The organism is Streptomyces sp. NPDC001852, from assembly GCF_042891825.1.
Lineage (GTDB): Bacteria > Actinomycetota > Actinomycetes > Streptomycetales > Streptomycetaceae > Streptomyces.
Genome location: NZ_JBIATN010000032.1, coordinates 55,545 through 109,483 on the forward strand (window position 1 = coordinate 55,545; position 53,939 = coordinate 109,483).

61 protein-coding genes and 5 pseudogenes (2 of these 66 cut by a window edge) are annotated in these 53,939 nt (G+C 69.1%); 30 read left to right on the top strand and 36 right to left on the bottom strand.

The window, feature by feature from the left end:
• The 8 genes from ACFYZB_RS38200 to ACFYZB_RS38235 all read left to right on the top strand — a co-directional run.
• A protein-coding gene (locus tag ACFYZB_RS38200; RefSeq protein WP_388766306.1) for a hypothetical protein crosses the window boundary here: on the top strand, positions 1-147 show its 3' portion. The gene continues 12 nt to the left of window position 1, outside the view; 147 of the gene's 159 nt are visible here — the last part of the coding sequence; the start codon falls outside the window, past its left edge; the stop codon is at positions 145-147.
• A 65-nt stretch (positions 148-212) separates the two neighbouring features.
• Positions 213-1,451 carry a cytochrome P450, cyclodipeptide synthase-associated gene (locus tag ACFYZB_RS38205; protein WP_388766307.1) on the top strand — a complete coding sequence of 413 codons (1,239 nt, stop codon included), beginning with the start codon at positions 213-215 and terminating at the stop codon, positions 1,449-1,451.
• An 83-nt stretch (positions 1,452-1,534) separates the two neighbouring features.
• Complete coding sequence (locus ACFYZB_RS38210; protein ID WP_388766309.1) at positions 1,535-1,927, top strand: nuclear transport factor 2 family protein; 393 nt, start codon at positions 1,535-1,537, stop codon at positions 1,925-1,927.
• Between the two features lie 260 nt (positions 1,928-2,187).
• Positions 2,188-4,179: an ATP-binding protein gene (locus ACFYZB_RS38215; RefSeq protein WP_388766310.1), complete on the top strand. Its 1,992-nt coding sequence runs from the start codon at positions 2,188-2,190 to the stop codon at positions 4,177-4,179.
• A 116-nt stretch (positions 4,180-4,295) separates the two neighbouring features.
• Complete coding sequence (locus tag ACFYZB_RS38220; RefSeq protein ID WP_388766312.1) at positions 4,296-5,783, top strand: MFS transporter; 1,488 nt, start codon at positions 4,296-4,298, stop codon at positions 5,781-5,783.
• Positions 5,784-5,875: 92 nt separating this feature from the next.
• Entirely contained in the window at positions 5,876-6,316 is a 441-nt protein-coding gene (locus tag ACFYZB_RS38225; RefSeq protein ID WP_388766315.1) for an SRPBCC family protein, read from the top strand.
• Between the two features lie 43 nt (positions 6,317-6,359).
• Positions 6,360-7,724, top strand: coding sequence for a carotenoid oxygenase family protein (locus ACFYZB_RS38230; RefSeq protein ID WP_388766317.1), 1,365 nt, complete (start codon positions 6,360-6,362; stop codon positions 7,722-7,724).
• A gap of 86 nt (positions 7,725-7,810) precedes the next feature.
• The gene (locus ACFYZB_RS38235) at positions 7,811-9,103 is read left to right on the top strand and encodes an alpha/beta hydrolase family protein (protein ID WP_388766319.1); all 1,293 of its coding nucleotides are present in this window, start codon (positions 7,811-7,813) and stop codon (positions 9,101-9,103) included.
• A 121-nt stretch (positions 9,104-9,224) separates the two neighbouring features.
• Here the strand turns inward: ACFYZB_RS38235 and ACFYZB_RS38240 are convergent, their stop codons facing one another.
• From ACFYZB_RS38240 to ACFYZB_RS38255, 4 genes are all read right to left on the bottom strand, one after another.
• Entirely contained in the window at positions 9,225-9,953 is a 729-nt protein-coding gene (locus ACFYZB_RS38240) for a hypothetical protein (RefSeq protein WP_388766321.1), read from the bottom strand.
• Between the two features lie 253 nt (positions 9,954-10,206).
• A complete protein-coding gene (locus ACFYZB_RS38245; protein WP_388766323.1) occupies positions 10,207-10,785 on the bottom strand; it encodes a suppressor of fused domain protein in 579 nt (192 codons plus the stop codon).
• 129 nt (positions 10,786-10,914) lie between these two features.
• Complete coding sequence (locus ACFYZB_RS38250) at positions 10,915-11,253, bottom strand: DUF6193 family natural product biosynthesis protein (RefSeq protein WP_388766324.1); 339 nt, start codon at positions 11,251-11,253, stop codon at positions 10,915-10,917.
• A gap of 216 nt (positions 11,254-11,469) precedes the next feature.
• Entirely contained in the window at positions 11,470-11,847 is a 378-nt protein-coding gene (locus ACFYZB_RS38255; RefSeq protein ID WP_030825962.1) for a hypothetical protein, read from the bottom strand.
• Between the two features lie 279 nt (positions 11,848-12,126).
• Here ACFYZB_RS38255 and ACFYZB_RS38260 point away from each other — a divergent pair, with 279 nt between their 5' ends.
• From ACFYZB_RS38260 to ACFYZB_RS38270, 3 genes are all read left to right on the top strand, one after another.
• Positions 12,127-12,534 (top strand): hypothetical protein, encoded by a 408-nt coding sequence (locus tag ACFYZB_RS38260; protein WP_388766326.1) that lies wholly within the window; start codon positions 12,127-12,129, stop codon positions 12,532-12,534.
• A 9-nt stretch (positions 12,535-12,543) separates the two neighbouring features.
• Positions 12,544-12,762: a helix-turn-helix transcriptional regulator gene (locus ACFYZB_RS38265; protein ID WP_388766328.1), complete on the top strand. Its 219-nt coding sequence runs from the start codon at positions 12,544-12,546 to the stop codon at positions 12,760-12,762.
• Positions 12,763-13,096: 334 nt separating this feature from the next.
• Positions 13,097-13,276, top strand: coding sequence for a hypothetical protein (locus ACFYZB_RS38270; protein WP_388766331.1), 180 nt, complete (start codon positions 13,097-13,099; stop codon positions 13,274-13,276).
• A 24-nt stretch (positions 13,277-13,300) separates the two neighbouring features.
• Here the strand turns inward: ACFYZB_RS38270 and ACFYZB_RS38275 are convergent, their stop codons facing one another.
• The gene (locus ACFYZB_RS38275; protein ID WP_388766332.1) at positions 13,301-14,116 is read right to left on the bottom strand and encodes an IS110 family transposase; all 816 of its coding nucleotides are present in this window, start codon (positions 14,114-14,116) and stop codon (positions 13,301-13,303) included.
• Between ACFYZB_RS38275 and ACFYZB_RS38280 the strand changes: the two genes are divergently transcribed.
• Positions 14,115-14,336, top strand: coding sequence for a transposase (locus ACFYZB_RS38280; protein ID WP_388766333.1), 222 nt, complete (start codon positions 14,115-14,117; stop codon positions 14,334-14,336). The two genes, ACFYZB_RS38275 and ACFYZB_RS38280, sit on opposite strands and share 2 nt — an antisense overlap.
• 10 nt (positions 14,337-14,346) lie before the next feature.
• On the opposite strand, the pseudogene ACFYZB_RS38285 reads toward ACFYZB_RS38280, so the two are convergent.
• A pseudogene (locus tag ACFYZB_RS38285) lies at positions 14,347-14,885 on the bottom strand (transposase); the annotation flags it as partial.
• Between the two features lie 151 nt (positions 14,886-15,036).
• A complete protein-coding gene (locus ACFYZB_RS38290) occupies positions 15,037-15,414 on the bottom strand; it encodes a VOC family protein (protein ID WP_388766335.1) in 378 nt (125 codons plus the stop codon).
• 201 nt (positions 15,415-15,615) lie between these two features.
• On the opposite strand from ACFYZB_RS38290, the pseudogene ACFYZB_RS38295 reads away from it, so the two are divergent.
• Positions 15,616-16,050 (top strand): annotated as a pseudogene (locus ACFYZB_RS38295) (LuxR C-terminal-related transcriptional regulator); the annotation flags it as partial.
• A gap of 9 nt (positions 16,051-16,059) precedes the next feature.
• On the opposite strand, the gene ACFYZB_RS38300 reads toward ACFYZB_RS38295, so the two are convergent.
• The gene (locus tag ACFYZB_RS38300; RefSeq protein ID WP_388766337.1) at positions 16,060-16,782 is read right to left on the bottom strand and encodes a YoaK family protein; all 723 of its coding nucleotides are present in this window, start codon (positions 16,780-16,782) and stop codon (positions 16,060-16,062) included.
• A 22-nt stretch (positions 16,783-16,804) separates the two neighbouring features.
• A complete protein-coding gene (locus ACFYZB_RS38305; RefSeq protein WP_388766338.1) occupies positions 16,805-18,508 on the bottom strand; it encodes an NAD-dependent malic enzyme in 1,704 nt (567 codons plus the stop codon).
• Between the two features lie 126 nt (positions 18,509-18,634).
• Between ACFYZB_RS38305 and ACFYZB_RS38310 the strand changes: the two genes are divergently transcribed.
• Together ACFYZB_RS38310 and ACFYZB_RS38315 are read left to right on the top strand one after the other, a co-directional pair.
• Complete coding sequence (locus ACFYZB_RS38310; RefSeq protein ID WP_388766339.1) at positions 18,635-19,540, top strand: LysR family transcriptional regulator; 906 nt, start codon at positions 18,635-18,637, stop codon at positions 19,538-19,540.
• A gap of 107 nt (positions 19,541-19,647) precedes the next feature.
• Positions 19,648-20,001, top strand: coding sequence for a VOC family protein (locus ACFYZB_RS38315; protein WP_388766340.1), 354 nt, complete (start codon positions 19,648-19,650; stop codon positions 19,999-20,001).
• A gap of 296 nt (positions 20,002-20,297) precedes the next feature.
• On the opposite strand, the gene ACFYZB_RS38320 is transcribed toward ACFYZB_RS38315, so the two are convergent.
• Positions 20,298-20,459, bottom strand: a complete 162-nt coding sequence (locus ACFYZB_RS38320; RefSeq protein ID WP_388766341.1) for a hypothetical protein — start codon at positions 20,457-20,459, stop codon at positions 20,298-20,300.
• A gap of 330 nt (positions 20,460-20,789) precedes the next feature.
• Between ACFYZB_RS38320 and ACFYZB_RS38325 the strand changes: the two genes are divergently transcribed.
• Together ACFYZB_RS38325 and ACFYZB_RS38330 are read left to right on the top strand one after the other, a co-directional pair.
• Positions 20,790-21,554, top strand: coding sequence for a hypothetical protein (locus ACFYZB_RS38325; RefSeq protein WP_388766343.1), 765 nt, complete (start codon positions 20,790-20,792; stop codon positions 21,552-21,554).
• Positions 21,532-22,695 carry a Crp/Fnr family transcriptional regulator gene (locus ACFYZB_RS38330; RefSeq protein ID WP_388766344.1) on the top strand — a complete coding sequence of 388 codons (1,164 nt, stop codon included), beginning with the start codon at positions 21,532-21,534 and terminating at the stop codon, positions 22,693-22,695. The genes ACFYZB_RS38325 and ACFYZB_RS38330 overlap by 23 nt, the downstream gene beginning before the upstream one ends.
• A 92-nt stretch (positions 22,696-22,787) precedes the next feature.
• Here ACFYZB_RS38330 and ACFYZB_RS38335 read toward each other — a convergent pair whose 3' ends face one another.
• The 4 genes from ACFYZB_RS38335 to ACFYZB_RS38350 form a co-directional block, all read right to left on the bottom strand.
• Complete coding sequence (locus tag ACFYZB_RS38335) at positions 22,788-23,396, bottom strand: transposase (RefSeq protein ID WP_388766417.1); 609 nt, start codon at positions 23,394-23,396, stop codon at positions 22,788-22,790.
• Positions 23,282-23,842: a winged helix-turn-helix domain-containing protein gene (locus ACFYZB_RS38340; protein ID WP_388766418.1), complete on the bottom strand. Its 561-nt coding sequence runs from the start codon at positions 23,840-23,842 to the stop codon at positions 23,282-23,284. The genes ACFYZB_RS38335 and ACFYZB_RS38340 overlap by 115 nt, the downstream gene beginning before the upstream one ends.
• Before the next feature lie 142 nt (positions 23,843-23,984).
• Entirely contained in the window at positions 23,985-24,206 is a 222-nt protein-coding gene (locus ACFYZB_RS38345) for a helix-turn-helix domain-containing protein (protein WP_388766346.1), read from the bottom strand.
• On the bottom strand, positions 24,206-24,697 hold the full coding sequence (locus ACFYZB_RS38350; protein WP_388766347.1) for a DUF2975 domain-containing protein: 492 nt from the start codon (positions 24,695-24,697) through the stop codon (positions 24,206-24,208). Before ACFYZB_RS38350 ends, ACFYZB_RS38345 begins: the two co-directional genes overlap by 1 nt.
• A 369-nt stretch (positions 24,698-25,066) precedes the next feature.
• On the opposite strand from ACFYZB_RS38350, the gene ACFYZB_RS38355 reads away from it, so the two are divergent.
• Positions 25,067-26,260 (top strand): nitrous oxide reductase family maturation protein NosD, encoded by a 1,194-nt coding sequence (locus ACFYZB_RS38355; protein ID WP_388766348.1) that lies wholly within the window; start codon positions 25,067-25,069, stop codon positions 26,258-26,260.
• 26 nt (positions 26,261-26,286) lie between these two features.
• Entirely contained in the window at positions 26,287-26,478 is a 192-nt protein-coding gene (locus ACFYZB_RS38360; RefSeq protein ID WP_388766350.1) for an STAS domain-containing protein, read from the top strand.
• A 114-nt stretch (positions 26,479-26,592) separates the two neighbouring features.
• On the opposite strand, the gene ACFYZB_RS38365 is transcribed toward ACFYZB_RS38360, so the two are convergent.
• From ACFYZB_RS38365 to ACFYZB_RS38425, 13 genes are all read right to left on the bottom strand, one after another.
• Positions 26,593-27,300 carry a VC0807 family protein gene (locus ACFYZB_RS38365; protein ID WP_351217578.1) on the bottom strand — a complete coding sequence of 236 codons (708 nt, stop codon included), beginning with the start codon at positions 27,298-27,300 and terminating at the stop codon, positions 26,593-26,595.
• A gap of 285 nt (positions 27,301-27,585) precedes the next feature.
• Positions 27,586-27,756, bottom strand: coding sequence for a hypothetical protein (locus ACFYZB_RS38370; protein ID WP_388766352.1), 171 nt, complete (start codon positions 27,754-27,756; stop codon positions 27,586-27,588).
• Between the two features lie 299 nt (positions 27,757-28,055).
• Positions 28,056-28,409 (bottom strand): hypothetical protein, encoded by a 354-nt coding sequence (locus ACFYZB_RS38375; RefSeq protein ID WP_388766354.1) that lies wholly within the window; start codon positions 28,407-28,409, stop codon positions 28,056-28,058.
• Between the two features lie 79 nt (positions 28,410-28,488).
• Entirely contained in the window at positions 28,489-29,172 is a 684-nt protein-coding gene (locus ACFYZB_RS38380; protein ID WP_388766355.1) for a TNT domain-containing protein, read from the bottom strand.
• 836 nt (positions 29,173-30,008) lie between these two features.
• Positions 30,009-30,272 carry an integrase core domain-containing protein gene (locus ACFYZB_RS38385; RefSeq protein ID WP_388766357.1) on the bottom strand — a complete coding sequence of 88 codons (264 nt, stop codon included), beginning with the start codon at positions 30,270-30,272 and terminating at the stop codon, positions 30,009-30,011.
• On the bottom strand, positions 30,272-30,544 hold the full coding sequence (locus ACFYZB_RS38390) for a hypothetical protein (protein WP_388766360.1): 273 nt from the start codon (positions 30,542-30,544) through the stop codon (positions 30,272-30,274). Before ACFYZB_RS38390 ends, ACFYZB_RS38385 begins: the two co-directional genes overlap by 1 nt.
• A 6-nt stretch (positions 30,545-30,550) precedes the next feature.
• Positions 30,551-30,712: a hypothetical protein gene (locus ACFYZB_RS38395; RefSeq protein ID WP_388766362.1), complete on the bottom strand. Its 162-nt coding sequence runs from the start codon at positions 30,710-30,712 to the stop codon at positions 30,551-30,553.
• Entirely contained in the window at positions 30,709-31,332 is a 624-nt protein-coding gene (locus ACFYZB_RS38400; protein ID WP_388766363.1) for an RBBP9/YdeN family alpha/beta hydrolase, read from the bottom strand. The genes ACFYZB_RS38395 and ACFYZB_RS38400 overlap by 4 nt, the downstream gene beginning before the upstream one ends.
• On the bottom strand, positions 31,329-32,615 hold the full coding sequence (locus tag ACFYZB_RS38405; RefSeq protein WP_388766365.1) for an MFS transporter: 1,287 nt from the start codon (positions 32,613-32,615) through the stop codon (positions 31,329-31,331). Before ACFYZB_RS38405 ends, ACFYZB_RS38400 begins: the two co-directional genes overlap by 4 nt.
• Before the next feature lie 93 nt (positions 32,616-32,708).
• On the bottom strand, positions 32,709-33,629 hold the full coding sequence (locus ACFYZB_RS38410) for a TauD/TfdA dioxygenase family protein (protein WP_388766368.1): 921 nt from the start codon (positions 33,627-33,629) through the stop codon (positions 32,709-32,711).
• Between the two features lie 37 nt (positions 33,630-33,666).
• A complete protein-coding gene (locus ACFYZB_RS38415) occupies positions 33,667-34,641 on the bottom strand; it encodes a quinone oxidoreductase family protein (RefSeq protein ID WP_388766370.1) in 975 nt (324 codons plus the stop codon).
• A 51-nt stretch (positions 34,642-34,692) separates the two neighbouring features.
• On the bottom strand, positions 34,693-35,751 hold the full coding sequence (locus tag ACFYZB_RS38420) for a 3-keto-5-aminohexanoate cleavage protein (protein WP_388766371.1): 1,059 nt from the start codon (positions 35,749-35,751) through the stop codon (positions 34,693-34,695).
• A gap of 307 nt (positions 35,752-36,058) precedes the next feature.
• Positions 36,059-37,081, bottom strand: coding sequence for an AraC family transcriptional regulator ligand-binding domain-containing protein (locus ACFYZB_RS38425; protein WP_388766373.1), 1,023 nt, complete (start codon positions 37,079-37,081; stop codon positions 36,059-36,061).
• 260 nt (positions 37,082-37,341) lie between these two features.
• On the opposite strand from ACFYZB_RS38425, the gene ACFYZB_RS38430 reads away from it, so the two are divergent.
• Positions 37,342-38,376: a TauD/TfdA family dioxygenase gene (locus ACFYZB_RS38430; RefSeq protein ID WP_388766375.1), complete on the top strand. Its 1,035-nt coding sequence runs from the start codon at positions 37,342-37,344 to the stop codon at positions 38,374-38,376.
• 22 nt (positions 38,377-38,398) lie between these two features.
• On the opposite strand, the gene ACFYZB_RS38435 is transcribed toward ACFYZB_RS38430, so the two are convergent.
• Complete coding sequence (locus ACFYZB_RS38435) at positions 38,399-38,992, bottom strand: hypothetical protein (protein ID WP_388766376.1); 594 nt, start codon at positions 38,990-38,992, stop codon at positions 38,399-38,401.
• A gap of 562 nt (positions 38,993-39,554) precedes the next feature.
• Positions 39,555-41,990, bottom strand: a complete 2,436-nt coding sequence (locus tag ACFYZB_RS38440) for a SpoIIE family protein phosphatase (RefSeq protein WP_388766378.1) — start codon at positions 41,988-41,990, stop codon at positions 39,555-39,557.
• A 210-nt stretch (positions 41,991-42,200) separates the two neighbouring features.
• Here ACFYZB_RS38440 and ACFYZB_RS38445 point away from each other — a divergent pair, with 210 nt between their 5' ends.
• The 3 genes from ACFYZB_RS38445 to ACFYZB_RS38455 all read left to right on the top strand — a co-directional run bounded on the left by ACFYZB_RS38445 (position 42,201) and on the right by ACFYZB_RS38455 (position 44,252).
• Positions 42,201-42,644 (top strand): TetR family transcriptional regulator C-terminal domain-containing protein, encoded by a 444-nt coding sequence (locus ACFYZB_RS38445; RefSeq protein WP_388766381.1) that lies wholly within the window; start codon positions 42,201-42,203, stop codon positions 42,642-42,644.
• 187 nt (positions 42,645-42,831) lie between these two features.
• Entirely contained in the window at positions 42,832-43,041 is a 210-nt protein-coding gene (locus ACFYZB_RS38450) for a hypothetical protein (RefSeq protein WP_388766383.1), read from the top strand.
• A 713-nt stretch (positions 43,042-43,754) separates the two neighbouring features.
• Positions 43,755-44,252, top strand: a complete 498-nt coding sequence (locus ACFYZB_RS38455; RefSeq protein ID WP_388766384.1) for a hypothetical protein — start codon at positions 43,755-43,757, stop codon at positions 44,250-44,252.
• On the opposite strand, the gene ACFYZB_RS38460 is transcribed toward ACFYZB_RS38455, so the two are convergent.
• From ACFYZB_RS38460 to ACFYZB_RS38470, 3 genes and pseudogenes are all read right to left on the bottom strand, one after another.
• Positions 44,221-44,424, bottom strand: coding sequence for a transposase (locus ACFYZB_RS38460; protein ID WP_388766385.1), 204 nt, complete (start codon positions 44,422-44,424; stop codon positions 44,221-44,223). The genes ACFYZB_RS38455 and ACFYZB_RS38460 overlap by 32 nt on opposite strands.
• 76 nt (positions 44,425-44,500) lie before the next feature.
• Positions 44,501-44,959: pseudogene (locus ACFYZB_RS38465) on the bottom strand (transposase); the annotation flags it as partial.
• A 629-nt stretch (positions 44,960-45,588) separates the two neighbouring features.
• A complete protein-coding gene (locus ACFYZB_RS38470; protein WP_388766386.1) occupies positions 45,589-45,972 on the bottom strand; it encodes a helix-turn-helix transcriptional regulator in 384 nt (127 codons plus the stop codon).
• A gap of 189 nt (positions 45,973-46,161) precedes the next feature.
• Here ACFYZB_RS38470 and ACFYZB_RS38475 point away from each other — a divergent pair, with 189 nt between their 5' ends.
• The 3 genes from ACFYZB_RS38475 to ACFYZB_RS38485 are packed head-to-tail and all read left to right on the top strand — an operon-like array spanning position 46,162 to position 46,983.
• Positions 46,162-46,524: an STAS domain-containing protein gene (locus tag ACFYZB_RS38475; protein WP_388766388.1), complete on the top strand. Its 363-nt coding sequence runs from the start codon at positions 46,162-46,164 to the stop codon at positions 46,522-46,524.
• A 13-nt stretch (positions 46,525-46,537) separates the two neighbouring features.
• Positions 46,538-46,846, top strand: a complete 309-nt coding sequence (locus ACFYZB_RS38480; protein WP_388766389.1) for an ANTAR domain-containing protein — start codon at positions 46,538-46,540, stop codon at positions 46,844-46,846.
• Complete coding sequence (locus ACFYZB_RS38485; protein ID WP_388766391.1) at positions 46,843-46,983, top strand: hypothetical protein; 141 nt, start codon at positions 46,843-46,845, stop codon at positions 46,981-46,983. Before ACFYZB_RS38480 ends, ACFYZB_RS38485 begins: the two co-directional genes overlap by 4 nt.
• 408 nt (positions 46,984-47,391) lie before the next feature.
• On the opposite strand, the gene ACFYZB_RS38490 is transcribed toward ACFYZB_RS38485, so the two are convergent.
• The gene (locus ACFYZB_RS38490) at positions 47,392-47,805 is read right to left on the bottom strand and encodes a hypothetical protein (protein ID WP_388766393.1); all 414 of its coding nucleotides are present in this window, start codon (positions 47,803-47,805) and stop codon (positions 47,392-47,394) included.
• Positions 47,806-47,851: 46 nt separating this feature from the next.
• Positions 47,852-48,004, bottom strand: a pseudogene (locus ACFYZB_RS38495) (IS630 family transposase); the annotation flags it as partial.
• A gap of 138 nt (positions 48,005-48,142) precedes the next feature.
• Here ACFYZB_RS38495 and ACFYZB_RS38500 point away from each other — a divergent pair.
• Positions 48,143-48,946 (top strand): annotated as a pseudogene (locus ACFYZB_RS38500) (IS701 family transposase); the annotation flags it as partial.
• Here ACFYZB_RS38500 and ACFYZB_RS38505 read toward each other — a convergent pair.
• A complete protein-coding gene (locus ACFYZB_RS38505; protein ID WP_388766394.1) occupies positions 48,938-49,612 on the bottom strand; it encodes an HAD family hydrolase in 675 nt (224 codons plus the stop codon). The pseudogene ACFYZB_RS38500 and the gene ACFYZB_RS38505 overlap by 9 nt on opposite strands.
• 564 nt (positions 49,613-50,176) lie before the next feature.
• Here ACFYZB_RS38505 and ACFYZB_RS38510 point away from each other — a divergent pair.
• Positions 50,177-50,839, top strand: coding sequence for a hypothetical protein (locus ACFYZB_RS38510; RefSeq protein ID WP_388766396.1), 663 nt, complete (start codon positions 50,177-50,179; stop codon positions 50,837-50,839).
• Between the two features lie 476 nt (positions 50,840-51,315).
• Positions 51,316-51,900, top strand: a complete 585-nt coding sequence (locus ACFYZB_RS38515) for a hypothetical protein (RefSeq protein ID WP_388766398.1) — start codon at positions 51,316-51,318, stop codon at positions 51,898-51,900.
• A gap of 38 nt (positions 51,901-51,938) precedes the next feature.
• Here ACFYZB_RS38515 and ACFYZB_RS38520 read toward each other — a convergent pair whose 3' ends face one another.
• Entirely contained in the window at positions 51,939-53,183 is a 1,245-nt protein-coding gene (locus ACFYZB_RS38520; RefSeq protein ID WP_388766400.1) for an FUSC family protein, read from the bottom strand.
• Positions 53,184-53,347: 164 nt separating this feature from the next.
• Here ACFYZB_RS38520 and ACFYZB_RS38525 point away from each other — a divergent pair, with 164 nt between their 5' ends.
• Positions 53,348-53,939 carry the 5' portion of a hypothetical protein gene (locus tag ACFYZB_RS38525; RefSeq protein WP_388766402.1) on the top strand. 278 nt of this gene lie beyond the right edge of the window, so 592 of the gene's 870 nt are visible here — the first part of the coding sequence; the start codon lies at positions 53,348-53,350; the stop codon falls past the right edge of the window.

Sequence of the window (53,939 nt, forward strand, 5' to 3'; positions counted from 1 at the left end):
CGAACCCGTCAGCTGTCCACTGCCGAGGAGCGCCGCGAGACGGTGCTGCGCATCGCCATCGGCGCCTTCGCCGCCCGGGGCTACTGCGGCACCACCACGACCGAGGCGGCGGTCTGGATCGCGGACGGCGATCCCCCCCCCGGCTGAACCCGCCTTTCGCTGTTCCGCCCCTGTCTGTTGCTGCTACCGCCCCCTTCGGGAGATCCTCAACCATGCCCATGGTCAACTCCGGCTTCAGCATCCTGTCCGAGGACTTCGCCGCCGACCCCTACCCCCACTTCGCGTGGCTGAGGGACCAGGCACCGGTGCACTACGAGCCGGCGATCGACAGTTACTTCCTCTCCCGCTACCAGGACGTGAAGCGGGTGCTGACCGACGATCAGGAGTTCACCACCCAAACGCTTCAGGTACGTGCCGAGCCAGTGATGCGTGGTCGGGTCCTCGCCCAGATGACCGGCGCCGAGCACACCGCCAAGCGCAAGATCGTGGTGCGCGCGTTCACCGGACGGGCCCTGCACGACCAGATACGCGCCATCCACGCCAACGCCGCCGAGCTCATCGCACCCTTTCTTCCCTGGGGGCGGCTAGACCTCGTCAACGACTTCGGCAAGCCCCTGGCCGTCTGCGTGACGCTCGACGTTCTCGGCCTGGACAAGAAGGACTGGCAGCAGGTCGCCGCCTGGCACAGCGGGGTCGCCGAGTTCATCACCAGTATCGTCCTCACACCCGAACGCCGCCGGCACTGCATGGACTGTGCCGAGCAACTCGAGGCCTACCTCGTTCCCGTCATACAAAAGCGCCGCCGTCACCCGGGCGAGGACCTGATATCGAGGCTGTGCACCGCCGAGTTCGACGGCATCGCCATGTGCGACCGCGAGGTGACCGCGCTGATCATCAACGTCTTGGCCGCCGCCACCGAGCCCGCCGACAAGACGCTCGCCCTCCTCTTCAAGCACCTGATCGACCACCCGGAACAGTTGGCGCAGGTCCGCCAGGATCCGACCCTGCTGTCCGCCGCGATCGCCGAGACACTGCGCTACACCCCGCCCGTCCAGCTCGTCCCCCGCCGGGCGGAGCGGGACGCCGTGTTCGCCGGCAGCACCGTCCCGGCAGGTGCCACCGTCTTCTGCATGATCGGTGCAGCCAACCGTGACCCCGACGCCTTCGCCGTGCCGGACACTTTCGACATCCTTCGTACGGACCTGGGCACCGCCCGCTCCTTCACCGCTGCCGCCCAACACCTGGCTTTCGGCTCGGGACTCCACCAGTGCGTCGGCGCAGCCTTCGCTCGCGCGGAGATCGAGACCGTCGCCGCGATGCTCCTCTCCCTGCTCGACCAGGTCCGCCACACCCCCGGCTTCCGCTACCGGGAGACCGGCCTGTACACCCGTGGCCCCGCCTCCCTCTGCGTGGAATTCACCCCCGCCCGAAGGACGCCCGAACTTCACTGACCTCCGGCGGGGCGGGCGGCACCTTTCCCGTCCGCAGCAGCCCCACCGGACGGCGCCGCCATCCTCTCCAGGAGAAAACAGCGATGACACCCACGGACATCACCCGCGCCCTCACAGACCTGCTCTTCAAACCGGCCCTTGACCTCGACGAAGCCCTCGACCGGCACTTCACCCCCGACTACCGTCAGCGCACGGATGGCGTGTGGAGTGACCGGACCTCCTTCGCACAGCACATGACACGTCTCCGCTCCCTGGTCCGCAGCGGACACATAGAGGTCCACGACGAACTCCGCGACGGGCTGCGCTACGCCGACCGCCACACCGTCACCGTGACTCAGCACAACGGCCGCACGTCCCGCACCGAGGTCTACCTCTTCGCCCGGTTCGCGCCCGACGGTCGCTTCCAGCGCGTCGAAGAGACCACCCTCCTGGTCACCGGCCATCCCGACGACGGGAACCTGGGTCTCGTCAAGTGACACGGACGGGACCTTCGGCGCGTGCTGCCTTCTGGAGGTCCTCATGGGGGCCGTGCGAACCTCGAGAGGCTGAAAGCCGTCTCTCTGAACGAGTGCGTGGCGTGGTCCCGGTCAGTTCGAGCGGAACGGCGCAAGAGGCGGCGGACGGACCACCGCAAGACGCGCCTTCGGCCGATGCCCGTCTCCGCGAGGGCCGGTGGATGTCTCCGGACATGGCTGTCCGGTGCCGAGACATGGGGACGGGAGCGGCCATGGTGTCCGTGGGTGAGAGACTGAGCAGGGCACGCATACGGGCCTTCGTCGGCCGGGACGAGGAACTCAGGTGCTTCGAGAGGGCCTTGGCCGGCGATCCGCAGGCGCCGTTCGCGTTCTACGTGTTCGGGCCGGGCGGCATAGGGAAGTCGACGCTTCTGCGCTGCCTGGCGGACCAGGCTCGTGCGGCAGGCCGGCTGCTCGTCGAACTGGACGGCCGTTTCCTCAGCCGGGACCCGGACGTTTTCGAGCGCGCGGCCGGTCCTTTCCTGGACGTTCCCGGCACGGTCCTGGTCCTGGACTCCTTCGAGCACTGCCAGTGGCTGGAAAGCTGGCTGTGGCAGCACTTTCTGCCGCGCGCCGCTGACGGCGCCCTCGTCGTCCTGGCCGGTCGGCTCGCTCCGCAGCCGCAGTGGACCGCCGACCCCGCCTGGGCCGGGCTCTTGCACGTGACCGAGCTGGAGCCGTTCTCCGAGGAACAGGCCCGGAGCCTGCTGGCCGCGGCGCGGATCCGGCCCGAACTGCGGGACCGGGTGCTGCGCTTCGCCGGAGGCAACCCCCTGGCGTTGTCCCTCGCCGCGGCCGCAGGATCGACGGGCTGCAGCCGGGAGGAGATCTGGTCCCCTTCGGCGGATGTCCTGCGAACCCTGCTGACAGGGCTGATCGGTGAGGTGCCCTCGGCTTCCCACCGCCGTGCCCTGGAGGTGGCGGCACAGGCTCACTCGACATCCGAGGAACTGCTCACCGCGGTGCTGCCGGAGGAGGACGCCCATCTTCTCTTCTCCTGGCTGCGGGACCTGCCCTTCATGGAATCCACGCATCGCGGGCTGCACCCGCACGACGCGGCACGCGAGACGCTCGCCGCCGATCTCCGCTGGCGGGCTCCCCAGGCGTTCGTGACGATGCGCCGCCGACTGGCGGAGGAATACCTGCGCCTGCTGCGAGAGGCGCCCGAGGAACGGGTCTGGACCGTCACCGACGAGCTCTTCTACCTCTTTCGCGAGGGGAAGATCCTGGCCCGGCTACGCACCTGGTCCCGCGAGGACGAGGTGCACGACCGCCCGCTGCACCCGGACGACATGGACGTCGTGCTGCGGATGGCAGCGGAGACCGAGGGGCGCGCCTCGGCAGAACTGGTCCGGTACTGGGCACAGCGCCAGCCGCAGGCCTTCAGCGTCTATCGCCTCGTCAGCACGGGCCGCATCGTGGCATTCACTGCCCGGCTCGTCCTGCCGGCTCCTCCCGACCCCCAGGACCTGGCCACCGATCCCGTCGTCGCCGCGGCGTGGGAACACACCGACGCCACCGCGCCGGTGAGCCCCGGCGAACACATCGGCATCAGCCGCTTCTCGGTCTACCCCGAGCGGTACCAGGTCCCCTCACGCGTCATCGACCTGAGCAGTTCCCGCGCCCAGGCGGAGGCCGCCCGCGCCCGCGGCCGTGCCTACGGCTTCGCCGTCTGGCGGGACGCCGAGACCTGGGCCGAGCGCGTCAAGGGCACCCTCAGCGACACCGGTGCGCGACCGCGGGTGGGCGAGCACACCTACGGCCTGTTCGGCGTCGACTGGCGCCGAGTGCCCGTCGAGGCCTGGCTCAACCGCTTCATCTCGGCCACCGACGCCCCTGCCCCGTCCGGGCCGTCGGCCTTCTCTCGCACCGCGTTCGACCAGGCCGTGCGCGAAGCCCTGACGCACTGGCGCGACCCGGCCGCCTTCGCAGCCTGCGCCCTGACGCGCACCCGGCTGGCGGCCGACCTCTCCGACCCCGTCCAGGAACTGCGCGCCCTGCTCCGCCGGGCCGTCGACGACCTTGCCGGTGACCCGCGCGGCGTGCGCGCCCGCGAGGCCCTGACGGCGGGCTACTTCTCCGGCGCGCCCACCCAGGAGGCCGCCGCCCGCCGCCTCGCACTGCCGTACGGCACCTACCGGCGCCACCTGCGCCAGGGCATGGACCTGCTCTGCGAGGCCCTGTGGCGGCAGGAGCTGCACGGCCCCCGATAGCCACGGCCGGCGCCCGGCGTCGGCAGGACGGGGTGGACAGCTACGGACAGGAGTGGACAGTCATCAACCCTGACTGACCTGGAGAGTGGACACCGCTCCGCACGAGGCTGTGCGCCATGAACCTCCCACGCACACAACCGGGGCGGACTCCGCCCGCCCCCAGGCAGTCGGCCGTGCTCGCGGTGCTCGCGGCGGCCCAGTTCACCGTCATGCTCGCCACCTCGATCGTGAACGTCGCGCTGCCGCAGATCCGCGCCGGTGTCGGCCTGTCGGACAGTGGCACCACCTGGGTGGTCAACGCCTACGGCTTGGCGTTCGGCGCGCTTCTTCTGGCCGGGGGGCGGGCGGCCGACCTACTCGGTCGCCGCCGGGTGCTGGCCGCCGGCCTCGCGCTGTTCGCGGCTGCCTCGCTGGCAGCGGGTGCGGCCACCTTCCCGGGCGTGCTGATCGCGGCCCGCGCCGTTCAGGGCCTCGGTGCCGCCGCCATCGCCCCCGCGGCGTTGGCCTTGGCCATGGACCTGTTCCCGCCCGGTCCCGGGCGCGGCAGGGCACTGGGGGTGTGGGGCGCGGTGTCCGGGGCCGGGGGAGCGGGCGGCGTCCTGCTGGGTGGTGTCCTCACGCAGGCGTGGGGCTGGGCATGGATCTTCTACGCCGTCGCGCTGGGGACCGTACTCGTCCTGGCCGCCGTGGCGGCACTCGTGCCACCGTCGGCCGGCCGCAAGGCCGGGCGCTTCGATCTGCTGGGCACCGTCACCGTCACCCTTGCCCTGACCGCCCTGGTCTGGGGACTGACCACCGCACGCGGCGTCGGCTGGACGGACGGCCGCGTGCTCGGTGCCCTCGGCGCCGCCGCCGCACTGCTCGCGGCCTTCGGCGTGATCGAGCTTCGCCGGCCGAACGCGCTCATACCGCCACGTATGTTCACCACGGGCCGGGTGGCTGCGGGCAACCTGCTGATGGCCCTGCTGGGATCCGTGTGGATCGCCCTGTTCTTCTTCCTGCCGCTCTACCAGCAACAGGTCCTCGGATCCAGCCCCCTGGCAGCTGGCATGGGCCAACTGCCCCTCGCGGTAGCCAACATGCTCGGATCGACCCTGGCCCCGCGCCTGTCCCGGCGCATCGGCGCCACCGCGACCGTGACGGCAGCCCTGCTCACCGAGGCCGCGGGCCTGCTGTGGCTGTCGCGGATCAGTGCCGACGGGAGCTACTTCGTCGACGTCCTCGGTCCCAGCACCCTGGTCGGCCTCGGCTTGAGCATCGCCTTCGTCCAGCTCACCGCACTCGCCGTGGACGGCGTCCCGCCACAGGACGCGGGCCTGGCCGGGGGACTGGTGAACACCACCCGCCAGGTCGGTGGCGCGATCGGACTCGCCGCCCTCGCGACACTCGCCGCCTCGGTCACCGCGAACGCCGCGGTCCACCGGTCGCACGTGGAGGCGCTCACCGCGGGCTACCGGGTCGCGTTCACCGTCTCGTCCGCGATCCTCGCCGTCACGGCCTTCCTCGCGCCGCTCCTCACCCGCCGTACCGGTGAGCGGACCGCAACCGCCCCCACCTGCCCGGCCTCCGGCCCGTACACCCCACGAGCGTCCCGGATCGGCTGAACCGATGGATCAGCCGACCACCGCACAAGCCATCAACCACCGGCACAAGCCATCAACCACCGGCACAACCCATCAGAAATGGAAGCACACTCATGGCCACTATCGACGAGACCGCCCCCGTCACCGTCCGCCTGAGCACAGTGATCGACGCCCCGCTCACGACGGTGTGGGACCTGCACACCGACATCGCGGCCTGGCCCACATGGAACGCGGACGTCGACCGGGCTGAGGTCAACGGCCCACTCAGGCCCGGCAGTTCCTTCACCTGGCGAACCCACGGACTGGACATCACCTCCACCGTGCACGAACTGGTCCCCGGCGAGCGGATCGTGTGGGGCGGCCCCGCCGGCGGCATCACCGGCATGCACGTATGGACGTTCGAGCAGAGCGGCGACCACGTCATCGTCCGCACCGAGGAGTCCTGGAGCGGCACCTCGGTCGAAGCCGCGGCCGACCGGCTCGGCAAGGCCCTCCACCAGTCCCTGGAGAACTGGCTCTCCAGCCTCAAGGCGCGTGCAGAACACACCGCCTGACGACACACCACATCATGTCGCATCACCGAAAGAGGTTTCTTCCATGACTGCTGACAAGCCGTACCTGACCGGCCACTACAAGCCCGTCGCCGACGAGATCACCGCCACCGGACTCACCGTCGAGGGCACCCTGCCCGCCGAGCTGACCGGCCGGCTGCTCCGCAACGGCCACAACCCCAAGCCCGGCGTCACCCCCACCCACTGGTTCAAGGGCAGCGGTATGGTCCACGGCATCCGGCTGCGCGAGGGCCGCGCCGAGTGGTACCGCAACCGCTGGGTGCACACCCCCGCCCTGGACGGCGCCCCCTACATGACCGAGCACGGACCGGACCTGACCGCCAGCACCGCCGGCACTCACGTCATCGAGCACGCCGGACGGCTGCTCGCGCTGTGCGAGGCGAACCACCCCTTCGAACTCGGCCAGGACCTGGAAACGGTCGGCGCCTACGACTTCGACGGCAAACTGCGCACCGCGATGACCGCGCACCCCAAGGAGGACCCGCTGACGGGGGAGCTCCACTTCTTCGGGTCCTCGCCGTTCCCGCCCTACCTGGTGTACTACGTCGCCGACGCCAAGGGCGAGATCGTCCACAGTGCCGAGGTGCAGGGAGCGACGGCCTCGCTCAAGCACGACTTCGCCATCACGCGCCACCACGTGGTCTTCGTCGAGGGCAACGTCACCTTCGACCCGGCGGACCACTCCGGCATCCCCTACGGCTGGAGTGACCAGCAGCCCTCCCGCATCGGTGTCATGCCCCGCGGTGAAGACGGCGCCGGCCACATCCGCTGGTTCTCCATCGAACCGGGCAACATGCTGCACGTCGCCAACGCCTACGAGGACGGCCAGGGCCGCATCGTCCTGGAGGGCCCCACGGTGGACCGCGAGGGCTTCCACCTCTCCTGGAACTGGTGGATCGGCGCGCCCGGGCGCGGAAGCGAGCCCGTCGCCCGCTCCTACACCCGCCGTTGGGTGGTCGACCTGACAGCCGGCAGCGTCGACGAGCAGATCATCGACGACCTGCCGGTGGAGTTCCCGACTCTCAACGAGGACTACGTGGGCGCCGAGAACCGCTACCAGTACGCAATCTCCTTCCCCGACGAGAAGGGCCTCGGCGGTTACGGCCTGGTCAAGTACGACCGCACCAGCGGTGCCCGCCGCATCTACCAGGTCGGCGACGCCCGCATGCCCAGCGAAGCCGTGTTCGTCCCCGCCGCCGGAGCAACCCGTGAGGACGACGGGTACCTGCTCACCGTCGTCTCCGACCTCAAGCAGGACGCCTCGCACCTGCTGGTCCTCGACGCCTCCGGCCTCGACCGGATCGCCACCGTCCACCTGCCTCACCGGGTGAGCGCCGGGCTCCATGGCTCCTGGATCCCCGACAGCGCCCCCGAGGGGAACCTGGGCTGATCACCACCACCCGCCCTGGGGGACGGGCACGACTCGTCCCCCAGGGCCCCGGACATCCCCCAGCCCCCGCACGACAAGGAGCGATCATGAAACCCCTGCTGTTCCCGAAAGACGCCCAGTTCTGGTACGAGACCCTGCGGTCGTTCGGCCACATCACCTACGGCGGGGCCGACTTCGGCGAGGTCGTCTCGACGAGTGTGCGCATCGTGGAGGGCGACTACGGCAGCTGGCACGACGAGTGGCTGGCCACCGCAGACCGCGTGTCCGCCGAGGCCCGGCGGGCCCTGGCGCAGGGCCACCCGGTCAGCGCCCGTGACGGATTCCTCCGGGCGTCGAACTACTACCGGTCGGCGGAGTTCTTCCTGCACGGAAACCCGTGCGACCCCCGCCACCACCACGCCTACGACCGCAGCGTGGAGTGCTTCCACGCCGCCGCGGAACTGTTCACCACTCCACGGATCGAGCCGGTCCGCATCCCCTACGAAGGCGGCACCCTGCCCGGCTACCTCTACCGGGCCGACGCCTCCACGACCGCCCGGCCGACCGTGGTGATGCACAACGGCTTCGACGGCACGGCCGAGGAGATGCATTTCTTCGGGGCGATGGCGGGTGTGGAGCGCGGCTACACCGTCCTCGTCTTCGAAGGCCCGGGGCAGCCGGGGCCGTTGCACCACGACGGGCTGGTCTTCCGTCCGGACTGGGAGAACGTCGTGGGCCCCGTCCTCGACTTCGCGCTGACCCTGCCGGAAGTCGACGCAGGCCGGGTCGCGTTGCTTGGCAACAGCATGGGCGGACTGCTCGCCCCGAGGGCGGCGGCCTTCGAACGCCGGCTGGCGGCGGTGATCGCCCTGGACGGCGTCTACGACCTCGGCCAGGCGGTCACCAACGCCGTACCCGGTGACCGGGACGAGGCCGAGCGGCGGCTCCGCGCGGTCTCGGACCCCGAACTCGACGCCCGCCTGCACCACTTGATCGCCACCGACCCAGTCATGCGGTGGGCGTTGAACCACGGCATGTACGTGATGGGAGCCGACACCCCCCGCGCCTTCGGTGCCGCCTATCTCGACTACCACCTCCGCGACGGCCTCGCCGAACGGATCGAGTGCCCCACGCTGGTCTGCGAGGCCGTCGAGGACCTGTTCTTCGGTGGGCAGGCCCGGCAGCTCTACGACCACCTCACCTGCCCCCGGACCCTGATGGAGTTCACCTCGGCGGAGGGTGCCGATGCCCACTGCCAGGCGGGCGCCCAGCGACTGGCCCTCGCCCGCATCTACGACTGGCTGGACGACACACTGCGGCGACGGCCTGGAGTCTGTCAAACGAGCGGCTCTGTCTCACATCCGGTGGTGACGCTTCGTGTTGACAGTGACGGCCCGTGATACCAGTAGGCCAGGGGGATCTGCACAGACATTCCGGGGAGCCGGTCTCGGTCGACCTCGGGCAGATTCCAGGGCCAAGTGCGCCTTCCGTATGGCGGGCGGCGACGGGCCCGCCGACCAGCTACGACGGCGACGATGGGCACTCCGAGGCCACGACAGGTTGTCGTGCGTGTAGGCGTGTGAGGGGGCCCGGGTACAGCAGGCCGGGCGTTCGAGGCGGCCGGTTGCGGTTCGGTCGCGGCGGGGGTTCTGTGAAGGACGCGATCTTGGCCTTCAGAGTCCGCCATGCTGCTCGTTGCCGTTGTTGCGGTTCGCTCCGGCCGATGATGGCTTTCAGATTGACGATCTGCTGGTCGATCCGGCGGGCGCGAAATGGGTCGGACGGCCTGAGCCGGTCGAGGCGGCGGATTGCTTCGTTGATCCGGGATGGGATGGGCATTGTTGCCCAGGATGAGACCGGGTGCTCAGCGGCGTCCGTGCTGAGGAGTGTTTCGCGTGTGTCCATCCGGATCACCGCGCGCCAGTACTCGGCTGTGATGGGCTGATCGGAGAGGTACCAGGCTGCTGGGTCGCCTCCGGCTTGCTCCACGGCGGTCCGGTTGTCGCACCGCTCGCGCCGTAGCGGCCAGTAGAGGATGGACGGGGCGGAGGCGACTGATATCCGGACGCCGGTCCGGTCCGGGTCCCGCAGGCCGCTGTCGTGCCAGGGGCCGTTGGTGAGCCACACATGCGGCAACCGGCCGTCCAGATGGCGTGTTGCCTGGGATGTGGTGTCGATGTAGCCGGACGCGCGGATCTCTTCCCAGGACGTGATGCTGGTGTAGTGGAAGAGGGTGCTCGGCAAGGTCACGATCGTCCTCGCCGACGACCTACCCGCACTGCACTCCCTGGTCACCGGCCTGCGCCGGGACCAGGAGCCGTCGTCGCCGGCCTATCAAGCTCCTGGGGCTCGGGCCAGGTCGAAGGCCACTTCACGCGGATCAAGCTCCTCAAGGGGAAAGGCTATGGCCGAGCCAACCTCGACTTGCTCCGCAAACGTGTCCTCCTCACACCCTGACTGCGTCCGGACTTGCGTGTCCGGCCTGCTTCTCGGCTGTCGCGACTCAGACCACGGATGCCCGCTGGGGATCGACTGGGTCGATCCCCAGCTCCTCGAATCGGCTCTCCAACGCTTCCAACCCGGCCTCCCGCCGGAAGTCCTTCTCCGCCTTGCTGATCGGCAACAGCCACAGGATCCGGGCATGGGCACCATCGCCCCACTTGCAGATCTCGAACTCGGGCCCGAATGGATAAGGCAGACTCACCAGGTAGTGATCGCAGTCCGAGTCGTCGAGCCATGGCCTGCCGATCGGTACGGTGTGCCCGACATCGAGTCGTTGGTGAACGGGCCCGCAGTGGTAGTACGCATTCATCGTGACGCTCTCCAGGTTGAGCCACTCGTCGCGCGGCGCCGCGAGGAAGAACTCAACCCCATGGCCGTCGTGTTGCGTCGATTCCCAGCATCCTGACGTCACATACAGCCACCAGTCGCCAGGGTGAGCTGGGTGGACCCGGAACACCCGAAAGCCGGGCACACGATCCTCGATCGGCCCGTCGACCCCCGACACCTCATCGACGACGCGGCCCGGGAGCGTCCTGCGGAGATGATCGAGCAGAGCGGAACTCGCAGCAGTGTTCGGCATCCGATCATCATGCCTGAGACCCTCGACACCCCTCGGATGGGCTCCAACGCTGGGTGATCACAAGATCTTCGCCAGAGCCCGGAATTCCCCAGAGCAGAGTTCACGGAACTCCCCAGGGGTTGGGTCGCCTCAACCTCCCGTGCGCGTGGTGCCGGTCGGCAGATGGGCGACCACGAGAGCGGCAGCTTCTTCAGGTGTCGCTCCTTCGCCGAGAAGGGCGGCGTAGCCGGACGCATAGACCTTGTAGGGCGGCCCACTGCAGACGATGAAGGGCAGGTTGTCTGGCTTGCGCCAGGGCGGGGCGCTGCTCAAGAAGTGCAATGTGCCATGGGTCGGGAAGGGGTAGAGGGCTCGCAGCTGCGGTTGTGCGTGCGCGGCTTCGATGACCGGCGGGTCGCCTTGGCGGGTCCCTGGAGTCCGCTCCAGCAGGTGGCGCCAGGCCGTGGCGATATCAGGGGCTTCGGGCATGGTTCGATCATCCAAGATCGCGGGGGCTGCGAACAGTGGTGGGTGGTGAGCAGGGCGCTGCCTGCAGCCCTATGCGGGAACGCGCCCGCGTCCGCAGCGAGAAGGGCATCCGCTGGGCGGACGCCCCTTCAACACCGAAGCCTGACCAACCACGAACCGCAGCACCCGAACGCCGACGGCGCGAGTTCAGGAAAAGGACAGTGACAGAAGGATGATTCAAGAGGCGGACGGCTCGATCTCCCCCGCAAAGACGATGACCTGGTCGATGAGGCTCCGCCGCAGATGGACGACGTCCGTTCCCGCCAGGCGGGGACCTCCGTCCGGCGTGGTGAAGACCCACTGGTACCGGGCCCACTCGTCAGGCATGTCCACCGCCGAGCAGCGCACCATCGTGCCGGTCCCCGCCGGGTGGCGCCGGATGTCCAGCACGAACCGCTCGACCGCCGCGATTCCTTCGCTGCGACCCAGCGGCCCCCAGAAGACCACGTCTGAGGTCAGAGCCTGGGAGAGCAGGGCAGTCACATAACTGTCGTCCGAGGCGTTGAACGCGGAGATGAACGTGTCGATAGCGGAGCGTGCAATCTCTTCCTGCATGCCCCAGTAATACCAGCCGTTTCGCGTGCGCTCGTCCCGTGAGTCGCCTTCCGAGCGGTGTGGGGTTGGCTGCGGTCGGCGCGTCCGCGGCGGGTCGCGACCGGGCGGATGCTGCGGTGGCCGTAGGGACGGAAGCGTTGGCTGACGCTAAGGCGGTGCCGAGCAACGCCCGGCGGGTCAGGAGCCGGTTGTCGTTCAACATCCCCGAAATGGAAGGTGTCCCTTCCACTAGGTCAGGGTTGCTCGACCTAATGGAAGGGACACCTTACATTCATCCACATGGCAAAGCAGGTACAGCAGGACCAGGTGACGCGCGCGGCCCGTCGCGCTGTACTCATCGACGGCATACCCGTGTCTACGTTGGGCGTGATAGCCCTGGCACTGGGCAGCAACCCCCATCAGAGCACCGCCCAGAAGGCGTGGTGGATCGCAACCACCGCCGTCTTCACCCTCGCGATCGTCTGGGTGCTGCTACGGGCATTCCGGCGCGCGGACGAATACCTGCGCAGGATTCAGCTGGAGAGCATGGCCATCGCGTTCGCCGCGGTCCTCGTGGGGCTGCAAGTGGCTACCCTGCTCGATGCCGCGGGCATCATCCAGCTCCATCAGCTCGCGCAGTTGATCCTCCTTGGCGGCGTGGGCATCTGGATGACGATCGCCGACCTGCGTACCCGCCTGAACCGGTGACGGCGCACTGTGAAGAACCGACTCCGCGAACTGCGTGCAGCTCGCCGGTGGAGCCAGGCCGACCTGGCCGACCGGTGCCAGGTCTCCCGGCAGGCCATCAACGCCATCGAAACCGAGCGGTACGATCCCAGCCTGCCTCTGGCGTTCACCATCGCCGACGTCTTCGGCCTGACCATCGAGGAAATCTTCCGTCCTGACCGGACGGAAACGGCGGGCGACCCGGCCTGACATTGAGTACTTTCAGCCGGACCCTTCGGGAGCATTCTCGACGGTGAGCCGAAGGGCGACAGCTGTCACCAAGATCTCCGGACGAGTGGTGCCGGGCTCTCCACGACCCGCTGGGCAGCTCAGGCGACCGGCGAAGCACCGGCGCCGGTGACACTGCCCCTGCTTCGCACGCCACCGTGACAGATAGCGCGCCCACCTGGTGACATCTACCGTGCTTCGGCCTCACCGAAGCCGCAGGTCAGTAGAGGTTGATGGTGACACCTATCGTGCTTCGGCTCACCTGTGACTGATTCCCAATCATGTTTGTCAAGCAGTGGGCCGTAGGCTGCAGACCATGGAATCGTTGATCGCTGCCGTCCGTGAGCAGGAAGAAGCTGCCCGAATTCTCGCTTGGCCGGGTGACTTCGACCTGGACCGAGGCGATCATGTCGAGGAAGTGCACCTCACCTCGGGCGCCGCGCTTGAGGGGTTCGCTGGCGACGGTGCTGGGGGGCACGTACTTCTTCTGCGGTGAAGGCGGCGAGGAACGTCCCATCCGCTATGCCGACTCCGAAGGAGGTGCGGCTCTGATTGCCATCGGCCTGACGGCGGCGATCTCTTCGTTGAGAGCCAGAACGGACCGGGCCAGGGTGTTCACCAAAGCGGCGGCTGTGCTCTCCCCGGCCACGGCGATGTGCTGGGCCTGCGACGCAGCAACAGCCGCATCGGCCACCGCCTGGGCGCCACGCACTTTACGGTTCTTCAGCCAGGTGGCGAGCCGGCTCGGGCCGACCCGGCGCAGGTCGGCCGGAGTCTGGTAGCCGGTCAAAAGGATCAGTGCGGCTTTGGACGCGGCGTAATCGAAGGTCCGTTCCAGGGCCGGGAAGTACTCCAGCAGCTGTTCCCGCATCCGGTTGACGGCGCGGGTGCGGTCGGCGGCGAGGTCGTAGCGGCGGGCGGTGAGGATCTTCAGGTCCACCGCGATCTCGTCCCATTCCTGCAGAGGCTGCAGGTCCCGGCGCATCCGTGCCTGGTCGGCAATAACGTAGGCGTCCTTCGCATCGGTCTTGCCGTCTCCACGGTAACCGGTAGCCACGGGAAGCGGCGTGGTGGACGGTTCGGCCAGGGTTGTAGAGAGCTGCTGACCATGGCTGGTCAGCAGGGCCATCAGCAGAGCGCCACCGCCGGCGTTCAGATCGACGGCCGTAGCTCGCGGTTGTCGAGTCCAGCGAGAAGCAAGAGGCCGTGTTGTCGAAGTGTCGCGTGGTCGTGGTTGCCGGGTCCAGTCGGTCCACCCGTGGGTGTGACTGTCTCGCCCATCGGTTCGGGAACGCGCTGACCGGCCGGAGCGCCGGCCCCGGCACGACTCGGACATGAGCGATGCGGAGTGGGCACTGGTGCGGGACCTGCTCCCGGTGCCGGGATGGCTGGCGGGCCGGGGCGGCCGTCCGGAGGGCTACTGCCACCGGCAGATGATCGATGCCGTGCGCTACCTCGTCGACAACGGCATCAAATGGCGGGCGATGCCCGCCGACTTCCCGCCCCGGCCACGCGTGTATGCCTTCTTCGCCGCTGGCGGGACACGGGACTGGTGACCGAGTTGCATGACCGGCTGCGCGAAGCCGTCCGCATGTCTGAGGGCCGCCGGGCCGGGTCGTGGATGTCGATCTGTGCCCAGTCGTAGTACCGCTTGCCCTTCGCGCCCGCTCCGGCCGACAGCCGCTGCCAGGCCCGCTTCGGGATCCGCGCGGTCAGGGCCTTCGCCTGGAACTTCCCAGCGTGCGTGACGACGGGGTGGGTGCTGGAGACGGCCAGGACGTAGCCGATGCGGCGACGTTCCAGGACGGTCCGCAGGTGCGGGTTGTCGCCGTAGATCTCGTCTCCCGCGAACCAGCGCGCGGGTGTCCCGCCTCCAGGGCCCGCGCGACCATGCGCGCGGCGAGTTGGGCCGTGGTGGCGAACGCCAGGTTGTCGGGGATGCCCGCGCTCCTGCAGCGGTCCGGGTCCTCGGTCCACGAGCGGGACACATACAGGGCGCGGTCGATGGCCGCGTGTCCGTGGGCGGTGGAGTAGACGAGGTAGACGGCGACCTGGGAGTTCTCCGAGCGCCAACGCCGTTGCGCGGCGACGTGGTTCAATCCGCGTGAACCGGCCGGCGACGCGGCCCATCAGGTGGTCGAACATCGATCGCCACCGGGTAGGCACTACGCTGTGGCACGGGGCCACCGAGTGATCTTCGTCTGCCCACACAACTCACGATGATCAACGGTGGCCGCACCTCTTCGATGTCTCCGGTTAGTCCCGGACCAGGCAGAACGGGTGTCCTGCGGGATCGGCGAATATGCGCCAACTCCGTGTCCCATCGCCGTCGTCGAGCAGTGTGGCGCCGCGCTTGATGACGTCTTCCTGGGCCTGGTCCAGGTCCTCAACCCCGAGATCGAGGTGGAACTGCTGGGGGCGGTTGGGGTCTGGCCATTGCGGCGGCTGGTGGTCTTCCACGCGCTGGAAGGCCAGCACGAACCCACCGTCGGTGTGGAGAGTCGCCCAGTGCTCGCCGAGCGACCACCTCGGATCCGGTTGGTTCACCACGCCGCCAAGAAACGACTGGTAGAACCGGGACAGCTCAGCAACATCGGCACAGTCCAACACGAGACACTGCAGCTTCGCGACCATGCTGGGCAGCATCCCATGAGGCCTGATCAGGATCTACGACTGGAGTACTAGTACTCCAGTTGCAGCTCGCTATCGCCGCTGGTCAGGGGCTGTTTTCTGAGCATACTCAGCTGACGCGTCGTCATGTGGTCGAAGTTCGTGACCGGTGGTGCGGCGTTTGTAGTGGCAGCGCATGGCTATCGCTTGGTGGCGACGGCGCCACTGGTGCTGACCACGTTCGACCTCGACGAGTACGTCCACGCCGCCTTGAGCGCCGGAGCCAGCGGCTTCCTCCTCAAAGACGCCCGCCCCGAGGAACTCCTCGCCGGGATCCGTGCCGTGGCCGCCGGCGACGCCGTCATCGCCCCCGCCCTGACCCGCCGCATCCTGGACGAGTACGCCCACGGCCGGCCGCGCACCGGACGCGACCTCGACGAGGACCCGAGGCGGACCACGCTCACCGAGCGGGAGCGCGAGAGCCTCGAGGCCATCGGCAAGGGGTGGACCAACGGCGAGATCGCCACCCACTTCGTGCTGTCCGAGTCCACCGTGAAGACCCACGTCGGGCGGGTCCTGGCGAAGATCGGCGCCCGTGACCGCATCAAGGCCGTGATCTTCGCGTACGACATCGGCCTCGCCCGGCCCAACGCGAGCTGAGCGCACGGATCACGCCCTGGCCCCGCTCCTCGTGCCGGATTCGCGCACGAGCACGGTGACCGCCACGACGACCGCGAGCACGGCCACCGCCGCCAGCGTCCCGGGCGTGCCCGCCGACCGCACGGCCACCGCGCCCAGCGCGGCACCGGCGATGAGGGTGAGCACACTGAGCGTCTGTCGGCGCGACGTCGACGCCGTGCGCTCCTCCGCGCGGCCCGCGACCAGGCCGGTCAACGTGCTGGTCATCACCGTGGTGGTGAGCCCCGCCAGGCCGAGCCGACGGACCGCCGCGTTCTGCATGCCCAGCGCCACCGCGCACAACAGGATCGGCAGCGCCTTCCCGTCACCGTACGACCAGTTCAGGGCCGCCGCGACGAACAGCACCGCTTCCAGCGCGGCGCAGACGCCGAGCAGCGACCGGTGGTCGACATGGCGGGGTGCCACCGCGCGCACCAGCAGGGCACCCGCGACAAAGCCGCCGAGGGCCACCACGGGACCGGCGGCGGAGGACTCCGGCGACGCGGCGAGCGACAGGCCGACGAGGACGAGGTTGCCCGTCATGTTGGCCACGAAGACATGCCCCAGGCCGAGCAGGCTGACCGCGTCGACCACCCCGCTGAGCAGGGTCAGCACCAGCAGCGGCGACAGCAGCCGGTCGTCCTGGCCCACCAGTTCCCTCGTCGCCGCGAACAACCGGGTGGCCCGCCCGCGTTCGATCGCCCCGCCGCTCATACCAATCCCTGTCCCCGGCACCTCAGACCGCCACCACCGGCCGGTACACCGGCTCCCACATGGCCTCCCGCACCCGCTCCTCGATGCGGTCGTCCACCCGCTCGCGGGCGACGCCGTCCTCGGCCGCGGCCCGTGCCACGGCGACCGCCACGGCGGCGGAGGTGCGCCGCAGGTCCCGGGTGTGGGGGAGGAGCGAGGCGCCCTGTTCCGTGGAGTCCACCTGCTCGGCGACGGCGTGGGCGGCGGCGGACAGCATGGAGTCGGTGACGCGGGTGGCGCGGGTGACGACGGCGCCGAGGCCGAGGCCGGGGAAGATGAGCGCGTTGTTGGCCTGGCCGATCTCGTAGGTGACCCCGCCGCTGGTCACCGGCTCGAAGGGGCTGCCGGTCGCGACGAGCGCACGGCCGTCGGTCCAGTCCAGCAGCTCGGAGGGCACGGCCTCGGCGAGCCGGGTGGGGTTGGACATCGGCAGGACGATCGGGCGCTCGGTGTGCTCGGCCATCTCCCGCACGATGCTCTCGGTGAAGGCACCGCCTTGTCCCGAGGTGCCGATCAGCACGGTGGGCCGCACCCGGCGCACCACCTCCTCCAGCGAGTAGCCGCCGACCTCATCGTCCCGCTGCCAGTCGGCGACCTCGTCGACGGACCGCGCGTAGGGGGCCTGGAAGTCGCGCAGACCCTCCTGGCCTCGGGTGACCAGCCCGTAGCGGTCCACGGCCCAGAAACGGGCGGTGGCCTCCTGACGGCTCAGCCCCTCCGCGACCATGGCGTCCCGCAGCTGGTCGGCGATGCCCATGCCCGCCGTACCGGCGCCGAAGACCACGACCCGTTGCTCGGGCAACGGCATCCCGCTGGCCCGAACGCCGGACAGCACGGCGGCCAGGTTGACCGCGCCCGTGCCCTGGATGTCGTCGTTGAAGACGAAGTGCTCACCCCGGTAGCGGTCGAGGATGCGGCGCGCGTTGGCCGGACCGAAGTCCTCGAAGTGCAGCAGCGCGTCGGGGAAGAGGCGCTCCGCGGTGCTGACGTAGCGCTCGATGAACGCGTCGTAGGTCTCGGTGTCCACCCGGGGGTGGCGGTTGCCCAGGTACAGCGGGTCGTCGAGGAGCTGCTTGCGGTTGGTGCCGACATCGAGGACGACGGCGAGCGTGCGGGCCGGGTCGATGCCGGCGGCGGCCGTGTAGACGGCGAGCTTGCCGACGGAGATGTCGATGCCGCCCACGCCCCAGTCGCCGATGCCCAGGATGGCCTCGCCGTCGGTCGCCACGACCAGGTCGACGTCCTCGGCGCCCAGTCCGGAGGCGCGCAGGGCCCGTTCCATGTCCTCGGGCGCGTCGACCGACAGGTAGATGCCCCGCGGCCGCCGGTACTCGGTGCTGTACCGCTCGATGGCCGTACCGACCGTCGGCGTGTACACGATGGGCAGCATCTCCGAGAGGTGATCGCTCAGCAGCCGGTAGAACAGCACCTCGTTGCGGTCGTGCAGGGCCGCGAGGTTGACGTGCTTGGCCAGGTCGGTGGGCTGGGCCGAGTACTGGCCGTACGCCCGGTCGGCCTGCTGGTCGAGGGTCAGGACCCGGGGCGGGACCAGCCCGTCCAGGCCCAGCTCCCGGCGCTCCTGCTCGGTGAACGCCGTGCCGCGGTTCAGCCGGGGGTCGGCCAGTACGGCGCGGCCGCGCGCGGAGGTCTCGAACCGGTCGGCGCGGGCCTTCCACTGGGTACTCATCGTCGCTCCAGACGTGTCCGGGGTCGCGACCCGTCGGTCGCCCTGTCCCTCCCAGGGTGGCGCCGGAAGTTCCATGCGTCCAATGAGTGAATGCGCGGGAATCCATGCGCCAGTAGCATGGATGGCATGGACCTGCAGGTACTGCGCTGCTTCGTGGCCGTGGCGGACGGCGCGACGGTGACCCAGGCCGCGGCGGAGGCGCACCTGACCCAGCCGGCCCTTTCCCGGGCCCTGCGGCGCCTGGAGACCGAGGTCGGGGCCGAGCTCTTCCAGCAGGTGGGGCGCGTCCTGCGGCTCACGCCGGCCGGCCGCGCGTTCAAGGACCACGCGGAGGCGGCGCTGGAGCGGCTGGACCGCGGACTGCGCGCGGTCCACGAGACGGTGGCCCCCGAGGCGGGTCTCATCCCGCTGGCCTTCCTGCACTCGCTGGGCACCTGGCTGCTGCCCCCTCTGATCACCGGCTTCCGCGAGCGCTTCCCGCTCTCCCGGTTCGAGCTGCGCCAGGGGAGTGAGGCCGACCTCGTGGCCGCGCTGCTCGACGGCACCGCCGACCTGCTCCTGACCGCCGGCGACCCCGGCCACCGCCTGATCACCTGGCGCCGTCTGCTGGTCGAGCCGCTGTGGCTGGCCGTACCTCCCCGGCACCGGCTGGCCCAGCGCCGACGGGCGCGGCTGACCGAGGTCGCCGAGGAGCCGTTCATCCTGCTGCGGAACGAACAGGGCCTGCGCTCGGTGACCGAGGCACTGTGCGCCCAGGCCGGTTTCAGCCCCCGGGTGGGCTTCGAGGGGGACGAGGTGGCCACCCTGCGCGGTCTGGTCGGGGCCGGGCTGGGCGTCGCCCTCGTACCGCGCCCGCACGCCGCCGCGCCCACCGGCGGACCGTCGTACCTCCAGGTCACCGACGTGGCGGCGGCCCGGGACATCGGTATCGCCTGGCTGACTCCACGCACCCTGCCACCGAACTCCACCCGGTTCCTGGACCACGTACGCGCCCACGCGGAGGCGGTGGCCGAGCAGGAGATCCTGGCGTAGTGGGCCGGCCGGAAGACGTTGCCCGAGCCGGCGGTTCCCCGCCAGGGACGGCCCGACGCGGGCGGGGGACCGGCCGGACGGCATCCCGCTCCTGGCAGGATGGCGGCATGGAACGTGTGCTGGGAATCGGTGGTTACTTCCTGCGGGCCACCGACCCGCAGGGGCTGAGCGCGTGGTACCGCGAGTGCCTGGGGCTGGACGCCGACGACAACGGGCTGTGGCGCCAGGAGACCGGCCCCACCGTGTTCGCGGCCTTCGAGTCCGGGACCGACTACTTCGGGTCCCGGACCCAGCGGACCATGCTCAACTTCCGGGTCCGCGACCTGGACGCCATGCTCGCCCAGCTGCGCGAGAAGGGAGCGGAGGTGCACCCGGAGACCCAGGACATGGAGGGCGTCGGGCGCTTCGGCTGGGTCACCGATCCGGAGGGCAACCGGATCGAACTGTGGCAGCCCGCCTGACCGTCACCGCGTGCGCCGCTCCGTCAGCCAGTACAGCAGCGCCAGGACGGGAAGGGCCGCGCCCAGCACGGACATGGCGCCCCAGCCCGCCGCGTGGTAGGCGAGGGACCCGAGCTGTGAGCCCAGGGCGCCGCCCGCGAAGAAGATGGCGATGAAGGTGCTGTTGAGGCGGGACCGGGCGGCCGGGTCCAGCCGGCAGCGAGCGGCGCACGTCGCTGCCGGACATCGACCTCGACGTGGCCCGCAGGATGTGCACAGGTCGCTGTGGTGGAGCCCGGCCCGGCACCTGGCGCATATCAGCCGATGAGGGTGCGCAGGACGGGCACGCCGCCTCCGGCACTGAGGAGGCCGGCGAGAACGGCACTGGCGCTCGGATTGCCACTGAGGAACGTGAGGCCGCCGACGACCAGACCGATGACGAACGCTGCCAAGAGGATGATGGCTGTGTGCTGCGTCATGAACGGGCCTTGCTGTACCGGCTCGGGTTGATTCGGTGGCGTAGGGGAGGACGCTGAACTCACGTGCTGCTCCATCGGTGTTGGTGTGTCGGATGCCCGCTTCTACGTCGTGCCTGGCCCTGCACCCCACGGATTGATTCGAGGCTCACATGGGCTCCGGGAAATCTTGAGAAGATCCGTGGGGTGTCCCGGCGTGGCGCACTTACAAGAAGGGCGACCGGACGACCGGAGGGGAGAGGTATGGAGGGCGACGAGACGGGCGGGCAGTCCGCGGCCGCGCGTGCTCGCGACTTACAGCCTTCAGGTCAGCCGGGCCCCCTGGGTGCTCCCGTGTCCGAAGACGGCCTCTCCCAGCTGAACGGGGGTGACCGCCGCGAGGCCGAGCAGCTGCAGGAGAGGATCGATGCCGACGAGCAGCTCTTCGCCGTGCTTGCCCGGGATGGCTTCGCGGGGACGCTTTACGAGCGGTTCGTGGACGAGCTGGTCCGCTACGGCATTTCGGTTCTGCGGGGTTGGATGTACTCCGGGTTCATCTTCACCCTGCTTGCCGACCGCGGCTTCGGCCTCCACCCCCGCGAGTGCGAACTGGAAAAACTGGTTTCGGACGGCGACCTGCGGGAGGAGCTAGCGATCATGACCGTAGCTACCGCCCTGCCCCGCTTCAGACAGCGAGCGTTCATCGAAGGCGGCTGGACCTCTGCCGGCGGCGCGAGTATCACCACCTACTTCGTCGGAGCCTGCGCCTACGACTTCCCCAACGAGTTCCGTCGGTGGCAGACCGGCGAGTTACGGCACCGCCTCGCCCTGCAACGCCTGCAAGAGCGCTACGAGGCTCCCATCAGCCAGGTCAGCGCCGCCGACGAAGTCCTAGGCAAAATGGAGGTGCAGGAGTGCCTGAGCCGCATCAAGGACGCACGGACTCGGGCGGCCGTGGCTCTGACCATCGACGACTATTCGCAGGAGGAAATCCGCCAGGTCTTGAGTGCAGCATCGGTCCGCGTGATCGAAGGCCTGATCCACCGATGGCGGACCAAGGAGAAGCGGGACTGGGACAGGGAAGAAGGTGACCAGCATGGCCAACCACAAGGACGATGACTTCGAGGCATTGCTGGAGAGGTCGTCCCTGGGTAGCCCGGCTGCCCGACGCCTGCGCGAACGCACCCCACTCAGCCGGTCCGGCACCGTGCGCAGGATCATCAAGCTGCGCAATCGGATCGCACATCATGGTGATGACCTGGATGGGGCTCGGCAGTCCGCTCGCGAACTTGTCCAGCTGCTTGATGACATGGGTTTCCGCACCGAAAGCGAAGTCCCCGACGAGCTGCTCAGCGCAGCACGGCTTGCCGAGAGCATGCTCGCGCCTGACGTTCCTGATGATCTCCCGGGCACCGACCGTCCGGTTCTTCCCCAGCCGACACCGGCACGTCCGTCCCCTGATCTGCGCACCGTACTACCTGTCGCAGACGCGGAAGACATGCCGGAACTCTTGGAAAGTCCTGCTTTCGTCCTCACCGGCTCCGACAACCAGACGTCCCAAGCGCACGAGCAGTCTTCCCAGCAGTGGCCCTCGCGCAGCCTGCTCGGAACGCTGACACCACCGGCACGACAGGAACTGCTCGGCCTGGGTACCCAGGTCCGGTTCGATGCGGGCGATGTGCTCCTGAGGGAGGGGGCGACTGACCGCCATTCCCTTCTGCTGGTGTCCGGTATCGCCAAGGTCACAGCCCGCGCGGAGAGCGGTGATCCCTTGCTCATCGCCTTCACGGCTGCTGGGGATACGGTTGGAGAGATGGCGGCTCTGGACGGGGCGCCACGCTCGGCGACGGTCACCGCCTGTGGCCCGATGACCGCCCGCGCGTTGCACCCAGGCGTGCTGCGGGAGCTGTTGATGCGCCGCCCTGAGGTCGCGGCTGCCCTGACTGCCATGGCTAGCAACCGGCTGCGCTTCGCGAACCAACAGCGGCTGAACTTCCTCAGCTACCCGGCGAAGGTGCGCTTGGCCCGGCTGTTGGTGGACCTCGCCGCGTCATATGGATCTCCCACGCATTCCGGAGTGGTGATCCGCCTTCGGCTGACACAGTCAGAGCTGGCCACAATGGTCGGCACTGCCGAGCCCGCGATCCACAAGGCACTGCGTGAACTACGCAATGAGCGCCTGCTGGAGACCAGCTACCGTTCGACTGTCCTCCCGGACCTGCACCGACTCACGGAGCTTGCGGAGCTGGCAGCCGAGTGACCGCAGACATGGAGAGCCAGGCGGGCGGTAGAACACGCATCAACGAGCCCGGGCCTTGAACCGGCTGGTTGTGCGTTACTGACTTCAGCTGGTCAGGGTGATGTTGGCTCGTCGAAGGTCAGGCCGGTGCCCGCTATGAAGCCGTAGAGGGTGTCGGGCCGGTACTGAAGTCGTTTGAGCCGGTTGCGGACGAGGGCCTCGAGCCCGTCGAGCGCGACCACGGCGAGGTTGGCCAGGCTGCGCTTGATGTGCGCCCATACCCACTCGACGAGGTTGAGGTCGGGCGAGTAGGCGGGCAGCAGGAACCCCGTCAGCCATGCACGCTCGGCGATCAGCTCACGCATGGCGTGGGAGACATGGGTGTTCAAGCGGCCCCACACCAGCACGATCGGCGCTTTGACGAGCTGGTGAGCGCCGTCGATCAGCGCGATGAAGTCGCGCTCTCCCATGCTGCGGCGGTTGCCCTTGCCCGAGGCGTGGGTGCGCAGGCGGTGGCACAGCCGGGGCCGGGAGCCGGGCCTCATGGCGATCAGTCCGGCCACGGAGAGCCGTCCCGAACGTCTTCCGCTCACCGTCACCTGCGGAGTCACTCCGCGTCGGCCCCAGGTGCGTCCTTTGGGTGGCCGGCGGGTGAAGCCTGCCTCGTCCTCGAAGCAGATGTAGCCTCCGCGGGCCGCCCGGGCTCTCTTACCTCGGCCCAGGTCGCCTCCTTCCAGACGGTGACGGCCTGCTCGTCGCGCTCGGCGACCCGCCGCGCGGGGACCTGCGGGCTGAAGCCGAGCCGGTGCATCAGCCTCGTCGCGCCGGAGACGCTGTAGGAGACGTGGAACTTCCTGCCGATCAGCGTGGCCACCCTCGCCGCGGTCCACACATGGTCCTCCACCCAGCCGTGCGCGGACGGGCCCTCATCGAGGTACGCGGCCAGCTTCTCCAGACAGCGCGGGGACAGGCGGCATCGCGATCCGCTCGGGCCACGGGAGGTCAGAGCCTGCACGCCGCCGTTCCGCCACAACTGGCGCCGCTGGTAGGCCGACTTCGGGCTCACCCGCAGGCGCCGTGCGACCTCCAGCGGCTTGATCTTCTGTTCGAATAGCCCGGCCGCCTGCATCCGTACCGTCTCCCGGCGCTGACGTCCCGCAGAGGTCAGCCCGCCCCCATCCGCATACCTCACACACCACGTAATACATCCACTACCCAAGGCCAACAGGCACTTCAGGAGGGATCACCCTGACGAGCCGAAGTCAGTAAAAGTCAAGCGGGATCGGCGATGACGCCTCGGCAGGCACGGTTCATTCGCCCGCGGTGCCTTCGGCCTCCCAGCGCAGCAGGTCGCCCGGCTGGCACTCGAGCACCTCGCAGAGCGCGGCGAGCGTCGCAAAGCGCACCGCCTTGGCGCGGCCGTTCTTGAGTACCGCCAGGTTGGCGGGCGTGATCCCTACGCGGTCCGCGAGGTCGCCCACGGACATCTTCCGCCGGGCCAGCATCACGTCGATGTCGACGGCGATCGGCATCAGATCACCTCGTCCAACTCGGCCCGCATCTGCGCCGCTTCGACGTCGCGGGCGACGGCCTGGGCGAGCAGCATTCTCAGCACGAGCACGATGAGCGCGACTCCCAGGATGGCCACGCCAATCCCGCCCATGATGAGGGTGACGCCCGGGTCGTCCCGCTGGCCGGGCGCATTCAGAGCCGTAACCGCGAACCACACGAGGGCAGCAGCGCCGATCGCGCCGATCACGCCGTCCACGTAGCGGAAGGAGGCGTGGGAGAACACGGTTCCGCTTCGCACCATCGACACCAGCCGCCCTACGCAGACCACGGCGACCTGGACCGACACCATGCCCAGGATCGTCATCACGCGCAGCGCGGTCAGCGGAAGCGACCCGTCCTCCGGATCGCTCCCGGTGACCAAGACCCACACCATCCCGGCCTGTACGAACACGGTGCCGGCGAGCACCACCACGAGCACGGCACGCAGCGCACCCACGGTCAGCTTTCCCATGGCCCATCCTTCCATCGAATTGCGATCGGAATCTATCGATTTTCGATAGGCTGAGCAAGAGCTGGGAGGGAGGCGGCCGGCGGTCTCCCCCCCCATGGCGGGGCACCGCCGCCCCCTCCCGTGGCGTGGCGTGCACGCGAAGGTTCTTCAACTTGTCGAAGCTGGCCTCGCTTGGTCACGCATCGGATGCCGTCCGACTACGCCGAAGCCTTGGTCTCATTCCCTCGGCCCGACACCATGCGCCTACGCCTTTGACCTGACGGCCAAAAGGCGGTGTGGTGCTCCGATTGGACTCCAGCGCGTGCCGCTTCTGACAGGTTATGAGGTCTTTCGATACCGTTCGCGAAGTATGCGAGCGGCTGGAGCCCCATGGACAGCGTTGTCGACAGAAGAGATCAATTGCGCGGACTTAGGACGCAGCGCGTTCTTGTCTGCCTGTCAGTCTTGGCGGCACTGGGCGCCATGCTGGGAATCGCGCCCACCGCGCATGCGGCCTCGACGATCGTCGTACCCCGCGATTACCGGACGATCCAGGCTGCGGTAAACGCAGCCCCCTCCGGCAGCACGATCGTCGTCAGGGGAGGGATCTACACGGAACAGGTCGTGATCAGGGGCAAGAACCTGACGCTGGAGGGCGTTGGCGGTCCGGTCATCAAGTCGCCCAGGACGCTCAGTTCCTTTGCCCAGGACACGCGGTCGAATCGTCCGGTGACAAGCGTCGTGCGGATCACGAATGGCGCGCACGTACGGATGTCCGGGTTCTCGGTGACTGGGCCGCTTCCGTGCGGCACGACGTCCGCCGGTGTCACCGCACTGCAGGATGCGAGGCTCGACCTCTCGGATTCGCGGATCACGGACATGCATCCAGCCTCATCCTGTCCCGCAGATCAGGCGGGGGGCCGGGGTGTCGTCTTCGGCTTGCCGAGCTTCGTCCAGGTGAACGGCGTGTCCGGCAGCAGGGCCTCCGGGAGCGTCCGCCGGGTAAAGATCGCTCGCTATTTGCTCGACGGCATCAACGTAGCCGGACCTGACGAGGGCTCGCCTGCGCGGGTAGTGGTGAGGGACAGCGCCATTGCCGGCGGGTCGCAGATTCCGGTCGAGCAGTTCGGCATCTCCATCGGGAACGCGGTGGCAACCGTCAGGAACAACACAATCTCTGACTCGGTGTGCACCGACCCCGCATGCGGACCGGACCCGATCACCCAGTTGCAGTCCGGCGGCGTCTTCGCAGGCTTCGGCGCTCCTGCGGGCACCACCGTCTCCGGTAACCACATCTCCAGGACCGATACCGGCATCTACCAGTTCGCGAGCCCGGACTGTTGCCGGATCAGGTCCAACTTCCTCAGGAATAACCGCTTCTTTGGGATCGCGATTCAGGACGGGAACGGTGCGACCCACCACAACGTCATCACCGGCGGGCAGGTCGGCATCGGCGTTGTCGCTGACTCGGTCGACACCACGGCCATGCTCCACGGCGACCGGATCACCGGTACGACCGTAGCGCCGGTCCGGGAAATCCAGTGCTGCGGGTTCACGGCGACCGCTGTCGTCAAGCCTGACTGAGCTTCTTCAGAGTGGCCGCCGATCGGGTGGCAGCTGCCGGGGCGGCAGCGCTGAGCGTGCTGCTGGGAGCTCGTCGTGCGGCGGCGACGGCAGGGACGCTGCTGGCCCTGGCCTGTGTCCCGGGCTCAGTACGCCGGATTCTGGAGATCACCGCAGCGGATCAAGTGCTGCGGATCTTTGACACCGTCGCCGACGCCGTGGCCGCGCTGAGCGGCTGACCGGCGCGCCCTCGGGTGGTCCACTCCCGGTGTGCGGTCGTCGGTGGCGGGAAGAACCGACCACCACTTGCAGTGGCCAGGGCAGTGCGCCGCGGCAGCCCACCGGGTGCTGGTTCAGACGGAATTGTCCACGGCCGCCGTTGCGGTGGCTTGGGCTGCTGCGGTTGCGGCGCGGCCGCGGGCGCTCGCCCGCCGGGCGTAGGTCATCGTCCAGTAGACCAGTACGCCGATCACGGCATACGGCAGGAAACTGTTGACGGTCACCATCTGGCTGTGGGACAGCCGGTACACGAGCACGATGCGCAGCACCGCCTCCAGGATGAAGGCCAAGCCCCAGACGATCGTGAGATTGCGCTGTACTCGGCGGAAACCCGGGTACTGCCACATGCCATTCCACCAGGCGATCATCTGCGGAGTGCCGTCCGTGGCGAACTTGCGGCCGAAGTAGAACATCAGCGGGCGCGGCGCGGCCAGCGTTGCCAGGTACACCACCCCGAGCAGACCGGTGACGAAGGAGTCCTTGGCCAGCAGCAGCCGCGGGTCGTCGGGCCCGACGAGGGAGATGACGAGGGTGAGCGCCACGAAAGTCAGTGAGACGAGGGCGAATTCGTCGATCCGCCGGTGCCAGGCGAGGTAGATCGCGATGTCCAGCGCCGGGCCGAGGCCGGAGAAGAGGATGGCGACGGACTCGCTGTAGCCGTGGTCGTGCAACTGGTTGTAGATGAGGATGGGCGCGACCACGTTGAGAGCGATGGTGACCAGCCAGCCCGCAGCGGCGGTCGACCGCTTTCGGGCAGGAGGCTGCGGAGTAGCAGCAGACATGCGTTTCCCCCGGGAACGGATGCTTCAGAAGGCGACGTGCAGAGGCCCGGCGTGATCCGGCGGCCATCTGAACCGCGCATATTCTTGCTGATCTTGGACTCTGATGGCTAGTACTCCAGCTGGACTTCTCCATTTTCGCTGGTCAATGGCCCGGAGGTGGGGCTGGGCAGCGAGTTGGGTGTGAGTGGGGCGAGGCGGACTGCGATGCTGGGGTCACTTTGCAGGTGGGACCTGGGTGCGCTGGATCTACGGCTCGGGTGTACGCGATGGATCGTCCGATCTGACTCACCGCGCCCGCAGGATCGCTGCCGACTCCTCGTCCAGGGGCAGGAAGGCCTCCAGATGCAGCTCCGCCACCGTGACGTCGACGGCGGTGGCGAACGTGGTCCGGGCCGCGAGCAGCAGTGCGTTGCGTTCGCGCAGTGTGAGACCGAGGGATGCGGCCAGGCGCAGCACGATGGCCCGCCCCGGCTGGGAGCGGCCGCGTTCGAGGCCTACATCGGCGCCGGTGTGCCCTCCGGGGCTCCGGTGCCGGGCTTGGGCTGACCGGCCGCACCGGTCGGCGCGCGAACACCCGGGCCGGGGGCGCGTCCGGCGCGCCGGACGGGGTCGGGGGCACCCGTGGGCCCGGATGACCGGCCGGGGGACCGGGACCCGTGCCCGACGAGCTCGAACCCCGCACCACTGGAGGTGATCAGGCGCCGCGCTCCCGGTCTCCGGTACGCCGGCCCCGAACCTTCCCTGAAGCCGGGGATTCAACTGTCGTCAGCCGCTCCCGCGCTCCGATGGAAGTCCTCCCAGGCCTGCCGCTGGATCTCCTCGGTGTCCGCGAGGAGCTCCTCCAGGGGCTCCGCGGGCCCCGACGGGGGAGGGGGCAGGTGGGCGAGCGTGTCGTAGAGGTACGCGCAGGCTTCGGCTTCGGTCCCGAAGCGCCGCATGACACTGTCCTCGGAGCGTTGGCGCAGGCCGACGGCCCAGGCAGCCGCCTCACGGCGCAGGAAGTAGTAGGCGTCCAGCTGGATGGGCACCTCGTGGACACCGGCAATCTCGTAGAACGCCTCGGGAACGGCGGCCTCGCGGAGTCGTTCGACGAGTTCTGCGCTGTCCATCGGGGTGTCCCTCCGCCTGCCCGGCACAAGCTGGTGGCCTCGCCGGGTAGGTGCCGAGGCCACCTTGGTCATGGCTTCGTCAGATGGGGATTTCCTCGAGCATGTGATGGGCGGTGAGCTGGGGGATCTTGTCTTTCGTCAGGTACTGGAGGCCTAGACCGGGCTGGCCGAACCAGGGCCGGATCGGGCCGGCCTCGACGGTGAACGGCTGGGTGACCCGGTACAGGTGGTAGCTCCACGGACAGTACTCGACGTACTGGTCGAGGTTGCTCGGCGGAATCGCCCGCTTGGCGTACGGCGTGCCCGCGGGGGCGAGGAAGTTGCCGCCGCCGCTGCCGAAGAGGTCGACCAGCTGGCCCTTGCGGAGCGTCAGGGGGTGTTCGACCGGCTTGCCGTTCTTCAGCACGAAGCCGTGGTTGTCGGGGTACCACCAGCCCGACGTGTTCGTCTTGGGGTCCGTCCACCAGTAGCACGCGAGGAACGTGTTGGCGGACGTGTGGTCCGTGCGCTGATAGCCCTTCAGCATCTTGCCGATGGGGCCCGTCCGGGGCAGGAATCTGGGCCCCAGCCGCCAGTCGTTGCGGTAGTAGGGCATGTACTGCTTCGTCGGTGCTGAGCTGGGCCCGGGGTCGCGGTGTGCGGTCGGGCAGTGGGCCTTCTTCCCTGCACGGGCGTGGTCGGCGTGAGCCGTGGCCGGTGAGCTGCCGATCAGCAGGAGGAGCGATGCGACAGCGCTCCCCACCAAGGCGCGCGGTACGCGCATTCGGTGACCCTTTCTCTTCCGGCGCCAACCCGGCACCGCGTCGTCGTGTGACAGGGCTCAGTTCACGCGCGACATGCGGCGGAGAGGCCGAAGGCGCTGCAGACAGTCACCCGAACCGATGATCAGATGTCCTCGGACGGTCGAAGTGACGAGGGCGCTCGGCCCGGGGCAACGCCAGGCATGGGCCGGGCGTCCCACTGCGCAAGGGGACGGGTGGCCCACCACCGGGCGCCTTCGACCTCATCCGTGCACCTGTCACCCGCGTCCGTCCGGACCTGCGCTGCCCTGGGCTCTGCCGGGTGCGCAGGTGCCTGCGTCGGGGTGGCCGCACTGGCCGGAGCCGCTTCCGCACCGTGGCAGTCCGGGGCGCACGCCAGGGGCGGTCGTACGCGCTTGTTTGTCAGCCATCAGCGACACCTCAACGCGCGAACTCGGGTGCCTTCTCCGTGGGCAACGTGCGCATTGTCCGAAGCGGTGACAGGAAGTTGGGAAGGACACTCAGCGTCATACCCGCTGCACCAATCCACAAAGTGCCTGCTGCTCCGAACACGGAGCCCGAGGCTCCATCCAAAAGCCCACCGAGAGGAATGCCACCCCAGGAAACAAACCGAGCTGTTGCGCTCATCCGACCCAGAAGCCGATCCGGCGTCAGGGCCTGCTGGAAGCTTGACTGAGCCACCACGCGGACGACTCCCCCCCAGTGACAGAGCCGCGAGTCCGATCGCAGCCACGTACATGCTCCAACCCGCTCGCGTCAACGGCATGAGCACGGTCAACGGACAGGTAACCAGCGACGTGAGCTGCCCCGAGTTTCGTAGCGGTCGATCTTGTGTGTTTCAGGCGGCGTTCGGAGTGACCAAAGAACGGTAGTAGGCCGCCTCGAACTCCTCGGGTGGGGGGTAGTCGAGTGCGGAGTGCAGGCGCTCGGTGTTGTACCAGCCGACCCACTGCACGACGGCGCGTTCGACCTGGTCAGCGTCCCGCCAGGGGCCTTGGTGTTCGATCAGCTCGGCCTGGAAGGTGCCATTGAGGGCCTCGGCCATCGCGTTGTCGTACGAGTCCGCGACGCAGCCCACCGACGCGGCCGCGCCGACGTCCATCAGCCGTTCGCTGTAGCGGATCGAAACGCTATGCGCCGAAGGGCGGCCGCGACGTCCGCGACCTCGCGGCGCAGCCGGTCCCATGACATCTCGACGGGTTCGCCGCCCTCGGTCACGCTCACCAGTGCCGCACGTGCGTCGGTGGCCTGGGCCAGGCACCGTTCGGCGAAGTTCAGCCGGGCGCCGGTGAACCAGCGGGCGCCCGGCATGGTGACGTCGCCCAGCATTTCGTCGTGTCCGGTGACGGCGTCCAGGCCGTAGTACTCCCACACCGCCGATCAGAAGCCCGGAAGATCGGTGGAGCTCCACCGCCAGAGCTCGGCATAGTCGGCGAAGCGCAGGCCACGGGTCTCTTCCAGCCAGTCCATGAACACCGCGACGTTGGAGTCCTCCGGTTCGCGGCGTCCCGGGGTCCACAGCAGCTCGGTGTCCGGCGTCATGGGTGCTCTCCGGTGGGCGTCGCAGCGAGCGGTGCGCTTGCGGAGTCGGCCTCCAGGGTGCGGATCAGTTCCTCGGCCAGGGGCCACTCGCCGTATCCGGAGGCGGGGTTGAGGTGGCCGACCGCGCCCAGCTCCACGAGGCGGCTGCCCCAGTTGCGGGCGAGCCCGGCGACGAGCTCCGGTGCCCCCAGGGGGTCGTTGGCGCTGGCGGCGACGAGGCTGGGGAAGGGCAGCGGTGCGCGGGGTACGGGGGTCCAGCCGTGGTCGGCGAGTTCGGCGGGGGTGGGGTATCCGTGCGGCAGCGGTGTCTCGAAGTCCGGTGGCGTGGCGAGCAGCGCGCCACGTACGTCGGCGCGGTGGCGCCTGGCCCAGTGCACGGTGGTGATGACTCCGGCGCTGTGGGCGACCAGCAGGACCGGTCCGTCCAGGGGCGCCAGCGTGGCGGCCAGATTGCCGACCTGGACGTCCAGACTCAGTCGGTTCCCCTCCACCGGGGGAACCGTGCGAACGGCACGGCCGGCCTGGGCCAGCCGCTCCGCCAGCAGGGTCTGCCAATGGTCGGCGACGTGCTCGCGCAGACCCGGGATGATGACCACGGTGGGTTCCGCGGTGGGGCTCATGAGGGGATCTCCGACGGGTGCCTGGGCTCGGCCTTCACGGCGAGGTCGTCGAGACGGAGCAGGTCGCGTTCGTACCAGTGCCGACCGATCAGGAAGGCCACCGTGGCTCCGAGCGCGACGAGGGGCACGACGCGCAGGGCGCCCAGCAGACCCAGCCGGTCCGCGAGCGCGCCCGTGATCGCGGGCCCCGGGGCCAGCCCGAGCAGGCTGTTGGCCAGGGTGAGGGTGGCGAAGGCGGTCGCGGCGATGGCGGCGGGGGTCAGGTTGGCGACCACGGCCGCCGCGGGTCCGGCGGAACCGGCCGACAGCAGGGCGCCGACGGCGAGGGCCGACAACTGTGCTGGTCCGATGGGCAGTTGGAAGGCGAGGGTCAGCAGGAGGAGCGAGCCGAGGCTGCAACCGGCGGCGACGGCCCACTTGCGGATTGGGGTGGTGGAGCTGATGCGGTCGGAAGCGATGCCTCCGAAGATCATTCCGAAGCCGATGACCATCGCATAGCCGCCGGCGACCGCGCCCGCGCTGGCCGTGGTCATGTGGTAGTAGCGGGTGAAGAAGCTGGGCAGCCAGGACAGCAGCGCTCCTGCGATGAACAGTTGCAGTCCGCTTCCGACATAGGCACTGACGACGGAGACGGAGGAGAACAGGCGCGGTAGGTGGGCGCGCAGCAGCCGACGCTCCTGCGCGCCGGCCTCGCCCCCGGTGGTCCGTTCGCGCGGCGCGAGCCTGCTCTCCTTGACCACGACGCCGTACACCACGGCGAGCACCAGGCCGAAGATCCCCATCGCGGCGAACGCCCAGCGCCAGCCGGCCGCCTGGGCCACGGCGCCACCGACGGCGACGCCGAGCACCGAGCCGAAGGCGCCGCCCGCGATGAAAGCGCCGGAGAGGGTGGCCCTGAGGGTGATCGGGAAAACGCTGAGGACCACGGCGATGCCTACACTGCCGTACGCCGCCTCGCCGATGCCGACGAAGAGACGGCCGACGAACATCTCGCCGTAGCCCGCCGACACGGCGCATCCGAGGGTGGCCAGGCTCCACAGCGTGGCGGCGAGGAGCAGGCTGCGCACCCTGCCCCAGCGGTCGGCCATGAGGGACATGGGGAAGGTGAGCACGCCGACCGCCAGGGCCACGATGCCGCTGAGCGACCCCAGGGCGCCGTCGGACAGCAGCCATTGGGCCTTCAGCATGGGGAAGACGGCGTTGAGGACCTGTCGGGACATGTAGTCGGACAGCAGCAGGCCGAAGCCGAGTGCGAAGACCGTCCAGGCATAGCCTCTGGACACGGGCCATTCCGATGCGGATGCGGTCGGGGCCGTGGACTGCGCAGTGGTGTGAAACTCCATTGTCATCACCTCGACTGCTTGGGGAAGGGCAGGTCAGAACGGTCTGTCGCCGACGATCCCGGCGCGCTCCATCTTGCGGACGGCGGGCCAGTAGTCCTGGACGGCGTAGTGCTGGGTGGAGCGGTTGTCCCAGATGGCCACGCTGTTCGGGCTCCAGCGCCAGCGCACCTGGTACTCGGGGATGGCGGCCTGGCTGATCAGGTAGGTGAGCAGGTGGCTCGCGCCCGGCGCGTAGTCCTGGCCGAATCGCACGTTCTCGGGCGTGTGGTAGTTGACGAAGTGCGTCGCGAAGGCGTTGACGAACAGGATCTTCTCGCCCGTCTCGGGGTGCGTGCGCACGACCGGGTGCTCGGCATCCGGGAACCGTTCCTTCAGCGCGTGGCGCTGTTCCTCGGGCATGACGGCGCCGAAGGCGGCCTCGATGCTGTGCCGGGCGCGCAGCCCGTCGATCCGGGTCTTGATGTGGTCGGGAAGCCGGCGGTACGCCTCGGCCATGTTGACCCAGATCGTGTCACCGCCGACGGGGGGCGATTCGACGCACCGCAGTACGGCGCCCATCGAGGGGTTCACCCGCCAGGTGCCGTCTGTGTGCAGGGCGTTCTCGTAGTGCTCCGGGGGGCTGTCGAGGTCCTTGTAGATCCGGACCAGTCCGGGGTGGTCGGGGTCGCTGCCGGCGACGGGGTGGTCCTCCAGCGGGCCGAAGCGCGAGGCGAACGCGACGTGGTCGGCACGCGAGATGTCCTGGTCCCGCAGGAAGAGGACCTTGTACCGCAGCAGCAGGATCTTGATCTCGGCGAACAGGTCGTCGTCACGGGCCGCGTCGGCGAGGTTCACACCGGTGATCTCGGCTCCGATGGTGCAGGTCAGCGGCTCGGCTTCGACGGACGTGCGGCGCGCGCTCGGGCGCACCAGTGCCGGGGCGTGCCGCAGCGACGGCGAAACGGTGTCTGGCATGGGTGCTCACTCCCTGGGTGGATCTGGGTGCGCCCTCTCACAGGACGAAGACCGAGGACCCTGTGGTCCGGCCGGCTTCCAGGTCGCGGTGCGCCTGCTGCGCGTCCTCGAGGGCGTAGCGCTGGTTGATTTCGATCTTGATGCGCCCGGAGGCGACGTGTTCGAACAGCTCGCCGGCCAGCGCGGCGCGCTCGGCGGGGTCGGCGATGTAGTCGGCGAGGGCGGGCCGGGTGACGAACAGTGAGCCCTGGACGGCGAGTTGCATCGCGTCGATGGGGGGTACGGGACCGGAGGCGGTGCCGAAGCAGACCAGCAGGCCGCGGCGGGACAGCGAGGCGAGGGAGCCGGCGAAGGTGTCCTTGCCGACGCTGTCGAGCACCAGCGGTACTCCGATGCCGTCGGTCAGTTCCCGCACCCTTTCGGCGACGTTCTCCTGCCGGTAGCGGATGACGTGCCGGCATCCGTGTGCGCGGGCGATCTCCGCCTTCTCCTCGCTGGAGACCGTGCCGATGACACGGATGCCGAGCAGTGCGGCCCACTGGGAGACGATCAGGCCCACGCCGCCGGCCGCCGCGTGCAGCAGTATCGTGTCCCCCTCTCGCAGCGGGTGGATCCTGCGCAGCAGATAGGCCGCCGTCAGGCCGCGCATGGTCATCGCGGCCGCCGTCTCGCAGCTGATGCCTGCGGGCAGCCGGATCAGGTGCGAGGCATCCATGACCCGTTCGGTGCTGTAGGCCCCGAGGGGGCTTCCGGTGTACGTCACCCGGTCCCCCGGGCTGACGTGGGTGACGCCCTCGCCGACGACTTCCACCACTCCTGCGGCCTCGACGCCGATGCCGTCGGGCAGCCGTACCGGGTAGAGCCCGGTACGGAAGTAGGTGTCGGCGAAGTTGAGGCCGACGGCCTCGTGCCGGATGCGTACCTGGCCCGCTCCGGGGTCGCCGACGGACACCTCCTCCCAGGTGAGGACGTCAGGGCCACCGGTTTCGTAGAAGCGGACGGCGTGTGCCACGGAGAGCTCCCGGAGGGGGTCGCAGGGGTGGGGGAAGGGGGGGGCCGTGGATCAGCCCTGGACGTCGCGCAGCATGAAGCCGCGCTGTCCAGGGCGGCGGTTGGGCACCATGCCGAGCCGGGCGAGGGTCTCGTCGGCATCCGCGTAGTACTCGCCGAGCTTGTAGATCCGCTTGGCGTCCGCTCCCGTGGCGATCTCCCGGCCGAGCGCCTCGGAGATCCGCACCATCTGCTCGACCTGGGCGACGGAGGACATCCGCTCGCCCTTGGCGCGCCACAGGTTGTCCTCGTTGCCGACGCGCACGTGCTGGCCGAGGGCGATGGCGACGGCGTTCATCGGGGCAACGGCGCGCATGGAGCTCTCGATCGTCAGGACGGCGCCGTCCGGCACACGGCGGATGAACTCGACCAGGTCGGCGGGGTGTCGGCCGGCGAAACCGCCGCCGATGGCCACGTAGTTGAGGATCAGTGGCCCGGTGTAGATGCCCGCGCGGATCAGCCGCTCCACGGTCTCCAGCTGGGCCAGGTGAGCCAGCTGGAAGTGGGGCTGGATACCGTTGGCGTGCAGGCGCTTGAGGTGCTCCAGGTAGAACTCCGGACCGGCCTCGACGACCATGTCGCGGTAGGCGCGGTAGTAGTCCGGCTTCGCGATCGACGTGCCCTGAAGGTCGTCGTCGTTCATGATCTCGACGATGTTCATCTGGCTGGTGTTGATCGCGATCGTCACCTGGTCGGGCGCCGGGGTGAGGTCGGCCAGCAGGTGGCGGGTGTCGTAGGCGAGCCACTTGGCGTCGCCGCCCTCGCCCTCGGGGGCGAAGGAGATCGAACCGCCGATCTGGAGCACCATGTCCGGCACGGCCTCACGCAGCCGCCCGAGCAGTTCGTTGAACATGGACATCCGCTTGGAGCCCTTGCCGTCGAGCTCGCGGACATGGATGTGGAGCACCGTCGCGCCGGCGTTGTAGCAGTCGACGGCCGCCTGTACGTGCTCGTCCATGGTCAGGGGCAGGTCGTCCGCGTCTCCGGGAAGCCACTCGGGGCCGTACGGCGCGGCCTGGATCACCAGCTTTTCCTGGTTCTCGGGGAAGAGAGAGTCGTCGTGGAAGTGCACGGTGCTTCTCCTTGTCGCAGGGGTGATCGCGTCACGGGGCAGGCGGTGGACGCGACGACAGGGCATGCGGCAGCGGACGTCCGGGCCGGTGGCGACACCTGGCCCAGGCAGTCTTGGGCCGGTCCGGAGGGAGTGCTCTCAGGGGAGCAGCAGAGCGCCCCCTCCGGAGGCCGGCCGCCTGCGCGGTGGTGCCACGGTAGGGCGAGCGGTAGGCATCTGCTTTGCCTGCGGGGACAAGTGACTTGCCGATCGGGGACAGATCCGGCGGGCCATCGGGACCTGCCGTCACGCCAGGCGTCCTGCGGGCTCAGCTTCCGCCGTGCGTCGCCGTGCCGCCCCGGCTCTTGCGCCACTCCCGCGGCCCGGTGCCGAAGTGCTCGTGGAACCAGCGGGAGAACGCACTCAGCGAGGAGAACCCCAGCAGCGTCGAGACCTCGGTCAAGGAGCGGCTGGGATTGGCGACGAACTGCTCCGCGAGCCCCATGCGGGTCGAGTTGAGCAGGGAGGAAAACGTCTCGCCGGAGCGGGCCAGATGACGGTGCACGGTGCGCCGGTCGACGCCGAGACTGCGTGCGATCTGCTCGATGGAGCAGCGCCCGGTCGGCAGCAGCGCCTCGATGAGGTCGCGCACCCGGTCGGCCTCGGACGCCTCCCTGGGAGCCGCGACGGGCTCGAAGTACTGGCGGGTGTAGCTGCGCAACTGCGCGTCGGCCATGGCGTTGGGGGCGTCCAGGTCCTCGGCATAGCAGACGATGCCGTTGAAGTCGCGGTCGAACTCCACCACAGGCCCGAACAGGCGGCGGTGGCCGGTGGTGTGCCGTGGCGCCGCGTGCGCGAAGCAGACCGATGACGGGCGCCAGTGCGGGCCTAGGAAGCCGCACAGCACGCGGTGGAACGCGCCCACGGCGAGCTCCGTGCCCTGCCGGGCCGGCTGCGACTCCCCGAGCCGGAGATCCACCTTGAGCGTGGCCACCCCGTTGCCCTCCGAGAGCCGGGCGTGCAGAACCTCGTTGTACGTGTGCTGATGGCGGATCAGCAGTGCCAACGCGCTGCGTACATCAGGCTCTTCACGGACGAGCAGGCTGATGGGACCGAGATTGGAGAAGCGCCGCAGCTCCGCCAGGAGCAGACCGAAGTCCTCGCGCCCCGAGGCAACGGCCGACAGCTCCAGCAGTCTGACGACCGCAGTGCCGGAGATCCACCGGTCCTGCACGGCCAGGTCCGCGGTGTCCAGGCCGACGCTCTTCATCAGGGCACGGGGATCGAGACCGAGGGAACGGCTCAGCTCGACGTAGCCGTTCAGCGCGGCGGTGCGGACAAGGGGCCTCATGGGCACGCTCCAGGGCGGCAGGGTCCCCAAAAGTTAAGTTTCCCGTCCCTGTGCGTCAAGCATGGGAGACGAGTGATTCGTAGCATCCCCGTTCAACGCGACCGTGTGGCGACCGGCAGCCGTGCCGCCTGACCGCCACACCGCAGAAAGAAGCTGCTCGGCTCACAGACCTCGCGGAGGCGACCATGGCCGAAACCCCGGATACGAGGACGGCGCCGACCAGACCGTTCACGAGTCCCGCCCTGTGGTACGGCCCCGATGTGGCAGATCGTGACGACTGGATGGTGCGGCTGTTCGCCGAGCACTGTCAGGAACTGCGTACGGCTGTGCACACCGCCCGCGGGCGCGGCGCCACCCTGCTGCGGACGACCGTCGCCGACTTCCCGCTGCCCACGCTGGCCACCGAGCTCGAACGCGCGGCGGCGGCACTGGCCCACGGACCGGGCTTCGTCCTGCTCCGGAGCGTGCCGGCAGATCTGCTCGGCGAGGCGGATGCGAGCACTGTGCTGCGCGGCATCGGCCAGTACCTCGGCAGGCCCGTCCCGCAGACCGCCGACGGCCGCATCCTCTGCCACATCCGGGACACCGGCCCGGTGCCGAACGGGCCGGCTTCGCCCATGCCCCTGACCCGGGCGGCGCTACCATTCCATACCGCCGAGTGTGACCTGCTCGGCCTGCTGTGCCTGCGACCAGCCCGCTCGGACGGCCGTACGCTGCTGGCGAGTGCGGCCGCCGTACACAACGCCGTGCTCGACACCCGCCCGGACCTCGCCGGACGCCTGTACCGCAGCCACCTCTTCGACCGTCAGGAGGAACGGGCGCCCGGTGAGGAGGCGTACCTGGCCTCTCCGCTTGTCACCCGGCACGGCGACAGACCCAGCATGCGCTACGACCGCGCCCGCTTGGCCAACGCCGCACACAGTGCCCGCGACAATGGTCCGGATGGCGCCCGGGCCGCCGACCGGGAGCTGTACGACCTCATCGAGACGACGGCCGCCTCACCCGCCGTCCAGCTCGAACTGGATCTCCGGCCCGGTGATCTGCTGCTGCTCGACAACCACGTGGTGCTGCACGCCCGCTCGGCGTACGAGGACTTCGACGCACCGGAGCACAGACGCCACCTGCTGCGCATGTGGCTGGCCCGCGACGAGGACACCAACCCAACCGGCCGGTCAGCCGGACCGCACATCCACTCTGTGCCGCGCACCGGCGTCGCCCCGAGCGACGTCATCCGCCCCCGGAGCCTGCGCGGGGCACGCCCCGGCTGTGGCTCTATGCCGCCGCGTACCCACTGACACGAATCGAGGACGCCCCCAGTCATGACCAACCTCGCCACGCTCCTGGTGAACTCCGCGGCCGTGCACGAAGCGCACGTCGCCGTACGCCAGCGAAAACCGCGAGCAGGAACCCAGCAAGCAGGGCAAGTGAACCGAAGAGATCGACGACGTCCCGCCAGTTGCCCAGCCGCATGGCCGCCAGCACGACCAGGAACGTGATGTTGGAGACCGCGGCCGCCGTGGGGTGCCACGACCGTCCGGTGGATTCGGCGTAGCGGCGCAGGAGCAGGCCGATGGCGAACGGGACGAGTTGCAGGGGCGCCACCGTCCGCACCAGCGCGCCGACGTCACCCTGCTGCACGGTCGCCAGCTTCGCCCCGAAGAGGCCGCCCGGGGACGAGGCGATCAGGATGAGCGCGATGAAGGAAGCCGAGGAGAGGCCGAGCAGCGCGCCGAGGCCCCAGCCGAGCAGCGGGATGACCACCATGTTGGCGATCAGCGCCAGGAGCAGAAGCGGAATATCGGCGAAGACGCTGCGCAGGGCCGGGACGGTGGCTCGCAGACCGGCGGCGAACATGGTGGCCCCGATGAAGATGACCGTGACTGCGTTGAGGACGAGATGCAGGGCGTCCATGGTGCTTCCCACGCTGTCAGTCGCTCAGGTCCCCGAGCCAGCGCAGGGCGCTCAGGCTCGGCAGGAAGCAGTACTGGCCTCCCCGGGTGACGACGAATCGGGGCAGCGGGGCGAGGCGACGCCGCACCGGCCGACGGGGAATGGTGTAGCCCGTCTCTCCGTCCGCGGATCCGACGACGGGGGTTCTTCGCGTTGCCGGCACCGAAGAAGCCGCTGTCGTTCATCCACTCCGACTGGACGAACTGGAACTGCCGGCCCAGGTGGGCGCCTATGAACGCGAACATCAGGCCGCGGTCCGCTCCGTCGTCCTCCAGCACGCCATCGGGCAGCGGAGGACCATAGACGGCGCCGCGGCGGATCATGCGGTGCAGCCGCACCTCCCCGGCCACCGAGGCGTCGCGCGGGAGGGAGAACGACCGCCGCAGGGTTGATCTCCATGTCCACCACCCGCCATCCGGTGGCCGGGCGCGTTCATGTTCCCGCCGGATCGCTCGGCGCGCGCGGCGGACGGGCGTAGATGGCCGACACCCAAGCAATCGGCTGATGTTGCGGAGGCCGCAGGTCAGGCAAGCGGAAGAGGCTGCTCCGTCCAGACTGTCTTGCCGTCATGGGTGTAACGGGTGCCCCACCGCTCCGTGAGCTGCGCGACCAGGAAGAGCCCGCGTCCGCCCTCATCCGTACTGAGGGCTCGTCGGAGGTGGGGGGACGTGTGGCTGGTGTCGGACACCTCGCAGATCAGACAGTGCGTACGGATGAGACGCAAGGTGACGGGGCCAGCTGCGTACCGGTAGGTGTTGGTGACGAGTTCGCTGGCAACCAGCTCGGTGGTGAAGGCCAGATCGGCCAGCCCCCATTCGGTCAGTTTCGCCGTGGTCAGCTCTCTGGCGCGGGCGGCAGCGGTCGCTTCCAAGGGCAGCTGCCATGAGGCGACATTCTCTGGCCGGAGCACCCGGGTGCGTGCGATGAGCAGCGCGATGTCGTCAGTGGGAAGGTGGTCCTTGGGCAGCAGCGCATCGACCACGGCGTGGCAGGTCTGGTCCACCGGTTCTCTGGCGCGGGTGAGACATGCGCGCAAGGTCTCCAGCGCGGTGTCAATGTCGCCATTGCGTGCCTCCAGCAGGCCGTTGCTGTAGAGCGCGAGCAGGCTGCCCTCGGGGAGCTCCAGATCGTATGTTTCGAACGGCAGTCCGCCCAGGCCCAGCGGCGGACCGGCGGGCAGATCGAGCACAGTCACCTCGCCATCCGGGGTGGACACCGCCGGCGCCGGATGGCCGGCGCGTGCCAAGAGGCAGTGCTGGGAGACCGGATCGTAGACCGCGTACAGGCAGGTGGCTCCGAGCATCTGCTCGATCGCCCACTGGTTGCCGTCAGCGTTCGCCTCTATCTCGGTGGCCAGCAGACTGACCAGATCGTCCAGCCGCGCCACCACCTCGTCGGGTTCTAGGTCGAGGCTCGCCAGGGTACGCACGGCGGCGCGTAGTCGGCCCATCGAGGCCGCTGCGTGAATGCCGTGCCCGACCACGTCGCCCACGACGAGGGCGACCCGGGCGCCTGACAGCGGGATCACGTCGAACCAGTCACCGCCGATGCCCGGTTCGCCGCTGGCTGGGAGGTACCGGCAAGCCACCTCCACAGCCGGCAGGTCGGACCCTGTCTTCGGCAGCAGGCTGCGCTGAAGAGTGAGAGCGGCGCTCTGCTGTTGCGTGAAGCGGCGCGCGTTGTCGATGCAGACGGCGGCACGCGAGGAGAACTCATCGGCCACTGCAGCATCCTCACGTTCAAAAGGTTCCGAATTGCCCGACCGCCACAGGCTCACCACGCCCAGGACCCAGCCGCGTGCGACGAGGGGTACCGCGATCAACGAATGAACTCCGAGCCCCATGGCGATCTCGACGCGCCGGCGGTCCATTGCGTACCACTCGGGGCGGAGGGACAAGTGCTTCTCGAGAATCGGACGACGCTCGGCCAGGCACCGCGCCTGCAGAGATTCTGGAAGCAGCGGGACGACATCGCCTTCCTGGAACGGAACGCGGCGTTCTGGTGGTATGAGGGCAGCCCGGATCAGCGAACCTGTCACACCGGGCACGGGATCGTCACCGTACGTCACGGGTTTGAGGAGGTCGACCGAGCAGTAGTCGGCCAGGCCGTGGACGGCCACCTCGGCCAGTTCCCGAGCGGTCTGTGCCACGTCCAGCGAGGTTCCGATGCGGGCGCCCGCCTCGTTCAGCAGGGCGAGCCTGCGTTGCGCCCGGTGGCGCTCGGTCACGTCCTCGATCGTCTCGGCCACGCCGAGAACCCGGCCCGAGGCGTCTTCCATCCGGAACGCCGAGACGGACACGATCCGCTCCCGCCCCGGATCGTGGCGTGCCCGAGCGGACTGCTCTGTGAAGATCAACGGCTCACCGGTCTCCAGGACGTGCCGGACCCGTTCATCTGCCGGACCCGCGTCCTCGTCGACCAGGAACTCGCGGGGGCGGTGGCCCACCGGCGCCTCGGCCGGGACGCCACTCGCCTTTTCGACCGCACGGTTGACCCGGATCACTTTCCTGTCCGGGCCGTAAGTGACCAGACCGATCGGGGACCGGCGGTACAAGCCGTCCAGCAGCGCACGGTCCCGCTGCCAGGCAATGACATCGGCGGCAGGAGCGCCGACCAGAAGCCACTCCTGACCGCCCCCCTCCCGGGTGACCGCACGGGCCCGGAAACCCATCTCCACACGGCGCCCGTCCCGGTGCCGGACGGGCAGCACACCGAACCATCCCCCCGCCTTCACGGCGTCTACGACGATGGACCGCGCGACAGGCAAGTCACGGGCATCGACCAGGAGGGTCTGCCACGCCCGTCCGATCACATCCTCGGCCGTATAGCCCAGCAGCTCCTCCGCACGTGTGCTCCAGGCGACCACCGTGCCGTGATCGTCGAGCGCAGCGGAAGCACCACGCCCGAGGGCGAACGGATCCTCAGGGCTCTCGCTGAAATGCGTCGACGGTGTCCCCATAGCCACCACCCTGCCTCCGTGACTCGATGTTCCTCCCGGCGGTCTCCGTCCGCGACTCTTCCGTCCCTCTCGGCCCGGAGCTTCGGCAGGAAGTCATGGCGACACTCAGCGTGTGCTGCTTCGGCTGCTTCTCCGGCAAGGCCTCAGTGGACGTTAAGTCCGATCTTCCTCGGTTCGTGATCGCTCGATGCCGGCGCCGGACCTGCGTCCTTGACCGTCAGAGGCGTCCTCACCTTCCACCGCGATGAGCGATTCGCCGGCTTCGAAACTCTCGACGCGCTCCGGGCGTGGGCGGATTTCTACGTCGGCTACCAGCGCGCCTACCAGGAGGGCTGCACCCTCGGCTCCCTGGCAAGCGAGATCATCAAGACGGACCTCGACGTGCACGACGAGGTCGCCAGTGCCTTCGACCAGTGGAGGGGGATCTTCCGCGAGGGAATCGAGCGCATGCAGCAACTCGGCCGCATCAGCGCTGAGGCAGATCCCACGCCACTGGCCAATCTGCTCCTTGCCGCCTTCCAGGGCGGCATGCTCCTCGCCCAGGTCGCGCGGGACATCACTCCGCTGAAAGACGCGTTGCAGTCAGCCATCGACCACCTGCAGACCTTCGCGACGTCTCCCGACGCCGGCGTGCGCCAAGCTCGGGGCGCGTGACGCACGCGTGGATGCCGGGCCATGTGCTCCAGCACCTGGACACAGCCGACGGGGCTCGCACGAACCTGGCCGGTGCCCTGCTGCCATGACCCACGAGCCCGCCTGACTGCGAAGCGCCCCACAGCCGTCACACCGCTCTCCGCCCACCGCAGGCTGGTCAGCCACGCCGCGAACGAGAATCTGACCCATGTCCCGTGAACCAGAGGCCTACACCGGTCAGACGCTGTGCAGCAGCGGAGGTCCCCCGCTGCGTGCCTTCTTGCGCACCGAGACCGGCGGCGCCGCCGTCCTGGTCGCCGCCGCGCTCGCCCGCGAACCCCTGCCGGTGCTGTGCGACGAACTCCTCGCCAGCCTCCTCGCCGAACGCTACCCCGACGACGTCGCCTGCTGGCACTGAGGCTGCCTTCCGCGGGTCATGGCCGAGGCTAGGGAAGTGCTCATCTGCTCACGGCCTCGTCGTGGGCCGGATGCACGGCGCGATCGGCAGGTGGTCTGTGCGGCCACCAGCTGCAGCCGGACTCAGATCTGTGATCACACCGCTTCGACGAACGTCGGTGCAGACGCAGAGGGGGGCAGCCAGCCGGATGCCGGTGGGGGCATCACCGCTTGGACCACGGACAGGGGCAGGACACCTTCCCAGCCCAGCAGCTGCATCCCGGTCCCACCGTCCGCTCGGATGTGCAACCCGGCGACGGCTGTCTGCCCCCATCCGCGGTCCTCGTCGCATGCCATGCCTCATGATCCACCCCGCATCGGCATGAGCCACTGCGACCCGCTTCAGCGCCGCCTGCGTCTAAAGACGTTCTGAAGACGCCGGAGGGCTCCCGGAAGCTCCCGCAGTAAACGCCATTCATGACGGGCGGCTGCTCTGCATGGGGCCGGGGTACCGCGATCTGGAGCGAGTACAGCGGCCCAATCACCGCTCTGGTCGCCGACGGGGAGCAGGCGCGTGCCAGCCGCAGACAAGTGCGGCGGTGGGCCGGCCGGCCCCTGCGCCTTTGCCCACAGAACGCATTTCGTGGGTGACTTTGTTTCCGCAGGTCAGGCATGTTCTCGGCGGGTGGGCGGCAGGGATGGCGGTGTCGTGTCACCGCATTGTCGGAGGGCTGGATGCCGTCGCCCATGAGGCTGCTGGAGGAGCGGGAGCTGTCCGCGCGTCAGCGCCTGGAGAAGTGCCGCGAGGCGGCGGAGCGCGCTGCGGCCGCGCTCGCCGAGGCCGAGCGGGCCTGCGAGCGCGCGGTGATCGCGCGGGAGGAGTTCGCGGCGGCGCTGGCCGAGGCCCGCGGGGCGGACGGTTCGCCGCCGGACAGCAGGGGTCGGACCGCGGCCGCGGCGCCCGGCACGATCGCGCCCGATTGGCGGCCGGGACTTGAGACGACCGTCCTCGCCTCGGACTGTCAGCGGATCATCGGGGCCCTGGAGGCGGCGGTGCAGGAGGGGACCGGGCCGCTGAACTGCCGGCAGATCGCCGCCCGCTTGGGCTGGGAGACGTCGGCTGCCGGGGTGGAGGGGGTGCGAGCCAAGGCCCGGCGGGTGGCCGAGCGGGGCTGGCTGGTCAAGGAGCCGGACGGCCGGTTCAGCGCCGTGCGGCCAGGCGGCGGGTCATGAGCGCGGTCATCGACCAGTAGATCATCGTTTCTGCGGCCGGGGTGGTGCGCTCGTAGTCGCGCGCCAGGCGACGGGTGCGCATCAGCCATCCGTTGGTCCGCTCCACCACCCAGCGGCGCGGTAGCACCGCGAAGCCCACCGTGTTCTCCGCGCGCTTGACCACCTGCAGCACCAGCCGTAGTGCGGCGCCGGCCCCATTCCACCAGCGCCCCGCTGTAGGAGTTGTCGGCCCAGATCAACTTCAAGCGGAAGTACCGGGCGCGCAGCGGCGGCTGCATAGCGTGCGCGGCGTCGCGGTCGGTGGTCGAGGCGGCGGTCACCAGTACGGCCAGCAGCAGCCCGAGACAGTCGACCACCAGGTGGCGCTTGCGCCCATTGATCTTCTTTCTGCCGTCGAAGCCGCGCGATTCTGCACCGACCACGGCGTCGGGCTTGACCGACTGGGAGTCGATGATCCCGGCTGACGGCTTCGGGTCACGGCCCTCCTCCACGCGCACCTGCCGGCGCAGCCGGTCGTGCAGCTCGGTCAGCAGGCCCTGTGTGAGGTAGTGGCGGAAGAAGCGGTAGACGGCCACCCAGCCGGGGAAATCGACCGGCATCGCACGCCACTTGATGCCGCCGTTGACCAGGTAGAGCACGGCGTCGACCATCACGCGGTGGCAGCAGGACTCCGGTCGGCCGCCCCGTCCCTGAAGCCAGCGCGGCATCGGCAGCGCGTCGCGGACCACCGCCCACTCGGCGTCGGTCAGACCGCTGGGGTAGCGGCGCTCACGGCCTCCGTGGGCGGCGGCGCTACCGAACCGGTGAGCGAGGCAATGGCACCGCGACACACCGGAGTTGGACACCGACGCGACGGGCGCGGAAGACTGTGACACCTGGGTCTCCTGGGTGCTTGTTGACTCGACATCTCCGAGCTACGCAGGAGGCCCTTCCTTCATGCGCCGGCCAGTCCGTGATCATCCGAACGGGAGCAGGACCCGCACGCCTGTCCGCTCCTCTAGCAGCAAGATCGCTTTGATAACGGCTTCTTACGGCACGCTGGGGCGAGCCGCTCGTCATTGACCTGTTGCCGTATCTGCGGGCCGCTCTCGAGGGGGCGGCGGTGCCCGAGCCGATCAACTGCCTGAGCCAGCTGACTGGAAGCATGCAAGCGTGGCCGCACCGGGATCCCGGTCGCTGGCTCGGGCTCGCCATTGGACAGGGAGATAAGGAGTTGCCGCTCGAGCGCGGACACCCGCGGCGTCGACGGTGAGGTCGAATTCCACCGGCTCTCCCCGCGAGCAACGTCCCCTCCCCGGGCCCCCGAACCGCTTACCGGCTTCGTCTTGAAGGGCGGTTACCTCTCGCCCTCGTGCGTGGGCCCTCCGGTGGCTGAGACCGCAGTCTGTGGCGACTCCAGGCGGCTGCCCCGTTGTGCGTCGTGGCTGGCGAGCATGGACAGCAGGGTGGCCACCGTCACTCCGGCTTCGGCTTCGACCGGGTGCCGCAACGGGACATCGGATGCGATGCGGTAGGTGTTGGAGCGCCCGTGCCGGATGCGCGACAGATAGCCCGCTTCCTCCAGGTCCGCGATGATCTTCTGTACGGCGCGCTCGGTGAGCCGGCAATGCGCGGCGAGGTCGCGGATGCGCGTGTGGGGATCGTCGGCGATCGCCGCCAGCACGCGTGCGTGATTGGTCAAGAAGGTCCAGCCTGTGTGTGACTCCGGCACTCCACCCATGCGCCCCAGGATAGGAGAGAAGGTTCACGAAAACAAAAGGGCGAAAGTCTTTTCATGTAACCCTTGACGGGTATGAAGGGCGGTGCCGAAGATGGACCGGGAGCGCACAAGGTGAGGGGAGCGGCGGCCATGCCTGAACCCGCAGGGACAGGACGGCTCGGGGCGGGTTCAGCTGGCCCCACCCGAGCCGTGGCGGGGCTGACCGGGCACCACCCGCAACCGTCCCTTCAGGCCGAGACGTACTCCGAGGGCGAGCGGCTGCTCACCCGGGTGGCCGGGGAGATGGACCTTGACAGCAGTGCATGGCTTGGCCCTGTCCTGCAGGACGCCCTTGCCCTGTCACTGACCGGCGTGGACCTTGACCTGGGTGGCGTGCAGTTCTGCGACTGCTCCGGCCTCAACATGTTGCTGCGCCTGCGGCAACATGCACTGCACGACGGCAAGACCGTCACCGTCCGGCAGTCCAGTCCGGCTGTGACGAGACTGCTGACGCTCACCGGCACACTGCCCCTGTTCCCCTCCGACTCCCCCTGCCATCGCCATGACTCATGACGCCGAAGACACCTTGACCGACGATGCCGGACCGGACGCTCGCACCGAGGTCATCCAACTGCGCCGGGCCATGGAGACCCGGCCGGTCATCGACCTCGCCCGCGGAGTGCTGATGGCCTCCTTCAACCTGACCCCCGAGGAAGCCTGGACCGTCCTGGTCATGGTCTCCCAGCACACGAACACCAAGCTGCACCGCCTCGCCCAGGACATCGTCGACGCGGTCAAGGGCCCGTCACTGACCGCGCACATTCAACGTCAGCTGATCGCAGCGGTCACTCAACTCACCATCACACCTGGCACAACTCCCGCACAGGGAGAGTGAGCACCCCGGTGGCGGCACCGGCGCAGCCGGCGACCCAGCTCGCCGCGTTCCTACGCACGGCCGGGCGCCTTCACCGAGTCGACACCGGCCGCTCCGGTGCCGTCCAGGACGAACAGGACGCGGGGAACAGCGGGTAGCGCCGCCGCCACGCCTCCAGGCCTGACTCCTGGAGGGTCGGCCGGCGTCCCGGGACCGCGGGTACGTAGCGGTGGGGGCGCTCGTATGCGGGCGGCGAGGCGTTCGGGGCCCATAGTGGCCCGGTCGACTTCCACGAACGCCCGGAGATCGACCCGCTTTCGCCGTCGGCGGTGCCCCGCCTGTAGGACAGGAGCGCGCCAGGGATGACGGCCTCGCCGCTCCCGATCCGGTGGTGGACTTCGGGGATCAAGTCCAGCGGCCCGCACAGCTCGCCGCGGCGGCGGGCGTCCTCGAGCAAGACGAGAGCGGTCTCGGTCGTGGGCGCAGTCGCCTGTCACCCAGGGCGATCGGGAGGGGCGAAGCCAGGGCCCGCAGGATCATCGCGCGGGCCAGCGAAGTCATCGGTGTCAATCTTTCGGGTCCGCGGGGCCGGCGGCCCCGGCCCGCGCGGAGGCTGCCGCCTCCAGCAGGGACCAGCCGTCGAACTCCACCGCTCGCCGCGCCTCTGGCTGCCACCCGCGGGCCGAGGCCGCGTCGAGCAGAGCTCGGACGGCGCCTGGTTCGTGAAGGTTCAGGGTGGCACCCCGGACGTATCCCACGTCTCCGGAGCCCAGAGGAGCCCCACCCGGGACAAACCGGCCCGGGCCCTCGGTGAAGACGATGCGCAGTGGGCCGCCAGTGCCGGCCGGCTGCGGGTACAGCGTCAGGGTCTCGCAGCAGGACCGGTTGCCGTCCACCACGCTGTGGCTGTGGCGCAGCGTCCACAGGTACACGCGCGCGTCGGCAACCAGCCGACGAGGCTTCTTCGGATGACGGGGCACGGAGCTGAGGGTACGCGGAAGCGGTGGATGCGTCGCATGAGGTGACGGCGATCACCGGGACCCGGTTACCGCCGGCCGAGGCCAACAGCATCATCGCCCGCCGGTAGCGCACCGAACCGGTGCTGCCCCGGCGCACGTTCTGCAGCAGCTTCTTCCCCTCATGGTCGGTCAGTCTGCGCACGCGAACAGGCTCAGCCACCACACCCCCAGCGGCCGCACGGACGTCTGCGGACATCCAACCCCCGGAACCACTACTCCGGCCAACCTCCCCGGTCAGAGCACTAGTAGGACTCCGTTAGGTCTTCCGGTTCGGGCTGTTTTTGGGCACGTTGGATGTGTGGATGCACGCGAAGTGAAGCGTGTACGGGCCAGGTTGACGTTGTACGTGGCTGACGTGTTCGCCTCGGTGCCGCGCAAGGACCAGCGGGCCAAGGGCGACTGCTACCTGCGGGGACTGATGCTGGACGGCCGCCGCAAGTCGATCCAGGCCATGGCCGCTCGGCTGCCGGACGGCAACGAGCAGAGCCTCCAGCAGTTCGCAATCCAGTCCACCTGGGATCCCGTGCCGGTGCAGCGTCGGATCTGCGAACGGATGCTGCCGCTCATCGCCCCGACGGCCTGGGTGATCGACGACGTGTCGGTGCCCAAGGACGGAAGAATGTCGGTCGCCGTGGCCCCGAAGTACTGCAGGGCCCTGGGCAAACGCGCCAACTGCCAGGTCGCGGTCAGCGTCCACGCTGCGACCGACATCGCCTCCTGCCCGCTGCAGTGGCGGCTGTTCCTGCCTCAGGAACGGGAAGCGGACAACGACCGCAGGACTGCCGCCCGCATCCCGCCCGAGGTCACGCACAGCGAGAAGTGGCGGCTGGCCCTGGACATACTCGACACTCTGGCCGTCTGGGGCATGAGGCCGCCGGTCGTGGTGGCCGACGCCTACGGCACCAACGCACACCTGCGGGCCGCCCTGACGGACCGCGGAATCGACTACGTGCTGGCCGTCCGCGCGGATGTGACCGCCCATCCCTTCGACGCGGAGCCCGAGACGCCGGACTGCAACGGACCCGTCGGCTGCTGGCCCCAGCCTCGCTATCGACAGCCCGCACGAACGAGGTTCTCGCCGACATTGCACGGGTCACAGGCCGGGGAACGACTCCTTCAGTGACTCCAGCACATAGTCGGCTTTCGCGGCGCGGAGCTGCTGTGCGGTGTAGTGCCCGCTGGCGATTCCGATGGCGGTGGCGTCCGCCGCGTGCGCGGCTTCGATGTCACGTGGAGTGTCTCCGACGACGTACACCTCGGTTCTGGCGAGGGCGCGGCCATGAAGTCGTGCGGCCTTCGCAACGGCCAGGCGCGTCACCTCTTCCCGGTCGGGGGAGTCCGACCCGTAGGCGCCGAAGACGAAGTAGCGGCCCAGTTTGCCCGGTTCCATTTTGAGTCTCGCTGCGCCTTCCATGGCGCCGGAGACCACGCCCAGGATGGCGCCCGCTCGTCCGAGCCGGCGCAAGGTTGCCTCGGCACCGTCCAGGACTCGATAGGTCTCGGAGGACCAGATTTCCTCGGACAGGTGCCACAGGTAGGCGCTGTAGAGCCGCATCATCTCTTCGTGACTGGGCTCACGACCCAGCACCGCCCGGAATGTTTCCCGTCCCACCTGCGGGTCGGTCTCGCCCGCCGACGTGTGTTTTCCGATGTCTGCGGGTACGCCGTGCAGCTGATCGAACGCCCAGGCCCAACTGCGTGTTCCCGCACCTCCGGTGTGGACCAGGGTTTCGTCGATGTCGAAGAGGACAGCGAGGGGTCCTGTCATATCTGTTCCTCTGGGCGCGAGGTGGTGAGTGGTGTCAGGTTTTGAGCGGCAGCACGGTGAGCACTCGCACGACGTGATCCCGGTACTCCTCCATGAACGCTTGGAGGAAGACCCCACGATTCGTTGTTCGCCCACCGGTACGCGGGACGCTGAGCTGCAGACGGACAGGTCTTTCCTTACTGCAGGGAACCACGACGCCGAGCGTTGGGCGCTTCGGGGGATCCGTTTGGAGGAGCCGTGTACGGCTGTCAGCTGGGGCCAACGTCACGGCAAGCGGGCTACGTGGATGCGGCGGAGGATAGGGAGCAGGGAGTGCTCGGCGCACGATGAACCGACGTCGGCGAAGGTCGGCACCAGGACAGATGCTGGCAGCGCATCGCCGAAAAATGGTGAGCCAGACGATACCCAGACGATACGGAGAGCGAACGTGGCAGCTCCGTCCGGCAACCAGTACGAGATTCGTCATGGCGAGCAGCTTGTCGTGATCGCGAAGGTCGGCGCGGGCCTGCGGCGGTACAGCGTGGGGGAACGCCGGATCCTCGACGGATACGGGCTGGAGGAGATGTGCACGGGCGCTCGCGGCCATTCCATGATTCCCTGGCCCAACCGTATCCGCGGGGGCACGTACACCTGGGCGGGCAAGGCGTTCCAGCTCGACCTCAGTGGGACTGGGTCCTGGACTGCCGTCTTCAGTACACCCTGGATACGGACGGGCTCACGGTGTGTACGACGGTGACCAACCGGAGTGGGACGGCTTGCCCTTACGCCACCGGGGCGCACCCCTATCTGAGCGTCGAGACGCCGAAGATGGACACCGCGGGCTGTCAGGTGCCCGGTGCTGTGTACCTGCCAGCGGACGACGCCGGCATCCCCGCAGGTCGGTGCCCGGTCGACGGCACGCCGTACGACCTGCGGGAGCAACAGCCGCTTGGTGACCGGCATATCGACGTGGCGTATACGCAGCAGCGGCGCGACGTCGATGGCAGGGCACGGGTCCGGCTCGTGCACGGCGAGGGACCAGCTGTCACTCTGTGGGTCGGTGACGCCTATCCCTATGTGGAGATCTTCACCGGCGACACACTGCCTGAAGCGGACAGGCGGCGTACCGGCCTGGGTGTGGAGCCGATGACCTGTGCGCCGGACGCGTTCAACTCCAAGGAGGGGCTGATCACCCTGGAGCCGGGGCAGACGCGCCAGACGCGGTGGGGCATCGATCCAGGAACGTGAGGAGGGCATGGGGTGAAGGCGATCACCGTTGTTCCCGGCGAACCCGGCCAGGTGGCGATCAGCGACGTCAGCGAACCCGACCCAGCGCAGGGGGCACTGCTCGTGGAAGGGCGGCTGCTCGGCATCTGCGCGGACCGACGTCGACATCGTGGAGGGCGGCTACGGCTCGCCCGCACCGGGCCAGGATCGCCTGGTGATCGGGCATGAGTCACTGGGCGAGGTGATGGAGGCACCCGCGGGAAGTGGCTTCGCGCCGGGCGATCTGGGCGTGGGCATCGTGCGGCGTCCCGACCCGGTGCCGCGCCCCCCCGTGCTCGCACGGGGAGTGGGACTTTTGCCGCAACGGTCAGTACACCGAGCGAGGGATCAAGGAGCGGGACGGGTTCGGATCCCAGCGGTGGCGGGTTGAGCCGGAGTACGCAGTCCGGCTCGATCCGCAGCTCGGCGACTGCGGGGTCCTGCTGGAACCTGCCTCGGTGCTGGCCAAGGCATGGGAGCAGACGGAACGCATTTTCAGCCGGGCCTCGTGGCGGCCCCGGGTGGCGCTGGTGACCGGAGCCGGGCCGATCGGCCTGTTCGCAGCTCTCCTGGCAGTGCAGCGGGGCCTGCAAACCCATGTCCTGGATCTCAGTGACCGCGGTCCAAAGGCTCAGCTGGTCGCCGACCTGGGCGCCACCCTTCACACCGGTGACGTCAGGGACGTCGACGTGGTGCCTGACGGGGTCATCGAATGCACCGGTGCCGGAGCGCTGGTGTTCGCTCTGACGAAGATCGTGGCGCCTGATGCCGTCATCTGCCTGACCGGTATCTCTTCCGGCCGACGTACTGCGGAGGTCGGAGTGGATGTGGTGAACAAGGAGCTGGTGCTGGAGAACACGGTGGTGTTCGGTCAGGTTAACGCGAACCGTCGCCACTATCAGCAGGCCGCCGATGCCCTGGCGAAGGCCGATCGAGGCTGGCTTGAGCGGGTCATCACCCGGAGAGTGCCGATGAGCCGGTTCTCTGATGGTCTGCACAAGGGCGGCGATGACGTCAAGGTCGTCGTGGATCTGCGGTCCTGATCATCGCCCTGGACCGGGGCGTCTTCGGCGAAGGCGGGTCAGGGGGTCGAGGGCGGGGCGCGGACTTGCAGGTCGGGTGACTGGTCGGGGGTGGTCCGGGCCTGTCGCGCAGCGTCCACGGCTGTGGCCGCGTCGACGCCGGCGAAGGCAATGACGTCGGTGGCTGTCATCTGCACGGCCATGTGGAGCGCGGTCGGGCGCGGGTCCCTCGTGGTGTCCGACGCCTCGTGGCGGCGTATCAGGTCGAGCGCGCGCTGGGCCGCCCTTTGCCGGGTGTCGTGATGTTGCGGCGCACGGGCGAGTGTCTCCAGGATGTCGGCGAGTTCGCGCACGGCCGGGGCCGGCTTGGCCAGTTGTCTGCTGTCGCCGACGCGATGGGCGGTGGCGATGCGCGCGAGCATGAGGCAGCTCATGCCCAGCAGGTCGAGCCGTCCCGCGTCGCGGCATTCCCGCAGGACGGTTGAGCCGCGCCCCCACCAAAGGGGTGTGTGACGAGCGATTGCGCTGCTTCGGAGGCGTGCGTGTGCAAGGTCGGACAGCGTGTCGCGGCTGGTGGGCAGGTGCTGGGCCACCGGGTCGTTGAGTGTTTGATCGTTGCGCTCGAGTGCTTGAGCGGTGTGGCGCAGGAGGTCGGTGAGGTCCGTCAGAGCCGCCGCCTCCGCACCGCGCAGCAGCAGCACGGGCTCGGCCGGAAAGACGAGCTGGCTGAAAAGCAGTGCCACGCCTGCTCCGATCAGCGCGTCGGTCAGGCGTTGCGGCCCCGCTGCGCCTCCCACGGTCACCGCGAGGATGGCGCTGACGGCTGCCTGGGCGATCACAATCCGTTCGCCGCCCAGTGCGAGCGCGACCAGCATGGCCGCGAAGGTGGCGGCCGCCAGCGCCCCGTACCCGTGGTGCAGCACGGCCACCGCCGCGTCCGCGGCGAGGATGCCCACGACGACTCCGAGGAGGAGCCGCACCGCGTTGACGCCCCGCTCGCCGCGCGCGGCGTTGAGTGCGACGACGGCGGCGACCGGTGCGAAGAAGGGCAGCCGGTGGTCCACGAGATGCCTGGCGATCAACCAGGCCGTGCTCGCTGCGGCGGTCTGCTGAACGACCGGCCATATACCTGCCGTGACCCGCCCCCATGCGTCGGAAGCGGCGTGCAGTAGCGCGCGTCGCCACTGCGCCACGCGCCCGCGACGCCGACGCCACATCACCCCGGCTTCACTGGGCGGCTGCGGCAAGATCAGAGCGGGCGACACCGGCGCGGGAGAGACGAGCGCGACAAAGCTCGGGTTCAAGAAGTACGCGGGCGCGGTGGGCTACCCGTCGGTGCCCTGGGAGAGGGGACGTTCGCCAACGGGTACCACTATGCGAACGTCAACTGACTGGTTCCGAGGGCTGTACGAAGCTCTCGATCACCCCGAAGCCGGGCGTCGACGACGAATCCGACGTGCCGTACTCCATGCGCAGCAGCTGGCCCGGTGGCGGCCTGCTGGGCGACGTGGTGGTGCCGTGGGACGACGGTTCGTTGATCGGTGTCGGCGCCTCTGTGACCCGCCGGGCGCCGAACGGCGAGGAGTCCCGGCTTGCCGCGCTGCCGCTGACGTTCAACACCCACCCCGAGCAGGAGACCGCGGACGACGCCTCGGTGAACGCCGCGGTGAAGGTCGGCTCGCGACTGCTGATCGGTGGCGGCCAGACCGTCGACCAGGTGGAGTCTCCGTACGTGTTCGCGTCCGACGACGAGGGCAAGACGGTGCGTCGCGTGCCGCTGCCGACGATCGACGGCTGCCAACCGCCCACGCCCGTGGGTGACTTCGGCGTCAACGGCACGGAGGTCGTCGTCTTCGGTGCGGCGGCGACCAACGCCTACGACTTCCACTGCGCGGGCACGATCCCGTTCTGGCGCAGCGCGGACGGCGGCGTGCACTGGACGTCCGGCGACATCACCGGGATGCCACCGGGCACACAGGTGCACAGCGTCCTGTACGCCTCGGGCCACTGGTTCGCCGTGGGTGGCTACGCGAAGTCCTGCGCCTTCTACGACTCCCTCC

Excerpts from the sequence above, each read along its gene's own strand:
- ACFYZB_RS38255 (WP_030825962.1), bottom strand. The coding sequence starts at position 11,847 with ATGCAGGAAGAGATTGCACGCTCCGCTATCGACACGTTCATCTCCGCG.
- ACFYZB_RS38385 (WP_388766357.1), bottom strand. The coding sequence starts at position 30,272 with ATGGACGTCGGCGCGGCCGCGTCGGTGGGCTGCGTCGCGGACTCGTAC.
- ACFYZB_RS38315 (WP_388766340.1), top strand. The coding sequence starts at position 19,648 with ATGGAACGTGTGCTGGGAATCGGTGGTTACTTCCTGCGGGCCACCGAC.
- ACFYZB_RS38225 (WP_388766315.1), top strand. The coding sequence starts at position 5,876 with ATGGCCACTATCGACGAGACCGCCCCCGTCACCGTCCGCCTGAGCACA.
- ACFYZB_RS38220 (WP_388766312.1), top strand. The coding sequence starts at position 4,296 with ATGAACCTCCCACGCACACAACCGGGGCGGACTCCGCCCGCCCCCAGG.
- ACFYZB_RS38425 (WP_388766373.1), bottom strand. The coding sequence starts at position 37,081 with ATGAGGCCCCTTGTCCGCACCGCCGCGCTGAACGGCTACGTCGAGCTG.
- ACFYZB_RS38395 (WP_388766362.1), bottom strand. The coding sequence starts at position 30,712 with ATGACGCCGGACACCGAGCTGCTGTGGACCCCGGGACGCCGCGAACCG.
- ACFYZB_RS38470 (WP_388766386.1), bottom strand. The coding sequence starts at position 45,972 with ATGGGTGGAGTGCCGGAGTCACACACAGGCTGGACCTTCTTGACCAAT.
- ACFYZB_RS38250 (WP_388766324.1), bottom strand. The coding sequence starts at position 11,253 with ATGCCCGAAGCCCCTGATATCGCCACGGCCTGGCGCCACCTGCTGGAG.
- ACFYZB_RS38310 (WP_388766339.1), top strand. The coding sequence starts at position 18,635 with ATGGACCTGCAGGTACTGCGCTGCTTCGTGGCCGTGGCGGACGGCGCG.
- ACFYZB_RS38400 (WP_388766363.1), bottom strand. The coding sequence starts at position 31,332 with ATGAGCCCCACCGCGGAACCCACCGTGGTCATCATCCCGGGTCTGCGC.
- ACFYZB_RS38350 (WP_388766347.1), bottom strand. The coding sequence starts at position 24,697 with ATGGGAAAGCTGACCGTGGGTGCGCTGCGTGCCGTGCTCGTGGTGGTG.
- ACFYZB_RS38410 (WP_388766368.1), bottom strand. The coding sequence starts at position 33,629 with ATGCCAGACACCGTTTCGCCGTCGCTGCGGCACGCCCCGGCACTGGTG.
- ACFYZB_RS38345 (WP_388766346.1), bottom strand. The coding sequence starts at position 24,206 with ATGCCGATCGCCGTCGACATCGACGTGATGCTGGCCCGGCGGAAGATG.
- ACFYZB_RS38380 (WP_388766355.1), bottom strand. The coding sequence starts at position 29,172 with ATGCGCGTACCGCGCGCCTTGGTGGGGAGCGCTGTCGCATCGCTCCTC.
- ACFYZB_RS38275 (WP_388766332.1), bottom strand. The coding sequence starts at position 14,116 with ATGTCCGAGTCGTGCCGGGGCCGGCGCTCCGGCCGGTCAGCGCGTTCC.
- ACFYZB_RS38245 (WP_388766323.1), bottom strand. The coding sequence starts at position 10,785 with ATGCCGAACACTGCTGCGAGTTCCGCTCTGCTCGATCATCTCCGCAGG.
- ACFYZB_RS38280 (WP_388766333.1), top strand. The coding sequence starts at position 14,115 with ATGAGCGATGCGGAGTGGGCACTGGTGCGGGACCTGCTCCCGGTGCCG.
- ACFYZB_RS38450 (WP_388766383.1), top strand. The coding sequence starts at position 42,832 with ATGTCCCGTGAACCAGAGGCCTACACCGGTCAGACGCTGTGCAGCAGC.
- ACFYZB_RS38435 (WP_388766376.1), bottom strand. The coding sequence starts at position 38,992 with ATGGACGCCCTGCATCTCGTCCTCAACGCAGTCACGGTCATCTTCATC.
- ACFYZB_RS38375 (WP_388766354.1), bottom strand. The coding sequence starts at position 28,409 with ATGGACAGCGCAGAACTCGTCGAACGACTCCGCGAGGCCGCCGTTCCC.
- ACFYZB_RS38440 (WP_388766378.1), bottom strand. The coding sequence starts at position 41,990 with ATGGGGACACCGTCGACGCATTTCAGCGAGAGCCCTGAGGATCCGTTC.
- ACFYZB_RS38320 (WP_388766341.1), bottom strand. The coding sequence starts at position 20,459 with ATGACGCAGCACACAGCCATCATCCTCTTGGCAGCGTTCGTCATCGGT.
- ACFYZB_RS38205 (WP_388766307.1), top strand. The coding sequence starts at position 213 with ATGCCCATGGTCAACTCCGGCTTCAGCATCCTGTCCGAGGACTTCGCC.
- ACFYZB_RS38300 (WP_388766337.1), bottom strand. The coding sequence starts at position 16,782 with ATGAGCGGCGGGGCGATCGAACGCGGGCGGGCCACCCGGTTGTTCGCG.
- ACFYZB_RS38365 (WP_351217578.1), bottom strand. The coding sequence starts at position 27,300 with ATGTCTGCTGCTACTCCGCAGCCTCCTGCCCGAAAGCGGTCGACCGCC.
- ACFYZB_RS38305 (WP_388766338.1), bottom strand. The coding sequence starts at position 18,508 with ATGAGTACCCAGTGGAAGGCCCGCGCCGACCGGTTCGAGACCTCCGCG.
- ACFYZB_RS38230 (WP_388766317.1), top strand. The coding sequence starts at position 6,360 with ATGACTGCTGACAAGCCGTACCTGACCGGCCACTACAAGCCCGTCGCC.
- ACFYZB_RS38235 (WP_388766319.1), top strand. The coding sequence starts at position 7,811 with ATGAAACCCCTGCTGTTCCCGAAAGACGCCCAGTTCTGGTACGAGACC.
- ACFYZB_RS38455 (WP_388766384.1), top strand. The coding sequence starts at position 43,755 with ATGCCGTCGCCCATGAGGCTGCTGGAGGAGCGGGAGCTGTCCGCGCGT.
- ACFYZB_RS38270 (WP_388766331.1), top strand. The coding sequence starts at position 13,097 with ATGGAATCGTTGATCGCTGCCGTCCGTGAGCAGGAAGAAGCTGCCCGA.
- ACFYZB_RS38330 (WP_388766344.1), top strand. The coding sequence starts at position 21,532 with ATGGCCAACCACAAGGACGATGACTTCGAGGCATTGCTGGAGAGGTCG.
- ACFYZB_RS38210 (WP_388766309.1), top strand. The coding sequence starts at position 1,535 with ATGACACCCACGGACATCACCCGCGCCCTCACAGACCTGCTCTTCAAA.
- ACFYZB_RS38260 (WP_388766326.1), top strand. The coding sequence starts at position 12,127 with ATGGCAAAGCAGGTACAGCAGGACCAGGTGACGCGCGCGGCCCGTCGC.
- ACFYZB_RS38290 (WP_388766335.1), bottom strand. The coding sequence starts at position 15,414 with ATGGTCGCGAAGCTGCAGTGTCTCGTGTTGGACTGTGCCGATGTTGCT.
- ACFYZB_RS38505 (WP_388766394.1), bottom strand. The coding sequence starts at position 49,612 with ATGACAGGACCCCTCGCTGTCCTCTTCGACATCGACGAAACCCTGGTC.
- ACFYZB_RS38355 (WP_388766348.1), top strand. The coding sequence starts at position 25,067 with ATGGACAGCGTTGTCGACAGAAGAGATCAATTGCGCGGACTTAGGACG.